Source organism: Streptomyces sp. NPDC054765 (assembly GCF_053612065.1).
In genome coordinates this window covers 1-56,459 of the sequence record NZ_JBSHBP010000041.1, presented here as the reverse complement: position 1 = coordinate 56,459, position 56,459 = coordinate 1, and the positions used below count along the sequence as shown (strand labels likewise).

Annotated in this window: 48 protein-coding genes and 5 pseudogenes (1 of these 53 running past the window's edge); 29 read left to right on the top strand and 24 right to left on the bottom strand. The window is 70.0% G+C overall.

All coding sequences use genetic code 11. From position 1 onward, the window contains the following. A pseudogene (locus ACWGJY_RS24405) lies at window positions 1-90 on the bottom strand (hypothetical protein) (its annotated part extends 102 nt beyond the left edge of the window); the annotation flags it as partial. Window positions 91-547: 457 nt separating this feature from the next. On the opposite strand from ACWGJY_RS24405, the gene ACWGJY_RS24400 reads away from it, so the two are divergent. Beyond that, entirely contained in the window at window positions 548-706 is a 159-nt protein-coding gene (locus ACWGJY_RS24400; protein ID WP_453262963.1) for a hypothetical protein, read from the top strand. A 143-nt stretch (window positions 707-849) separates the two neighbouring features. On the opposite strand, the gene ACWGJY_RS24395 is transcribed toward ACWGJY_RS24400, so the two are convergent. From ACWGJY_RS24395 to ACWGJY_RS24380, 4 genes are all read right to left on the bottom strand, one after another. Then, entirely contained in the window at window positions 850-1,194 is a 345-nt protein-coding gene (locus ACWGJY_RS24395; RefSeq protein ID WP_453262962.1) for an MmcQ/YjbR family DNA-binding protein, read from the bottom strand. Between the two features lie 206 nt (window positions 1,195-1,400). Continuing rightward, on the bottom strand, window positions 1,401-1,898 hold the full coding sequence (locus ACWGJY_RS24390) for a potassium channel family protein (RefSeq protein ID WP_453262961.1): 498 nt from the start codon (window positions 1,896-1,898) through the stop codon (window positions 1,401-1,403). 273 nt (window positions 1,899-2,171) lie between these two features. Further along, the gene (locus tag ACWGJY_RS24385) at window positions 2,172-3,143 is read right to left on the bottom strand and encodes a trypsin-like serine peptidase (protein WP_453262960.1); all 972 of its coding nucleotides are present in this window, start codon (window positions 3,141-3,143) and stop codon (window positions 2,172-2,174) included. Window positions 3,144-3,347: 204 nt separating this feature from the next. Further along, window positions 3,348-3,605 (bottom strand): HAD family hydrolase, encoded by a 258-nt coding sequence (locus tag ACWGJY_RS24380; RefSeq protein WP_453262959.1) that lies wholly within the window; start codon window positions 3,603-3,605, stop codon window positions 3,348-3,350. 762 nt (window positions 3,606-4,367) lie between these two features. Between ACWGJY_RS24380 and ACWGJY_RS24375 the strand changes: the two genes are divergently transcribed. The 6 genes from ACWGJY_RS24375 to ACWGJY_RS24350 all read left to right on the top strand — a co-directional run bounded on the left by ACWGJY_RS24375 (window position 4,368) and on the right by ACWGJY_RS24350 (window position 12,814). Further along, the gene (locus ACWGJY_RS24375) at window positions 4,368-4,583 is read left to right on the top strand and encodes a hypothetical protein (RefSeq protein ID WP_453262958.1); all 216 of its coding nucleotides are present in this window, start codon (window positions 4,368-4,370) and stop codon (window positions 4,581-4,583) included. A 144-nt stretch (window positions 4,584-4,727) separates the two neighbouring features. Beyond that, entirely contained in the window at window positions 4,728-6,563 is a 1,836-nt protein-coding gene (locus ACWGJY_RS24370) for a glycoside hydrolase family 15 protein (RefSeq protein WP_453262957.1), read from the top strand. A 290-nt stretch (window positions 6,564-6,853) separates the two neighbouring features. After that, window positions 6,854-8,737 carry a coagulation factor 5/8 type domain-containing protein gene (locus tag ACWGJY_RS24365; protein ID WP_453262956.1) on the top strand — a complete coding sequence of 628 codons (1,884 nt, stop codon included), beginning with the start codon at window positions 6,854-6,856 and terminating at the stop codon, window positions 8,735-8,737. A 164-nt stretch (window positions 8,738-8,901) separates the two neighbouring features. Then, window positions 8,902-10,335 carry a purine-cytosine permease family protein gene (locus tag ACWGJY_RS24360; RefSeq protein ID WP_453262955.1) on the top strand — a complete coding sequence of 478 codons (1,434 nt, stop codon included), beginning with the start codon at window positions 8,902-8,904 and terminating at the stop codon, window positions 10,333-10,335. Between the two features lie 370 nt (window positions 10,336-10,705). Beyond that, window positions 10,706-11,812: a CPBP family glutamic-type intramembrane protease gene (locus tag ACWGJY_RS24355; RefSeq protein WP_453262954.1), complete on the top strand. Its 1,107-nt coding sequence runs from the start codon at window positions 10,706-10,708 to the stop codon at window positions 11,810-11,812. A 564-nt stretch (window positions 11,813-12,376) separates the two neighbouring features. Then, window positions 12,377-12,814: an ATP-binding protein gene (locus ACWGJY_RS24350; protein ID WP_453262953.1), complete on the top strand. Its 438-nt coding sequence runs from the start codon at window positions 12,377-12,379 to the stop codon at window positions 12,812-12,814. Between the two features lie 404 nt (window positions 12,815-13,218). Here the strand turns inward: ACWGJY_RS24350 and fabV are convergent, their stop codons facing one another. Next, window positions 13,219-14,427, bottom strand: coding sequence for an enoyl-[acyl-carrier-protein] reductase FabV (gene fabV, locus ACWGJY_RS24345; RefSeq protein ID WP_453262952.1), 1,209 nt, complete (start codon window positions 14,425-14,427; stop codon window positions 13,219-13,221). A 395-nt stretch (window positions 14,428-14,822) separates the two neighbouring features. Next, complete coding sequence (locus ACWGJY_RS24340; RefSeq protein WP_453262984.1) at window positions 14,823-15,389, bottom strand: GNAT family N-acetyltransferase; 567 nt, start codon at window positions 15,387-15,389, stop codon at window positions 14,823-14,825. A 210-nt stretch (window positions 15,390-15,599) separates the two neighbouring features. Here ACWGJY_RS24340 and ACWGJY_RS24335 point away from each other — a divergent pair, with 210 nt between their 5' ends. Further along, window positions 15,600-15,998, top strand: coding sequence for a DUF3662 domain-containing protein (locus tag ACWGJY_RS24335; RefSeq protein WP_453262951.1), 399 nt, complete (start codon window positions 15,600-15,602; stop codon window positions 15,996-15,998). A gap of 211 nt (window positions 15,999-16,209) precedes the next feature. Here ACWGJY_RS24335 and ACWGJY_RS24330 read toward each other — a convergent pair whose 3' ends face one another. Next, entirely contained in the window at window positions 16,210-16,503 is a 294-nt protein-coding gene (locus tag ACWGJY_RS24330) for a hypothetical protein (RefSeq protein ID WP_453262950.1), read from the bottom strand. Window positions 16,504-17,060: 557 nt separating this feature from the next. On the opposite strand from ACWGJY_RS24330, the gene ACWGJY_RS24325 reads away from it, so the two are divergent. The 8 genes from ACWGJY_RS24325 (at window position 17,061) to ACWGJY_RS24290 (ending at window position 25,146) form a co-directional block, all read left to right on the top strand. Beyond that, on the top strand, window positions 17,061-17,672 hold the full coding sequence (locus ACWGJY_RS24325; RefSeq protein WP_453262949.1) for a flavodoxin family protein: 612 nt from the start codon (window positions 17,061-17,063) through the stop codon (window positions 17,670-17,672). A gap of 762 nt (window positions 17,673-18,434) precedes the next feature. Beyond that, the gene (locus tag ACWGJY_RS24320; protein WP_453262948.1) at window positions 18,435-19,439 is read left to right on the top strand and encodes a methyltransferase; all 1,005 of its coding nucleotides are present in this window, start codon (window positions 18,435-18,437) and stop codon (window positions 19,437-19,439) included. Window positions 19,440-19,468: 29 nt separating this feature from the next. Continuing rightward, on the top strand, window positions 19,469-20,119 hold the full coding sequence (locus ACWGJY_RS24315) for a thermostable hemolysin (protein WP_453262947.1): 651 nt from the start codon (window positions 19,469-19,471) through the stop codon (window positions 20,117-20,119). Further along, window positions 20,106-21,677, top strand: coding sequence for an AMP-binding protein (locus tag ACWGJY_RS24310; RefSeq protein ID WP_453262946.1), 1,572 nt, complete (start codon window positions 20,106-20,108; stop codon window positions 21,675-21,677). The genes ACWGJY_RS24315 and ACWGJY_RS24310 overlap by 14 nt, the downstream gene beginning before the upstream one ends. Beyond that, complete coding sequence (locus ACWGJY_RS24305; RefSeq protein WP_453262945.1) at window positions 21,674-22,615, top strand: TauD/TfdA family dioxygenase; 942 nt, start codon at window positions 21,674-21,676, stop codon at window positions 22,613-22,615. The genes ACWGJY_RS24310 and ACWGJY_RS24305 overlap by 4 nt, the downstream gene beginning before the upstream one ends. Continuing rightward, complete coding sequence (locus ACWGJY_RS24300; RefSeq protein WP_453262944.1) at window positions 22,612-23,289, top strand: O-methyltransferase; 678 nt, start codon at window positions 22,612-22,614, stop codon at window positions 23,287-23,289. Before ACWGJY_RS24305 ends, ACWGJY_RS24300 begins: the two co-directional genes overlap by 4 nt. Window positions 23,290-23,359: 70 nt before the next feature. After that, window positions 23,360-23,887, top strand: a complete 528-nt coding sequence (locus ACWGJY_RS24295; RefSeq protein ID WP_453262943.1) for a nuclear transport factor 2 family protein — start codon at window positions 23,360-23,362, stop codon at window positions 23,885-23,887. Further along, on the top strand, window positions 23,884-25,146 hold the full coding sequence (locus tag ACWGJY_RS24290; RefSeq protein ID WP_453262942.1) for an amidohydrolase family protein: 1,263 nt from the start codon (window positions 23,884-23,886) through the stop codon (window positions 25,144-25,146). Before ACWGJY_RS24295 ends, ACWGJY_RS24290 begins: the two co-directional genes overlap by 4 nt. A 13-nt stretch (window positions 25,147-25,159) precedes the next feature. Here ACWGJY_RS24290 and ACWGJY_RS24285 read toward each other — a convergent pair whose 3' ends face one another. After that, the gene (locus tag ACWGJY_RS24285) at window positions 25,160-25,669 is read right to left on the bottom strand and encodes a MarR family winged helix-turn-helix transcriptional regulator (RefSeq protein WP_453262941.1); all 510 of its coding nucleotides are present in this window, start codon (window positions 25,667-25,669) and stop codon (window positions 25,160-25,162) included. A 278-nt stretch (window positions 25,670-25,947) separates the two neighbouring features. Continuing rightward, on the bottom strand, window positions 25,948-26,868 hold the full coding sequence (locus ACWGJY_RS24280; RefSeq protein WP_453262940.1) for a CAP domain-containing protein: 921 nt from the start codon (window positions 26,866-26,868) through the stop codon (window positions 25,948-25,950). Between the two features lie 299 nt (window positions 26,869-27,167). Here ACWGJY_RS24280 and ACWGJY_RS24275 point away from each other — a divergent pair, with 299 nt between their 5' ends. Continuing rightward, window positions 27,168-28,679, top strand: coding sequence for a sigma-70 family RNA polymerase sigma factor (locus ACWGJY_RS24275; protein ID WP_453262939.1), 1,512 nt, complete (start codon window positions 27,168-27,170; stop codon window positions 28,677-28,679). Window positions 28,680-28,782: 103 nt separating this feature from the next. On the opposite strand, the gene ACWGJY_RS24270 is transcribed toward ACWGJY_RS24275, so the two are convergent. Both ACWGJY_RS24270 and ACWGJY_RS24265 read right to left on the bottom strand, forming a co-directional pair. After that, entirely contained in the window at window positions 28,783-30,135 is a 1,353-nt protein-coding gene (locus ACWGJY_RS24270) for a M64 family metallopeptidase (protein ID WP_453262938.1), read from the bottom strand. A gap of 218 nt (window positions 30,136-30,353) precedes the next feature. Next, window positions 30,354-31,328, bottom strand: a complete 975-nt coding sequence (locus ACWGJY_RS24265; RefSeq protein ID WP_453262937.1) for an AraC family transcriptional regulator — start codon at window positions 31,326-31,328, stop codon at window positions 30,354-30,356. A gap of 193 nt (window positions 31,329-31,521) precedes the next feature. Between ACWGJY_RS24265 and ACWGJY_RS24260 the strand changes: the two are divergent. The 4 genes and pseudogenes from ACWGJY_RS24260 to ACWGJY_RS24245 form a co-directional block, all read left to right on the top strand. Then, a pseudogene (locus ACWGJY_RS24260) lies at window positions 31,522-31,717 on the top strand (phenolic acid decarboxylase subunit B); the annotation flags it as partial. Between the two features lie 137 nt (window positions 31,718-31,854). Beyond that, window positions 31,855-32,190 (top strand): hypothetical protein, encoded by a 336-nt coding sequence (locus tag ACWGJY_RS24255; RefSeq protein WP_453262936.1) that lies wholly within the window; start codon window positions 31,855-31,857, stop codon window positions 32,188-32,190. 350 nt (window positions 32,191-32,540) lie between these two features. After that, a complete protein-coding gene (locus ACWGJY_RS24250) occupies window positions 32,541-34,100 on the top strand; it encodes a cytochrome ubiquinol oxidase subunit I (RefSeq protein ID WP_453262983.1) in 1,560 nt (519 codons plus the stop codon). Next, on the top strand, window positions 34,097-35,263 hold the full coding sequence (locus tag ACWGJY_RS24245) for a cytochrome d ubiquinol oxidase subunit II (RefSeq protein ID WP_453262935.1): 1,167 nt from the start codon (window positions 34,097-34,099) through the stop codon (window positions 35,261-35,263). The genes ACWGJY_RS24250 and ACWGJY_RS24245 overlap by 4 nt, the downstream gene beginning before the upstream one ends. Window positions 35,264-35,353: 90 nt before the next feature. On the opposite strand, the gene ACWGJY_RS24240 is transcribed toward ACWGJY_RS24245, so the two are convergent. Together ACWGJY_RS24240 and ACWGJY_RS24235 are read right to left on the bottom strand one after the other, a co-directional pair. Next, entirely contained in the window at window positions 35,354-36,211 is an 858-nt protein-coding gene (locus tag ACWGJY_RS24240) for an endo alpha-1,4 polygalactosaminidase (RefSeq protein ID WP_453262934.1), read from the bottom strand. Between the two features lie 340 nt (window positions 36,212-36,551). Next, window positions 36,552-37,226 (bottom strand): hypothetical protein, encoded by a 675-nt coding sequence (locus tag ACWGJY_RS24235; RefSeq protein ID WP_453262933.1) that lies wholly within the window; start codon window positions 37,224-37,226, stop codon window positions 36,552-36,554. A gap of 761 nt (window positions 37,227-37,987) precedes the next feature. On the opposite strand from ACWGJY_RS24235, the gene ACWGJY_RS24230 reads away from it, so the two are divergent. Next, window positions 37,988-38,902, top strand: a complete 915-nt coding sequence (locus tag ACWGJY_RS24230; RefSeq protein WP_453262932.1) for an MBL fold metallo-hydrolase — start codon at window positions 37,988-37,990, stop codon at window positions 38,900-38,902. Window positions 38,903-38,917: 15 nt separating this feature from the next. Here the strand turns inward: ACWGJY_RS24230 and ACWGJY_RS24225 are convergent, their stop codons facing one another. Continuing rightward, complete coding sequence (locus tag ACWGJY_RS24225; RefSeq protein WP_453262931.1) at window positions 38,918-39,649, bottom strand: class I SAM-dependent methyltransferase; 732 nt, start codon at window positions 39,647-39,649, stop codon at window positions 38,918-38,920. 351 nt (window positions 39,650-40,000) lie between these two features. On the opposite strand from ACWGJY_RS24225, the gene rho reads away from it, so the two are divergent. Continuing rightward, entirely contained in the window at window positions 40,001-41,227 is a 1,227-nt protein-coding gene (gene rho / locus ACWGJY_RS24220) for a transcription termination factor Rho (RefSeq protein WP_453262930.1), read from the top strand. 223 nt (window positions 41,228-41,450) lie between these two features. Here the strand turns inward: rho and ACWGJY_RS24215 are convergent, their stop codons facing one another. Beyond that, on the bottom strand, window positions 41,451-41,681 hold the full coding sequence (locus ACWGJY_RS24215; RefSeq protein WP_453262929.1) for a chaplin: 231 nt from the start codon (window positions 41,679-41,681) through the stop codon (window positions 41,451-41,453). 212 nt (window positions 41,682-41,893) lie between these two features. Further along, a pseudogene (locus ACWGJY_RS24210) lies at window positions 41,894-42,181 on the bottom strand (allantoin permease); the annotation flags it as partial. Between the two features lie 159 nt (window positions 42,182-42,340). On the opposite strand from ACWGJY_RS24210, the gene ACWGJY_RS24205 reads away from it, so the two are divergent. Then, on the top strand, window positions 42,341-43,735 hold the full coding sequence (locus tag ACWGJY_RS24205; RefSeq protein ID WP_453262928.1) for a tetratricopeptide repeat protein: 1,395 nt from the start codon (window positions 42,341-42,343) through the stop codon (window positions 43,733-43,735). Here the strand turns inward: ACWGJY_RS24205 and ACWGJY_RS24200 are convergent. Further along, complete coding sequence (locus ACWGJY_RS24200; protein ID WP_453262927.1) at window positions 43,727-45,091, bottom strand: MFS transporter; 1,365 nt, start codon at window positions 45,089-45,091, stop codon at window positions 43,727-43,729. The genes ACWGJY_RS24205 and ACWGJY_RS24200 overlap by 9 nt on opposite strands. Window positions 45,092-45,317: 226 nt before the next feature. On the opposite strand from ACWGJY_RS24200, the gene ACWGJY_RS24195 reads away from it, so the two are divergent. The 4 genes from ACWGJY_RS24195 (at window position 45,318) to ACWGJY_RS24180 (ending at window position 50,489) form a co-directional block, all read left to right on the top strand. Beyond that, window positions 45,318-46,358 (top strand): NAD(P)-dependent alcohol dehydrogenase, encoded by a 1,041-nt coding sequence (locus ACWGJY_RS24195; RefSeq protein ID WP_453262926.1) that lies wholly within the window; start codon window positions 45,318-45,320, stop codon window positions 46,356-46,358. Window positions 46,359-46,396: 38 nt separating this feature from the next. Continuing rightward, a complete protein-coding gene (locus tag ACWGJY_RS24190) occupies window positions 46,397-47,185 on the top strand; it encodes a DeoR/GlpR family DNA-binding transcription regulator (RefSeq protein WP_453262925.1) in 789 nt (262 codons plus the stop codon). Between the two features lie 263 nt (window positions 47,186-47,448). Beyond that, the gene (locus ACWGJY_RS24185; protein ID WP_453262924.1) at window positions 47,449-48,018 is read left to right on the top strand and encodes an AMIN-like domain-containing (lipo)protein; all 570 of its coding nucleotides are present in this window, start codon (window positions 47,449-47,451) and stop codon (window positions 48,016-48,018) included. A gap of 215 nt (window positions 48,019-48,233) precedes the next feature. Beyond that, window positions 48,234-50,489, top strand: coding sequence for a HelD family protein (locus tag ACWGJY_RS24180; RefSeq protein WP_453262923.1), 2,256 nt, complete (start codon window positions 48,234-48,236; stop codon window positions 50,487-50,489). Window positions 50,490-50,628: 139 nt separating this feature from the next. On the opposite strand, the gene ACWGJY_RS24175 is transcribed toward ACWGJY_RS24180, so the two are convergent. Continuing rightward, a complete protein-coding gene (locus tag ACWGJY_RS24175) occupies window positions 50,629-51,183 on the bottom strand; it encodes a GNAT family N-acetyltransferase (RefSeq protein WP_453262922.1) in 555 nt (184 codons plus the stop codon). 108 nt (window positions 51,184-51,291) lie between these two features. On the opposite strand from ACWGJY_RS24175, the gene ACWGJY_RS24170 reads away from it, so the two are divergent. Then, entirely contained in the window at window positions 51,292-52,542 is a 1,251-nt protein-coding gene (locus ACWGJY_RS24170; protein WP_453262921.1) for a GNAT family N-acetyltransferase, read from the top strand. A gap of 325 nt (window positions 52,543-52,867) precedes the next feature. On the opposite strand, the pseudogene ACWGJY_RS24165 reads toward ACWGJY_RS24170, so the two are convergent. The 5 genes and pseudogenes from ACWGJY_RS24165 to ACWGJY_RS24145 form a co-directional block, all read right to left on the bottom strand. Next, window positions 52,868-53,110, bottom strand: a pseudogene (locus ACWGJY_RS24165) (transposase); the annotation flags it as partial. After that, window positions 53,031-53,817, bottom strand: a pseudogene (locus ACWGJY_RS24160) (recombinase family protein). The pseudogenes ACWGJY_RS24160 and ACWGJY_RS24165, both read right to left, overlap by 80 nt. 246 nt (window positions 53,818-54,063) lie before the next feature. Then, complete coding sequence (locus ACWGJY_RS24155; RefSeq protein WP_453262920.1) at window positions 54,064-54,510, bottom strand: DUF6262 family protein; 447 nt, start codon at window positions 54,508-54,510, stop codon at window positions 54,064-54,066. Next, a complete protein-coding gene (locus ACWGJY_RS24150; RefSeq protein WP_453262919.1) occupies window positions 54,500-56,014 on the bottom strand; it encodes a tyrosine-type recombinase/integrase in 1,515 nt (504 codons plus the stop codon). The genes ACWGJY_RS24155 and ACWGJY_RS24150 overlap by 11 nt, the downstream gene beginning before the upstream one ends. After that, window positions 56,011-56,358: a tyrosine-type recombinase/integrase gene (locus ACWGJY_RS24145; protein WP_453262982.1), complete on the bottom strand. Its 348-nt coding sequence runs from the start codon at window positions 56,356-56,358 to the stop codon at window positions 56,011-56,013. Before ACWGJY_RS24145 ends, ACWGJY_RS24150 begins: the two co-directional genes overlap by 4 nt. Window positions 56,359-56,459 lie beyond the last annotated feature (101 nt).

The following is a 56,459-nucleotide window of genomic DNA, read 5'->3' as shown; positions in this document are numbered from 1 at the left end:
GGGAGTTCGGGGAACCCAGCCTCCCGTCAGGCCCTCCCGAAGGCCGCGGAACCATGGGAGGAGGGCTGTGGGGGAGCGAAGGGAGCGAAGGGGACCAGGCTGAGCAGGACCCAGGCTTGAAGTTCACCGGGTGTGGGATCACCTGAGAACTCCTCGCGCGGTGCGGTCCGGCGTGCCCTCCCGCCGGGTGACGGTTCAGTGCTGGCGTTATGGTCGCAAGCGATCGGATGTGAGGCTTCCGGCAGAAGTGTGCGGAGGCAGGAGCGGCATAGTTCAGCTGCCCGTCTCCGGAGACGACGGCGCGCGAGACCGGGGCGGGAAGTGCGAATGGGACGTTCCCTCATCAACGGTCTCGGACTCTGGGGGATCTTTGCGTGTTCGCCGCGCGCATGACACGATGTCCAGCGCCGCACGGGGGAGCGGCGGACGAGTGGGGAAAACCTCCCTTTGTGCACCGAGTATTCAGCTGTGGTGCTTCCTACTTCCCAGGGCGGCGAGAACCTACCAAGCCGCAGCCAGAGAATCGCAAGGGAATCGGGACGCACACATGAGTACTTCCACACACACCTCCAGCCCTACCCCCATTTACGAAGAGCTTGTCGAGGAGCACGGAGATATCCTCGCCGAAGCCCGTGAGGCCGCCGAGCGTTCCCAGCAGACGGCGTCCCAGGCGCTGGACTGGAGTGACCTGCGCCGCCGCCATTGATCTCGCTGGATTTCCTGACAGTGCTTCAAGGCATGAGCCGCGCCATTATGGGTTCGCGGCTGCTCGGTCCGGCACGGTGGTCCTTGCTGGGGCCGTGGTGAGCGAATTCAGCAGGGGAGTGGCGTCGAGCGGTACTCGCCCGTTCATTCCGCCCCGGGAAGAGTATCCAGCAGGCGTGTCGGAGCTGCCTGCTTCCAGGAATCCACGAGGATGTCGCGCAACTCGTCCAAGTCCTCCAGTTCGGCGAGCCGTACCCTCACCCAGGCGGAGCCGGCCTCGTGCGGGGGTACCCAGAACTTTTCCGGTTCGGCGGCCATCAACTCCTGCCGCTCATGAATCGGGCATCTCACCGCGAACGATGTCTCATCGTCGGGGACCGTGATGAACATCTTTCCGGCGACCCGGAACGTGGGCATATCCCAGGCTTCCTTCTCCACCGTCTCGGGAAGGGAGAGGGCGATACGGCGGACATCAGTGGAATCGATCACGGTGACCAGCTTAAGCATGCCGGGAAAGTGGCACAGGCTTCCCTTGGCACTCCCGTCGCAGTGAGCTTCCCGGGCGCCGTGGGCCGCCGCGGAGCCCCCGTGGCGGACCGCCCACGGAGTCTGCTTCTCTCCCCCCTCAAGTGCGTTCCTCCCCGGTCAAGGGCCGCAAAGGGCCTTGGTCAGGGACTCCCTCCGGCACTCCTCGGTCAAGAGGTGGAGTGCGTACCTTTGTCCCGGATGAGATTCTCGACCTGGTCGAAACGCGTGTGCAGCGAGCGCAGCTCCGAACGCAGTGCCTCCGAGTCCTCGCGTGCATGATTTCCCACGGCTTTGCCCAAGCGGGCCACGTCCCGCTCCGCCTGGCCGACGAACCAGGTGGCGAGCGCTGCCGTGATGACCCCGAACGCCGTGATGGCGCTGAGCATCAAGAAGGACGCAATGACGCGGCCCCACAGTGTGACGGGATAGAAATCCCCGTAGCCCACTGTGGTCGCTGTCTCGATCGACCACCACAACGCCCTCGGATAGGACGTGATATTGGCGTGCGGCGCACCGGATTCGGCGACGACGACCAGCGCTGCGCCACCGAGGAGTACCGCGGTCATGACGAGGGTGACCCAGAGCGCCGCTCGAGCATGAAGCCGGCGCCACGATTCATTGCCGAAGAGGCGGTTCAGCACGGACAAGAGAAACGACGGCACCAACGGGCGTCACCTTCCACTGCGGGCCTGGTGGGCAACCGGCCTTGAGCCATCGCTGACATTAACAGGACCCGGGGAAATGCCCGGATGTCCCGGATATGCCGAGGGTGGCGAGGTGTTCGGCCGGTTGTCGGTCGTTGGGTTTCTGCTGTCTGCTGTCTGCTGTCTGCTGTCTGCTGTCTGCTGTCTGCTGTCTGCTGTCCGCGGTTGGCCGGCGGCCGTCGGCCGGCGGCGGGCGAGGGGAGGGCCTGTCGTCCACCCGTCGCCCGCCCACGGTCATTTCGAGGGCGGAACCTGGCGCGGTGTGGCAGGCGTATCACCGTGGACGGCCTGGAAATAGAGCGCCAGCGTGTCGAATGTGAAGTATGAGCTGTAGGAAACGTCCGGGAAGTCGCCTCCGGTGTGGTAACCGCCGATGACGCCGATCAGGGCGTAACCGGTGAAGTTCTTCAGGAGGAAAGGCCCGCCGGAGGTGCCACCGATATAGCCCGCGCAGGCAATCTCCAGGAAGTCGCCGGGGGCGGCCGGGTCGGTACTGGTGTATCGGTGGGTGGAGGAGGCGCAGTCGAGGGGCTTGGGGTGGGTGGTGTCGCTGTTGCCGGGGTAGCCGATGAGTCGTACGTTGCCGTGGTCATACCCGGAGTACGGCAGGAGGTCGAAGCCGCCGGTGACCTCTTCCACCTCGGCGCCGTCCTCCCGCGTCCCGAGCCGTACCACTGCATAGTCCCAGCGGGCGCCCGCTTTCGTTCCGAGGTCGTAGTAGCGCTGGTCGAGGTAGATGCGGTCGACGGGGTAGATCCCGTGTGGCTTCAGCCCGTCGTGATACTGCGGCACGAACGACAGATGCCGCTTCGGGTCGGGGGAGAGGAGACAGTGGGCGGCGCTGACCACGAGATTGTGGTGGGGGCTGCGCACGACCGTGCCGCCGCAGAACCGGCCGGTGTTGGTGCCGTCCGTCCAGAAGAAGGTTCCCACCTGGGGGAGACCGTCGAACGGGTGGCTCGGTGGAGTGGGGCCCGCGGCCGGGTGCGGCGTCTGCGAAGTCCTGGTGACGACGGCCGGTTCCGCTGCCCTCATCCGCTGCGGGGTCCAGTACGAATCGGCCGACGGAGCCGGAAGGCCGGGGCCGTCCGGTGTGTCCGCCGCATACGCGAGCGGTCCGGGCGGGAGGGCGAGCGAGAGTCCGAGAAGCAGGGTGGTGAGCAGCAGGGTGAAGCGGCCGGGTGCGGCAATCGGTCTGGTGCTCATGATCCGGGTCCTCCCCAGGGCACGGCGTACGGAGCGGAAGTCAGGTGCGAAGCGAGCGTGCCATGGTCCTACGGCGGGAGGGCGGATGGCGAGAGACCGGGCCGGAATTCCTACTGGTGGTGGAACGAGTCGGCAGCGGGATGCCCGTAGCGAGCCGGGCGGCGCGGGCGCGGGGCACCCACGCTCCGGGCGTCCGCACCGAGTTCAGGCCGAGAGCGGAGCGGCCAGTCGCAGTACCGCGTCCAGCCCCCGCAGCGACCCGGGAGCGGATCCCGCAGGAAGCACATATGCACGCAGGCCCGCTCCGACCGCGCCGCCGTCCTTGGCAGGGTTGTCACCCACCATGAGCGTCTCGGTGGGATCCGGACCCAGCTCGTGGCAGGCGGGCCGGAACAGCAACGGGTCGGGCTTCTCCGTGTGGTGCTCGTAGGAGTGCACCCAGGCCGAGAAGTACCGGTCCAAGCATGGTGGGCGAAGGCGGCCCGCAGATCCCAGCCGACATCACTCACCACCCCGAGGGCGAGGCCGCTTTGTGCGAGGCGGGCGAGCGTGGCTGCGGTGTCCACGTAGGGCTGCCACTGCTCGGGAGCCTGCATTTGTCCGTAGAGCGCCTCGGCACAGGGCGCGAGCTCGGGCAACGAGGCGTACCACGTGGTGAAGGCATGCGGATGAGCCTTCGAGGAGACGTCCCGGGCTCGTTGGGCTTCGATGACTTCAGCGTGGGACAGGCCGGCTTCCAGCCCGGCTGCTTGCAACTGGGGGCTATGGCGCCGTAGTCGGTGAACACGCCGTGCGCGGCACGGTCGAGCTGACGCCGGCGGGTGCGGCCCTGCGACTGGGCGGGCATCGCCGACCAGGACCGCTCCAGTTCCTTTGGTAAGGGAAGCCCTCCGTTTGGCAAGGGAAGCCCTCCGTGCCCGGCAGGAGCAGTGGCCGGTCCACCCCGTATCGGGCGACCGGGTACAGCTTCACTCGTCCCCGGCATCCGGGTGCACGAGAGCGGCTGGGAATGCGAAGCACCCTATGAGCAGGACATCGGGCTGCGCGGTCGCGGCGTGCTGGTGCTGCCCACCTTCCACTGGACCGGTCATCCCCTCCTCTCCCAGCTGCCCGGCCGTCCGCTGACCGTGACCAACCCGGGGCCGGTCCGGGGGTGCCGCCGCCGGCGACCGGGGCGGGCAGCACGGACGACGCGCTTGCCGCGGTGCTCGGGCACGTAGGGAGATGCTGCCTCTGCTCGCGGAGGAGCACACCACCAGCGCACTCGCCCGGTGGCTGACTGTCCGCAATGCCACCGCGTCCGCCCGCACCGCGGCGCCGCGGGGTCCGGGCCTGATCACCACGGTCCGCGCGAGGCGCGCGGTCCCGCACCGGCGCACGGTGCTGGGGAGCTTGCTGGTGCGGGACCGTGGGCCGGCATCGCGCAGTGCCCACGGCTGACCGGATGGCGCCAGGCCGGCGCGCCCGATCACCCACAGTGACCGAGGGGTGTCGTCTCCGGCCGCGCACCGCTCGCTCGCCGCCCGCAGCCGTGTGGAGGTAACCTGAATCCACTGCTCCCGCAGCCCCGTCCGGGGAGGTCGTATGACCGCCGCTGTGAGCCTCCGCCCCAGCAAGGCGGACGCACTCCGCTACACCCCCATCGCCGAGCACGGCCTGATCGGGGACATGCGCACGGCCGCGCTCGTCGGGACCAACGGCACCATCGACTGGTACTGCTGCACACGATTCGACGCACCCAGTGTCTTCGCGGCGATCCTGGATGCAGACCGTGGCGGGGCCTTCGAGCTGTCCCCGGATGTGCCCGCACGGACGAAGCAGTTCTACTTCCCCGACACCAACATCCTGATCACGCGGTTCTTCGCGGACCATGGTGTCGGTGAGGTCCAGGACTTCATGCCGATCGTCGACGATTCCCGTGAGGCGGACCGCCACCGGCTGATCCGGCGGGTGCTCTGCGTACGCGGATCACTGCCGCTCACCGCCCGTGTCGCGCCCCGCTTCGACTACGGGCGCAGCACGCACACCGTGAGCACCCGGCAGGGCCATACGGTGTTCGATTCCCCGGACCTCTCCCTGGCGCTGACGTCCAGCGTGCCGGTCGAGATCGACGGCCCGGACGCCACGTCTTCCTTCACCCTGGACGAGGGGGAGACCGCGGTCTTCGCGCTCGACCGGATCGGCGGTGGTGTGGAGCCGCGCGCCTGCCCGGTGATGGAGGCGGAAGAACTGTTCGGCGCCACGGTCCGGTACTGGCGCACCTGGCTGTCGCACTCCCGCTACCGAGGGCGCTGGCGGGAGATGGTGCACCGCTCCGCGCTCACCCTCAAGCTCCTCACGTACGCCCCGACCGGCGCCATCGTGGCCGCCCCCACGACCAGCCTGCCCGAACAGATCGGCGGCGAGCGCAACTGGGACTACCGCTATGCGTGGGTGAGGGACGCCGCATTCTGTATTTATGCACTGCTCAGGCTGGGCTTCACCGACGAGGCCAAGGCCTTTGTGCACTTCCTGTCCGGGAACCTCAGCGTCAAGAACGGTGCGGACGGACCGTTGCAGATCATGTACGGCATCGACGGCCGCAGCGAGCTCCCCGAGGAGGAACTCCTCCATCTGGAGGGCCACTTGGGCTCCGCGCCCGTCCGGGTCGGCAACGCCGCCGTCAGCCAGCTCCAACTGGACATCTATGGGGCCCTCATCGACTCCCTCTACCTCTACGACAAATGGGGGGAGCCGCTGTCCAGCGAGCACTGGGCCACCGTCGGCACCCTCGTCAACTGGGTCTGCGACAACTGGGACCAGCCGGACGAAGGCATTTGGGAGACCCGCGGCAAGACCCAGCGCTTTCTGTACTCGCAGCTGATGTGCTGGGTGGCGATCGAGCGCGCGATGCGGATCGCCACCCACCGCGGTCTGCCGGCGGACATGCCGCGTTGGGCGCATGCCCGCGACGCGATCTACCAGCGGATCATGGAGCGAAACTGGTCCGCCGAGCGGAAGGCATTCGTCCAGCACGAGGGCGACAACGTCCTCGACGCGGCCGTCCTGATGATGCCGCTGGCCAAGTTCATCTCTCCCACCGACCCGAAATGGCTCTCCACTCTGGACGCGTTGGGCGAGGAGCTGGTGTCCGACTCCCTGGTCTACCGCTATGACCCCCGCCGCAGCCCGGACGGGCTACGGGGTGAGGAGGGCACCTTCTCGATCTGCTCGTTCTGGTACGTCGAGGCGCTGTCCCGGGCCGGCCGGGTGGACGAGGCCCGGCTCGCCTTCGAGAAGATGCTCACCTACGCCAACCACCTCGGGCTCTACGCCGAGGAGATCGGCCATACCGGCGAGCAGATCGGCAACTTCCCCCAGGCCTTCACCCACCTGGGACTCATCAGTGCCGCATTCAACCTTGACCGGACGCTGGGCTGATACACGGTGCCGCCCCGCACCACCGCTTCGCCGCGCTGCGCGGATCCCCGCTCGTCTGCCGTTCCTCCACATCTACTGAACGCGGAGAGGACCGCCACAGTGGCTTGTGGAGTGCGCGGAACTCGTGGCAACTGGGTTAAAAAACACGGAGTTTGAGGGATGGCCGGGACCAAGTCCCCGGATCCCCGGCAGAAGTCTTGACGCGTCGTTCACAGGTGGTGAACATGCATCGGGCAGGAGAGCGCTCCCATGAACTTCCCTCGTTCACTTTCCGAATCAGGAGAGCTGCTATGCCCACACCCCCCACAGGCGCGACATCCCCCACCGGAGCGACACCCCTCAACGGCGCGACACCCCGTGCTGACGCCGCGGCTCCCCGCACGCCGCCGCCCTCCCGCCGGAACGTCCTGGCCGCGATGGCAGCCGCGCTCCCCGTTGCAAGCCTCCCGGCCCCGGCCTCCCGGGCGTCCGCTGCGCCCGCCTCCGCCGCTGCGCCCGCCTCCGCCGCTGCGCCCGCCTCCGCTGCGCTGCCGGGCGGAGGCGACCTCGGCCCGAACGTGCTGGTCTTCGACCCCGCCACGCCCGGCATCCAGGGCAAACTCGATGAGATCTTCAAGCGGCAGGAGTCGGCCCAGTTCGGCAACGGGAGGTACGCACTCCTCTTCAAGCCGGGCACCTACAACGGTCTGAACGCCCAGATCGGCTTCTACACCTCGATCGCGGGCCTCGGACTGTCGCCCGACGACACGACCTTCAACGGTGATGTGACCGTCGATGCCGGCTGGTTCAACGGCAATGCGACCCAGAACTTCTGGCGTTCGGCGGAGAACCTCGCACTCCGTCCCGTCAACGGCACCAACCGGTGGGCCGTGGCCCAGGCGGCGCCGTTCCGGCGGATGCACGTCAAGGGCGGGCTGAATCTGGCGCCCGACGGCTACGGCTGGGCCAGCGGCGGCTACATCGCCGACAGCCGTATCGACGGCACGGTGAGTCCCTACTCGCAGCAGCAGTGGTACACCCGGGACAGCTCGGTGGGCGGCTGGAACAACGCCGTGTGGAACATGGTGTTCTCAGGGGTCGAGGGAGCCCCCGCGCAGAGTTTCCCCGACCCGCCGTACACCACTCTCGACACCACTCCGGTGTCCCGGGAAAAGCCCTTCCTCCATGTCGACGGGGCCGGCTACCGGGTCTTCCTGCCCGAGAAGCGCACCGACGCCCGCGGCACCACCTGGGGCAACGGCACACCACGCGGCGAGTCCCTTCCGCTCGGCCAGTTCTATGTGGCCAAGCCCGGCGTTGACGCGGCGACGCTCAACGCCGCACTGGCCCAGGGCCTCAACCTTCTTCTCACGCCCGGGATTTACCACGTCGACCGGCCGATCGAGGTACAGCGCCCGAACACCGTCGTCCTGGGACTGGGGTACGCGACGCTCGTTCCGGACCAGGGGGTGACGGCCATGAAGGTCGCCGACGTCGACGGTGTGCGGCTCGCCGGATTTCTGATCGACGCCGGCCCGGTCAACTCCGCCACGCTGCTGGAGGTCGGCCCCGAGGGCGCATCCGCAGATCACGCCGCCAATCCAACCACGGTCCAGGACGTCTTCATCCGGATCGGCGGGGCGGGCCCCGGCAAGGCGACCACCAGCATGGTGATCAACAGCAACCACACCCTCGTCGATCACACCTGGGTCTGGCGCGCCGACCACGGAGACGGCGTGGGCTGGGAGACCAACCGGGCCGACTACGGGGTCCGTGTCACCGGTGATGACGTCCTGGCGACCGGGCTCTTCGTCGAGCACTTCAACAAGTACGACGTGGAGTGGCGCGGCGAGCGGGGGCGCACGGTCTTCTTCCAGAACGAGAAGGCGTACGACGCGCCCGATCAGGCCGCGGTACAGAACGGCAATACCAAGGGGTTCGCCGCCTACAAGGTCGCTGACGGGGTGACCACCCACGAAGGGTGGGGCCTGGGCAGCTACTGCTTCTACAACGTGGATCCCACCATCCGCCAGGACCACGGCTTCGAGGCCCCGGACAGCCCGGGTGTGAAGTTCCACGATCTGCTCGTGGTCTCCCTGGGAGGAAAGGGCCAGTACGAGCACGTGATCAATGACGTCGGGGCCCCCACCTCGGGTACCTCGACGGTGCCGTCGACGGTGGTGTCCGCTCCGTGAGCGGTGGGCGCACCTCCTTCCCGCGCCCTTGACTCCTGACCGTCCTGGCACGGCCGCCGCCTCCGTTCGGCACCGGCCGGCGGCGCCGTGCCAGGAGGGGGCCGTGACAGGCGGGCCGGCTGCCGGGCCTACGGTAGGGGCGCATCTGTTGAGCCTGGAGAGTCATGACCATCGAAGAATCCGCCTTCCGAGGGCGGATGCCTGCCCGGCCCGGCGACCTGGCGGTCGAGCGGCACGGTATCGAGCCGGTGCCCGAAAGTAACCGCTACGGGAAATCTGCCCGCCTTTTCACTATTTGGTTCGCCCCCAACCTCACCATGACCGGAGTGTTCTCCGGCACCGTGGGCGTCTCCCTGGGGCTGGACTTCTGGACGGCCTTCACGGCCATGGTGCTCGGCACGATTGTCGGCGCGGTACCTGCCGCCTACCTGGGCACCTGGGGCAGCCAGACCGGGACCGGTCAGCTGCCGCTGTCGCGCCTGGCCTTCGGCCGGGGTGTGGCGCTGCCCGGCATCATGCAGTGGCTCTCCTCCGTCGCCTGGGACGCGCTCATCGGCCTCTTCGGCGGCGAGGCACTGGCCCAGTTGCTCGGCTGTCCGTTCTGGCTCGGCGCGCTGGTGGTGCTGCTCCTTCAAGGAGCCGTCGGAGTCTTCGGCTACGAGGCGCTCCACCAGCTCCAAACGGTGATGACCTTCGTGCTGGGTGCGGCTTTCCTGGTCCTGAGCGTCAAGCTGCTCTCCGGTGTGCCGCTTCCCACAACGAGCTCCGCGCACGGCGCCGACCGTCTCGGTGCCTTCGTCCTGACCAGCACCGTCGCGCTCAGCCTCGCCATCTCCTGGGCCCCCTACGCCTCGGACTTCAGCCGCTATCTGCCCCGTACGACGTCCCGGCCCCGGATGTTCTGGTACTCCGTGCTCGGCATGGTGCTCTCCTTCGCCTGGGTCCAGGCGCTGGGGCTGTGGGGAGCCAAGCTCTTCACCGACCAGACCGCCGCCGGGGTGCACGGGCTGCTGGGCGGCGGGGTGCTCGGCGCCTTCGGTCTGCTGGCCATTGCGGCCGCGGCGGTGTGCAGCAACGCCATGAACGACTACAGCGGCTCGCTGGCCCTGCAGGCCGCCGGTGTCCGGGTTCCCAGGCCGCTCGCCGCGGCGGCCGCGGCCGTGCTCGGCTTCCTGCTCGTTCTGTGGATGCATGCCGCGGACACCACCCTCCGGTTTCAGAATCTGCTGCTGTTCGTGGGCTACTGGATCCCCGGCTTCGTGGGCATCGTGCTGGTCGACGCGAGGCTGCGCGCCAAGGTCCGCCGTGGCGCGCCGATCGACGTCGAGGCCGAGTTCGGCCGCCCTCAGCCGTGGTGGCCCGCCTGTGTCGCGTTCGTGGCCGCATTCGCCGTGGCCGTGCCCTTCATGGATACGACCCTGTTCGTCGGCCCGGTTGCCGCCGCACTGCATGGCGCCGATGTGGCGTACTACATCGCTTTCCTCGCTTCTGTCGTCATCTATGCGCCTTTGCGGCTTTTTGCTGCTGCCCGTGCGACCCGGACGGCGGGGCCGGCGGGGCCGGCCGTGGCCGCGGGCGTGGCGGGTGCGGGCGACTGAGCCGAGCCCACCGGCGGTGCCGCCCGGGGCGCGGCGGGCAGGGCGTCGTCCGCCTCCCCGCCGTCACCGGTCCGTCCGCAGCCCTTCGGGTACGACCGCTGGGCCGAGGGATGTAGTCCCTGGCCGCAGCAGGTCATGCCGCAGGAGGATTTTCCCGGCCGTTCGTGTCGGGTGGACCGGGGTGCGGCTTCAGCGTCGACGCCGCGGGCACACGTAGCTCTCGGAAAGCTTGCGGAGCGGGGCGGTCCGGCGCCCGGCCGGTGCGTCCGGTGACGGGTGACGAGCCCCCACCGGGCCCGGTTCGACGCGCACGGACGATCCCGGCGGACGCACCCGGACGCCCCTCCCGCTGATCGTGAAGGGAGACCTGATGGCTACGACCTGCGGCACGAGGACGCCGGCCCGGGGCGCCGCGTGGCGGGCCTGGGGCAGGGCGCTGCTCGGCGGTGCGGTGATGGCGTGTGCGCTGGGCGCGGGGAACGCGCTGGGGGAGGCGCTCGCCCGTCCGCTCGGTGCCGACGGGTATCTGCGGCAGCTGCTGCCTGCCGCCCTGGTGAGCGCGCTGGCCGTGCCCGCCGTACTGGGCTTACGCGCCATGCGGTCAACAAGGCGCTTCCCCATGGGGCTTGGGCCCGTCTCCTCGGCTCCTCTCGGGTTCTTCCGCGGCATGGCCGTCACCACCTCGTGCGCCGCCGTCGCGCTCGGGGCCGGTACGGCGCTCGGGTGGGTCCGCTGGTCCGGTCTGGACCCGGCGGCCCTTGCCTCGTTCCTGGTGGGCAACGCCCTGGTGGCCGTGCTGCTGGAGGCGCTGCCGGAGGAGGCGACGCTGCGTGGGTATGCCTGGGCCTCGTTGCGGGACCGGCTCGGCGGGGTGCTCTCGGCCCTGGGGACGACAGTGGTCTTCCTGCTGGTGCCGGCGGCGTCCACCGTGGTGCAGGCCGGGGTGTCCCGGCTGGTGGACGTGGCGCCCCCGCCGATCGGGCTCACCCCCGAAGGCCAGGATCCGGTCGCCTATCTGGTGCTGCTCTCGGTCTTCGGCCTCACGCTGGTGGCCGCACGGACGGCGCCGGGGTCCGCGCCGCTGTGGACGGCGATCGGCACACATGTCGCCTTCCTCAGCGTCAACCGCGTCGTGTTCGAAGGCGTACAGCGTGGCGCGGGCTGGTCGGCGAAGGTCGCCCCAGCCCATGCCGCGGTGCTCGAACTGGGGTACCTGGCGGCCACCGCGATGATCTTCGTCGGCGCGCGGGTGGTGTCGTCCCGTGTGACGGCGCGAGCGCGGCGACGCCGGCCGGGGCGCCCGTCCGCGGCGACCACACACAGCGTGGGCGTCTGGGCCGGGGCCGGTCCGCGACTTGTCCCGGCCGGGCGGGAGTGGTCGACGTCCGGCGCCGGGCGAGGGCGGCCGTCAGGTGTGCGGCGGGAGGGGCCGACACCTGGCCGAGGAGCACGCGTGATCCGGCGTAGTGAGGTTTGACCGCGATAGGCAGTTTGCCCGTAATGCCCGCAGTGCCGGTAATGGCCGTATAGGGAGGGGCGGTCGGACGGTTCCGAGCCCGGCGCGGTAAGGCGGCGCCGGGCTTCGTTGCTGCATGCCGACGGGCGTGCGCCCCTGCCCTGCAACAAAAAGAAGAGGGCGCCACTTACCCATCGGCCCATGAAGCAAACCGGGGTAATACCGGATTGCTCGCGGCAGATGCGGGCACGCGAGGACCGGAGGAGGAAATCGGTGGTTCCGCTTCTGCCGGTGCTGCCTCTCGTGCTGATCATTTCGGCGCCGGGTACGCACGGCAGGCCTTGCGGCAGGCCTTATGGCCGTGGCGGAGACCGTGCTTCCCGGCCCAGTTGCCGGGTGGCGTGAGGTGTTCCACAGCACTCCGCGCAGCCCTGTCCGCCCGGCGCGGGCGCGGAGCCGGAGTTTCCTCCGTTGTGGCGAACAAACCATTTCGTCCGACCTCGGAAAATTGGGGTTGATAGCCCGGGAAGAGGGAACTCTTTCCGGCCTGAAGGCAAGACGACGCGATATGAGGTGAGCTTTATCATGAGCACCGCCGAAGCTCCGCACACCGTTACGGCGTCGCCGGTGCTGGAGCTTCAACTGGACTGCCGTTCCGAAGCCGTCGGGCCCGCACGGCACCTTGCCGCCACCTTCCTGGAGCAACTGGACCCCTCCGTGGAAAGGGACGCCAGGGAAGCGGTGATCCTGGTCGTCTCCGAACTGGTCACCAATGCGGTACGGCATGCGGGCGGAAAGACCTGTGCCTTGCGGCTGCGGGCCGGCCCGGAGTCGGTGGTCGTCACGGTCGGCGATTCCAGCCCTGTCCTTCCGCGCCCCCGTACCCCCGACGTCAGCGGAGAGGGCGGAGGCTTTGGATGGTCGATGGTCTGCCGTATCGCGACCGTCGTGGAGATCAAAAGAGAGCCGGCCGGGAAGAGCGTGACCGCGGTCATCCCCTGCCGTGGGCGCGGCGCACCGTGACCGGTCAGGCCGCGGCCGATGGCCCACGGTCTGAGAACACCGCTGTCCGTCACGGCGGACAGACGGGCTGACCGACCGTTTCGACGATGATCTGGTGGAGAGTGCACGGCCCGGCCGTCCGATAGCCTCCGCCATGGAGTGCGGCCATGCGGCGACGAGGAAGCCCGCCGTCCACTCAATTCCCCTGCGGGGGAACCGAATTCACCGCGCAAGCCCGCGAACGGCCCTCCGCCCCCCGGTCTTCCGGGCCGCGCGCCCCGTCACCTGGAATACCTCCCTTGCCTTGGCAGGAATTCCGCAAGGAGAGCGCGCGCTTTCGGTAACTCGACGAAGTCCCGTTCCCCCCGGACGAAAACGGGGCGGTCACCGAATCCACGATGTCTCCGGTCGCCGGATTCCCGGGATCAGGAAGTGGCCTCCGGCCAGGGAACCCAGGTTGTGGTCGGAGCCGTGTAGTCGATTCCCGGTACCGCGAAACCGTAGAGGCGCTGGATCTCGGCATGGAACCAGTCGAGATCGGCGAGGCGGGTGAGGGTCTCGGTGGTGGCCCGTTCCCAGCGTTCGGTGACGGCGGCCTGGACCGCGCTGTTGAGTTCCCAGCCGTCGAGGCGGACCCGGCCGTCGTCGTCGGTCTCCAAGGGTCGGACGCCGGTCAACTGGTCCCACAGGTCGGGCAACTGGGCAACGGGCGGAACCAGCGCCTCGCCGAGCACGCCGCGCAGCAGGCCGACGTAGAGGGCGATGCCGGGGATGGCGGTGGAGGACTGTGTGACCGCGGCCCCGTTGACGGAGGTCACCGCGCGGCCGCCTACCAGCTTGTCCAGGCGCTCGTCGAGCGCGCGAGCGGTCGCTTCGAGGTGGGACTTGGCCGCGCCGATGGTGCCCTGCCGGTAGATCCCGTCCGTCAGAGGGGAACCGATGTACGACAAGGCGGCGGTGGAGAATCCGTCGGCGAGCAGACTGCGGTCCGCAAGATGGTCGACCCACCGTTCCCAGTCCGTGCCGCCCATCACCGCAACGGTCTGCTCGACGTCGTCGCCCTCGGCCGGCCGGGTCTCCACTTCCTTGACCTCCGGCGTTCCCGCACTGCCGAAAACGAGGGTCTTGGTGCGGTACGCCTGGCCGATGGGCTTGAGGACCGAAGCGTAGGCGGCACCGGTGTCCGGGTCGGTGCGCCGCGGTGCGGCAACCGAGTAGATCAGGTGGTCCAGGCGGCCGAAGCGCTGTCGCAGGAGGTCCGCGACCTGGTCCTTCATCCCGTCGGTGAACGCGTCTCCGTTGAGGAACACCATGTCGTGGCCGTGCCGCCGGGCGAGTTCAGCGGTGGCGGCGGTGCGGTACCAGCCGGCCGTAGCGGTGCGCCGTTCGGTGGGGGCCTTCTCGAAACAGACGCCGATGCCCCGGATGCCCGCCCGCGCGAGTCCGGCGATCGTCGTGGCCAGGCCGTAGCCGGCCGACGAGCCGACGATGAGCGCCACCGGGGCGCTGTCCTGGACGCGGCCGGGCGAAGGGGCGTCGTCCCACATCTGCTGCACCAGGCGCGCGCAGCCGGCCGGGTGGGAGTCGAGGAAGAGGAATCCACGGCTGCGCGGGGTGATGACACGTTCGCTCATGACGCACGTCCTTGAGGTCGTCGCGGAGGGAAGGGCGGCCGCTGCCGGAGCACGCGCCGCGCCTGTAATTCTGCGACCCCATACCTCCCCGTGATCGTCTTGGCGGGAACAGTGATGACCGGGCGGTTTTGGAGGTTTCCCCACCAGTTTGCCCAGTTGTGTCGATGGCGGGCCTTCCGATTGCCTGCGGGCTCCGGTCTTCAACGGTCCGGGGCGGGCGCATGTCATTCCGGGCGCTGCTCCGCGGCCCGCCCCGGCGACTTGGTTTCGTTCCGGTCAGGCGAACGCCGCGCGCCCCGTTCGAGCGGGCTGTCGTCACCACAGTCCGTCGTCACCACAGTCCGTCGTCACCGCAGTCCGTCGTCACCGCTGTCCGTCGTCACCGCAGTGCGTCGTCACCACAGTCTGTCGATCTCGCCCGGGTACAGCTCGATGCGGGAGTGCGGAAACGACGGACGGTGACGGCGGCCCCGGGGTGAGAAGAAGTCGGCCATGGTGACCTTGTCGAAGCCGGGACGGTCGCTGGGGAAGGGGGCCAGGGGTGTGCCCCCGATGAGCACCGCGCCGGGGAGATGGTGCCAGCCCGCGCTCTCGTAGAAGGGCCGGAGCGGCCGGTCGCAGGTGAACAGGCCGATATCCAGGCCCATGACTGCCATTGCTTCATGGGCGGCAGTCACCAGGCGGCGGCCGTGTCCCTGGCCGCGGGCGGTGCCGCGGGTCACCACCGTGCTCAGCCCCGCGGCCCGGAAGGGTGCTCCGTCATGGATGAGCTGCTTGGTGAGGATGTCCAGGGCGGCGAGCACCGTGGCGCCGTCGACGAGCAGCATCGACACCGGCTGCAACGCCGGATCGTGGGCGAAGGTGCCGGGTGCCGACGCGGAATCCGGAGGCCATGCCTCGTCCTGTAGCTCCGAGACCTGTGTATGCAGCGCGGGTGGGACATCGGCTTCCGGGAACGTCATGATCGGCACCCGCCCATTGTGACGTGTCCCGCGTCATGGGGGCCAAGCTCTTCCCGTGGCCTGCCTGCCTGCCTGCGCGCGCGCCTGCCTGCCTACCTGCCTGGCCGGCCGCCCGGCCACCCGGTCCGGCAGGGCACCTCGCCTCGGCCTCCGGCGCCCCCACCTGTAACACCCCTGCATGCGCATGACACTCCAGGGCAGGCGATCTCCATGGGATTGCTGATGCGTTGGGAACGTGTGATGGAGGACTGCGGGAGCGCGCTGTTGGCCAAGATATTCCGGACCGATCCGGTCCAGTTGTTCGACGCGCTACGGCAGGAATGTGACGGCCATGCGGTCGTCTGCAGCCAGAGCCGAGTCCTCGTGCCGAATGACTACACCGTCGAACTCGCGACTGCGGTGCACGACGAACTGGCCGCGGGCGGCGGGGAGGTGGGCCGGCAACTGACCGATGTGCTGGCCCGGCACGCCGCCGAGCGCGGATACGAATGGGCAGGTCCTCTGACCGTCCATGTCACCGCCGCCGAGGTGCCGAACGGCAGGTACCGCATATCGAGCGCGGCCCTCGCGCACGTTCCCGTCGGTGCCGCCGGCCCCCAAGGAAGGTGACCGGGGGCCGGCGGCGCCTCGACGATCCGGTCTCCGACCGCAGTCGCAGCCGCAGTTGAACCTGCGGACGCGATCGCCATCGCAGACGCGGTGGCCGGCCGGGTTGCCGGACGGTCGTCCCCCCCGTACCGCAGACTTGCGCGGGGACGACCATCCGGCTCGGGATTGCTGCCTGCGGCCTATCGCTGGGGCGCCGCAAGCCGCGCAGGGTTTACAGCGGCCGGGCCCACAGGTCCCACATGAGGCCCGAGCCGTCGCAGAAGGGGTCGGCCCACTTGCCGCTGCTGACCAGGTCGGTCCCCGCGGCCTGGCAGCCGCTGAGGGTCCAGAACTTCTTGCCGGTCCACACGGTTCCGGGCGGGCCGTCCATCGGCTTGGCCTGCGCGTGGAAGGCGGCCGGTGTGGCCTCGGCCTGGGTGGCGTGGGCCTGGGCGGCGCCGCCCAGGCCGATGACCGTGAGTGTGGCGGCAGCGAGCGCAGCGGTGAGGATTCGCCTGTTACGCACGTGATGTCCTTTCCCCGTAGTGCCGGGCCCCTTGCGGGCCCGTCACCCTGCACACGAACGTGGCCCCTTCGGCGTATGACACCTTGAGGTGTGACGTGGGTCACATAGGTCGCCGGAGGGGTGGCGGTGTGTGAATTCCCCGCTCGGTGGCGGGCGGTCCTCGCCCCCGTTGCGTCATGCCCCTCCCCCCCGGCCCAACTGGACTGAACCGGTGTGGCTGGAAAGGCATATGACGAAGAGTCACCTTGAGTGACCGGCTCTCGCGGGGGTCGGTCCCGAAGTGTGCCGCAGTGTCCGATTTCATCCGGCGGGCGGCGAAGTCGCCGACGGGACGGTCATGGTGACGGGGCGTCCGGTGCCGAGCGCCGATGTCCGCGGAGAAGTGGAGGTGGCCGGGTGAACTATTCCGACCTGCCGGTTTACCTGTTCTTTTCAGGGTGTTGTCCGGAGGCGCTTGCCTTGGAAGCGCGGGCATGGATAGCGTAACCAGCACCTAAAGCTTTCTGGACAGCTTTAGTGAAAGCTAAACATCGTATCGGTCCCGGTGGGGGAGAAGCATGCAGATCAAGGTTGCGGTGGCGTACCACAGTGGATACGGCCACACCGCAAAGCAGGCGGCGGCCGTCGCGGCCGGCGCGGAGAAGGTTCCCGACACCCAGGTACGTCTGGTCTCCCTCGCCGAGCTGAACGACGAACTGTGGGAGGTGCTGCAGGAGTCGGACGCCCTGACCTTCGGCACGCCGACCTACATGGGTGGCAGCAGTGCCGTCTTCCGCGCCTTCGTCGAGGCCACCAGCCAGGTCTGGGGCGACAACATGCGCTGGAAGAACAAGATCGCCGGCGGCTTCACCAACAGCGGCAACATGGCGGGGGACAAGCTCAACGCGCTGATCGACATTGCGCTGTTCGCCGCCCAGCACGGCATGATCTGGGTCGGCCTCGCCGAGTACGGCGGCTGGAACACCTCCGCCGGCAGCCCCGAGGACCTCAACCGGCTCGGCAGCTGGCTGGGCGCCATGTCCCAGTCGAACAACGACGAGGGCCCCGACGTCACCCCCTGTGCCGGCGATCTGCGTACCGCCGAGGCACTCGGCCGCCGGATCGCCGAGACCGCCCACATCCACCGGGCCGGCCGCGCCGCCGTCGGGTTCGACGAGGTCTCCGCCTGACCTTCGACGGCCCGTACTGAGGCAGCTCCGTACTTCCGCCTCCTGTTGTGGAGTTGTCCGGTGCGGGCCCGCCCGGTCCCGTACCCGGCTCGCCCGCCCCGGCAGCCGCCATCCGGGGAACTGCCGGGCGAGTGGTACCGATGGTGCCGGAGGCCGCTCGAATCCGGATGGAGCGGCGGTCGTCGGCATCGTCCCGGGAACGTCCCTGCGCGGTCCCGGCGCTGTGCCCCGCGCGTCCGGCGTCTTCCGGGACGCCATGACTTCGCCGCCCCACCGGCACCGGCACGCCTGGCCACTCGGTCCCGCACCGAACCGCTCCCTCCCGACCGCACAGCGGCCGAGGACACTGCTGCCCGGCTCCGTACCGGCTTCGCACCCGAGGCCACGGGAGCAGCACCGGGCCCGATGATGCCACCGTGCTGCGACGTCCGGCCCGCCGGCTCCTCCGGTGCCGTCACGGACAAAGCGGCCGGCGGCCGTCGCGGCCGGAATCCAAAACCGAACACCACCCGGTGGGCCCGTCCCAGGGTGTGAAATACCACGGCCGCCACGGCGCGGAGCGCCTTCGTACCCGCCCTCGTGGCACGGCCGGAGCCGGTTCGCCCCCGGGCGTTTCCGCTCCCCGGCCCGGCCGGCTGAAGCTCGTCCCCGTTCGGCAGTTCTTCACCTTCACCGTGAACGCGTGTCGTCGCGCGCACGGCGTGTCCTGGCCGCGTGCCGTCAGCGCGGCTGTTGTCACCTGCCATCCCGAGGAGATCAGCCATGTTCAAGACCACCACCGACGCCGAGCTGGCGGGCAACCCGATCGATGAGGTGATCGGTTCCACCATCCGCTACGCGGCACTCACCTCCGCCGCCAAGCTCGGCATCTTCCGCATCCTGGAGGAGGACGGCCCCAAGACGCTCGACGAGCTGGCCTCGGCGATCGGCGCGAGCACGGACGGCACCCGGGCGGTGGCCGACGTCGCCGCCGTCCTGGGCTGGCTCACCCTGGAGGACGGGCGCTACCGCAACGGCCCGCTCGCCGAACGCTGGCTGGGCAAGGACGCCGAGTACGACTTCACCCCGGCGCTGCTGTGGGCGTACGAACTCACCCACGTCATGTGGGAACTGCCACAGGCCGTACGGGACGGCAAGCCCGCCCAGTCGCTGTGGGAGCGCTGGGCCGGCAACCCCGAGGCCGGGCGGGACTTCTCCGCGTACATGCGGGTCAAGTCGCGGCTGACCGTGCAGTCCATCGTCGACGCCGTGCCGCTGCCCGAAGGAGCGCGGCGCCTCCTGGACCTGGGGGGTTCGCACGGACTGCACTCCATGGCCATGTGCCGCCGGCACCCGGAGCTGTCCGCGACCATCCTCGACCTGCCCGAGGCGCTCGCCGACACCGGCGCCGCGATCGCGGAGGCGGGGCTCACCGACCGGATCGGGCTGCAGCGCGGCAGCTTCCTCAGCGGCGACCTCGGCACCGGATATGACGTGGTCTTCCTCTTCGAGATCGTGCACAACCACACCGACGAGGAGAACCGGGACCTGATCGCACGGGCCGCCAAGGCGCTGCGGCCCGGCGGCCGGATCGTGGTGCTGGAAGACGTACGCGGCGAGCAGCTCGACGAGCACAACGCGGCGTTCTCCCTGGCGATGTACGCCTGCTCCGGCGACCGCACCTACAGCCTGCCGGAGATCTCGGGATGGCTCACGGGCGCGGGTCTGCAGACCGTCGAGCGGATCACGCTGCCCTCATCCGTCTCTCTGGTCGTCGGCACCAAGTAGAGCCGGCAGCCGGGGAAGGGGGGAGCACCGTGCAGATCGATCTGGCACACCGGTCGACCAGCCCTTGGCTGGACGCCGCGGACCTCGCTCGTGAGGTGTACGCCCAGGCATACGGCGCCGATGTGGCGCCCCGGCCCGACTCGTTCATCGTCGCCCGCCCGGCCTGTGGCGGGGCGGCGGAGCCCTGCGCGCCACTGGCCTGCGCGGGGCTCACCTTCGGCAGGGACCAGGAGCTGTTCTCCGAGCGGTATCTGGACACCGGGGTCGAGGCCGCCGCGCTGGAGCGGCTCGGGGTCACTGTGGACCGCAGGCGGGTGGTGGAGGTGGGGGCGCTGGCCACCCGCCGCGTCTCGGTCGGCCGCGAACTGATCAGAGCCACCCCGATCATCGCCTGGTGCCTGGGCATGGAGTACATCCTGTGCACCGTCACCCGGAGCCTGATCACCACACTGGGCCGTACCGGCATCTGCTTCGTGCCGTTCGGCCCCGCCGACCCGGGCCGGCTGTCGCCGGACGAGGCGGCGCGCTGGGGCTCGTACTACGACCACGAGCCGCAGGTCGGCGTCATCGCGCTGAACGCCCTGGACCGGCTGTTCTCCGACACCACCGGGCGCTACTCCGTCACCGATCTCCAACTGAGCATCAGCGCCATGGAGGTGGCCGGCCATGCGGGCCATTAGGGAGTGCCTGGTCAGATTCGGCGAGTCGGCGCGTCCCCTGATCGAGGTGCTGGGGGAGGACGGCGGGCCGGCACGGACCCTCAGCTACCAGGAGGTGACGCGCCGGGCCGCGGCCCTCGCAGAACGGATCGGGCAAGGGCACGGCCGGCCGCTCCGCATCGGCGTGGTCTGCGGCAACACCCCCGAATTCGTGGTCGCCGACCTCGCGCTGATCGCCGCACGCGCCATCGAGGTACCGGTCCCGCTCGCCTTCTCCGCCGAACAGGCCGCAGGGCTGCTGGAGGAGACCGACCTGTGCCTGGCGGACGCTGCCGGGCAGGAGCGTCTGACGCGGTGGGGGAGGGACCGGGTCCTGCGGCCGGACTGCCCCGTGCTGCCGCTGTCCACCGACGAGCCCGTTCCGTCCGCGCCCTTGGCGCTGTCGCCGGCCGGCGCCGGCCAGGCGGACTGGGAGTGCAAGGTCATCCACACCTCGGGGACCACCTCGCGCCCCAAAGGCGTGCGGATCCGCGCGGCGGCGCTCAACGAACTGCTGTGCTCGCTGCGATCGGTGATGCCCCGCGGGGCATTCACCCGCTATCTCTCCGTCGTTCCGTTCAGCCTGCTCATCGAGCAGGTCACCGGCCTCTACATGGTCCTGCTCGACGGCGGGACGATCGTCCTGATGCCGCCGGGCAAGGCCCTCGTCGGCACCGCGGCGGCGGCCGCCGCCGACGCCCTGCCCTGTGTGGCCGCGTCCCGCCCGACCGCGATGGTGGCCACGCCCGCGCTGGTCGACGCCTTCGTCACCGCCGCCGACGAGGCCGCGGGCAGCGGACGGGCGGTGGCACCCGCCCTGTTCGGGACTCCCGAGGCGCCGCTCATCTGCTGCGGCGGCGCGCCCGTGCACCCCGAGCTGCTGGGCCGCCTGGAGGAGCACGGCCTTCCCGTCCACGAGGGCTACGGACTGTCCGAGAACAGTTCCGTGGTCAGCTGGAACACCCCGGCCGCGCGCCGCCCGGGGACCGTGGGCCGGCCGCTGCCCCACGTCCGCGTCAAGATCGCCGACGACGGGGAACTGCTGGTCAACAGCACCTCGTTGTTCGCCGGCTACACCCGCGACGACCCCTCCAGCCTCGTCCTCGACGCCGACGGCTGGCTCCGCACCGGCGACCTGGCCCGGATCGACGGGGACGGGTTCCTCAGCATCACCGGACGCAAGAAGAACGTCATCATCACCGCGGCGGGCCGCAACGTGGCCCCCGAGTGGGTCGAGGCACAGTATGCCCAACTCCCCTTCGTCCGGGCCGTCGCGGTGGTCGGTGACGGACTCACCGTCCTCCACGGGCTCTTCCTCGTCGAGGAGTCCACCGATCTCGCGGCGGCCGAAACAGCCGTCCGGGAGTTCGGCGCAGCACACCTCTCCGAGGTGGAACGGGTCGCCGTACCCCACCTCACCGTGGCCGACGAGCGTCTCTACCGCAGGTTCTTCACCGTCACCGGCAGGCCCATGCGGGCAGCCATCCGCACCGCACTGTCCAACGGAACGCTGTACGACCACCAAGGAGCTGACGCATGACCACGATCGCCGACGTCCGGCCCTACGGCGCAGCCACCGGCCGGCTCGTCCTGCCCGCCGGGGACGTGTCGCTCCGTGCACTGGACCCGGCATGGGTCACCGGGCTGCTCGCCGACGCCGGCTTTCTGCTCTTCCGGGGCTTCCACACCGACCTGGAGGAGTTCACCTCCTTCGTGAAGGCGCACTCCAGCCGGATCACCCTCGACCCGGCGCGCTCCTTCCACGGGGGCGAGGTCGCCCAGAAGGTGGACGCGGGCACCGGCGCGGTCGGCCTCCATCTGGAGAACGGCAACAGCCCCTTCGGCCCCGACCTGACGTGGTTCCTGTGCGAGAAGGCCGCCGCCACCGGCTCCCGGACCACCGTCTGCGACGGCTACCGCGTCTGGGACGCAGCCAGTGACACCGCCCGCGCGGTCTTCGGTACCAAGGACATCATGTACAGCCGCCGGGTGGAGGAGCCCAAGTGGAAGGCGTTCGTCTGCCACCAGACCCAAGGCCGTAAGAACGTCGACGAGATCACCTTCGCCGATATGAAGGACCTGGTGGGCGGCAATGTCTCCACCACCCTCCAGCTCAACGACGACGGCTCCGTCCACTACGCGTACCGCACCGGCGCCGCCCGTCCCACGCTCTTCGGCAGCCGGCTCTCCTGGGCCAACAGCATCTTCGGCCCCTCGTACCACTACGAAACCCCGCTCATCACCTTCGCCGACGGCACCACCATCCCCGAGGAACTCCTCGCCGAACTCCGCCGGCTCACCGCGGAACTGACCGAAGAACTGGACTGGCAGGACGGTGACCTGGCGCTGATCGACAACACCCGGGTGATGCACGGCCGCCGCGAGATCCTCGACACCGACCGGACCCTCTACAACGCACAGAGCTACCTGGACCCGGCGCTGCCGACCGCCATACGGAACGGGGCGGCGCAGCGATGACCTTCACCGCCACCGGGCTCGACGACGCGCGCGTGGTCGCCGTCCTGGAAGAGATCGCCCGCAGCGCCGCGCACAATGACCAGGACGTGATGAAGCGCGCCTACGCCACCGCGGCCGACTGGCCGCAGCCGCCCACCGCCGAGGAGGCCGCCGAGCTGTGCGCCCAGGCCGCACTGCCCGTGCACCCGCAGGTCGGCACCTTCCTGTACCAGCTCGTACGGAGCCTGCGCCCGGCCCTCGTCGTGGAGTTCGGCACCTCCTTCGGTGCCTCGACGGTCTATGCGGCGGCGGCGCTGCGCGACAACGGCGGCGGCCGGATCATCGGCTCGGAGCTGCATCCCGGCAAGGCCGACCGGGCACGCGGCCACCTGGAGCGCGCGGGGCTCGCCCCCTGTGCCGAGATCAGGAGGGGCGACGCCCGCGAACAGCTCGCCGCTCTCCCCGGTCCGGTCGATCTGGTGCTGCTGGACGGATGGAAGGAGCTCTACCTGCCGGTCCTCAAGGTGCTCGAACCCGCCCTGCGGGCCGGTTCCCTGATCGTCTCCGACAACCTGCCGATGCTGCCGCCCGAGTTCACCGAGTACGTCCGCACGGCCGGCAACGGCTACCTCTCCCAGCAACTCCCGCTGGGCGACGGCATCGAATTCTCCGTCCGCCTCCAGGACGAGGCGTGACGCCGCCGCCCGGTGAATCCCCGCCGGATACCGCACCACCCCGTACGCACGGAAAGGGCACTCAACACCTGTGAACCCCCGCACCCACCGCCGTACTCTCCTCCGGGCCGGCTTCGCCGCGCTGCCCCTGGCGGCAGCGGCGCCGGCCGCCCACGCCGCCGGGCCCGCCGGCCGGCTCACCGCCGCCGACGTCTCCTGCTGGACCGAGGCCTATCTGGAGGCCTGGCGGACCAAGAACGACACCGCCGCGGTCCGCCTGTTCACCCCCGACGCCGTGTACGAGGCGGTGCCCGGCGTCGCGGCACAGACCTTCCGCGGGCGCGATGCCATCGGGCGCTACTGGCGCGACATCACGGCCGGCCAGACCGAGATGACCGGCCGGCACGGCACCCCGGTCGTCACCGGCAACCGCGCGGCCGTCGAACTCTGGGTCACCCTGCGGGCCCCGGCCATCAACCCCGACGGCGACCACTGGGTCACCTTCCTGGAGAGCAACATCCTGCTCTTCGCCCCCGACGGCCGCTGCCGGCGCAACACCGAGTACTGGAACCTTCAGATGGGCCGCCTGGACCCGCCCCAGGGATGGGGCACCGCATGACCCCCGCACGGATGCTCCTCACCGGTGGCCGCGTCCTCAGCATGGACCCGGCCATCGGTGAACTGTCGTCCGCAGACGTCCTGGTGGAAGACGGCCGGATCTCCGCCGTACGCCCGGACATCGACGCCGCGGGCGTGGGCGAGCGGATCGACGCCCGCGGGTGCCTCGTGCTGCCCGGTTTCGTCGATACCCACCGGCACATGTGGCAGGCGGTACTGCGCGGCAGTGGTGCCGACCAGACCCTCGACCAGTATTTCGCGACCGTACTGCACACCCTGGCGCCCCGGCTCACCGCCGACGATCTCCATACCGGGAACCTGCTGAGTGCGCTGGGCGCTCTGGACGCGGGGGTGACCACCGTCCAGGACATCTCCAACGCCGCCAAGCCGACCGAGGAGCACACCGACGCCCTGCTCGATGCGCTCACCGACTCCGGACTGCGCAGCGTCTTCGCCTACGGACACGGCACGGCACAGGACGCCCGCCGGGTCCGTAATCGCCGGCTGCACGCCAAGGACAGCCTGGTGACCATGGCGCTCAACGCCGAGGCCGGCAGCGAGGAGGCCACCCGGCGGGGCTGGGCCCTGGCACAGGAACTGGATCTGCCGACCGCCCTGCACGTCTGCGGCGGCAGACCGGTCTCCCGGCTGCGCCGCCTGGGCGTACTGCGCCCCGGCACGGTGTTCATCCACGGCACCGGGATGGAGCCCGGTGAGCTGCAGCTGATCCATGACAGCGGTGGGGCGCTGTCGGTCGCGCCCGCCATCGAAATGACCATGGGCCACGGGCTGCCGCCGTTCGCCGAGGCGGCGGCCGCGGGATTGCGGCCCAGTCTCAGCGTGGACGTGGAAGTCGCCGCCCCGAGCGATATGTTCACGCAGCTGCGGGCCGCCTTCCAGATCGGGCGCTTCGCCGCGCTGCAAGGGCATGCGGGCCCGGCAGCGCCCTTGCTCACGGCGCGGGAGGTCCTGGAGTTCGCGACGCTCGGCGGCGCCGAGGCGCTCGGGATGGCGGACCTCATCGGCTCCCTCACCCCGGGCAAGCAGGCCGATCTGATCGTGCTGCGGACCGACCGCCCCGGTGTGGCACCGGTGTACGACGCCACTGCGGCCGTGGTGTCCTCGATGGACCGCGCCGATGTCGACACCGTCATCGTCGCCGGGCGGATCGTCAAGCGGCAGGGGCGGTTGCGGTACGCCGGGCTGCCGCGGCTGCTGGCACGGGCCCAGGAGGTGGCCGACCGGCTGGCCGGTCACTGACACCACCACTGCGTCAGCGGCGGATCAGCACGCCTTCCTCGATGGCGGCGAGCGCGATCCGCAGCTGTTCGCTGAGGGCCTTCGCGGTGCGTTCCGGAATACGGCCGACGAGCCGGGTGTGTACCGCGGTGGTGGCCCGCACCGCGGCCTCGGCGGTCTCCACCCCGCTCGGTGTGAGCTGCACCCAGCTGCTGCGCGCATCGTCCTCGGCCGCTGCGCGGGTGACATAGCCGGCGGCCACCAGACGCTTGATGACATTGCTGGTGCCGCCGGAGGACAGCAGGAGCGCGTGCGTGAGGTCGGTCGGCTTGAGGCGGTAGGGGGCGCCGATCCGCCGCAGGGTGGCGAGCACGCCGTACTCGGCCTGGGTGAGCCCCAGCTTCTCCAGTTCGGCGCCGGCGGCGATGTCGAAGGCCGATACCAACAGCGCGGTCCGCTTGGCCAGTTCCAGCGGGAGACCGGCGATTTCGGGCAGTTCGTGGCCCCATGCCGAGATGATCTCGTCTACGTGGTCAGGCTCCACTGTGAACCGCCTTCCCTCTACCCGATAGCTCATGACAAAGATATCCCACCGTTCCGGCAGGCACGTTCTGACCTGGGGAGACTGTGTGACTACCAGATGTAGACACCGTGAAAAGCTTTCCATTTATCTTTCAATATAGCTTTTTTCAATGCTTTCTCTCTATGCTTTCCCCCTGTCCAAGCGTGCATCGAGACGCCCTCTGGCCCGGCCGGTCGGCTGACCGCCGGGGCCGCGGCACCGCCGGCCGGGAAGCCGGGGTGCCGCTCGGCGGGGCGCGGTCAGGAGTGGGTGGCGAAATCCTGGGTCCACCAGGGGCCGTTGGCGCTGAGGTTCACGCCCACCCCGGTGGACTTGTAGGAGCAGTTGAGGATGTTGTCACGGTGGCCGGGGCTGTCCATCCAGCCCTGCATCGCCGTGGCCGGGTCCTTGGGGCTCTTGAAGATGTTCTCGGCCCAACTGCCCCAAGGGAAACCGGCCTTGGTCATCCGGGTTCCGGGGTCGACGCCTTCCGGGGTGTTGTGCTCGTAGTAGTTGCGGGCCGCCATGTCGTCCGAGTGGCCCTGTGCCGCGGCCTGCAGGCGGGGGTCGACGGTGAGCGGGCCGCACCCGTGCTGCGCCCGCTGGGCATTGACCAGCTCGACGATCTTCTGAGCGAACGTCGCGGCGGTATCCGTCGCCACCCGGGTTCCGGCCGGTGTGGTGCTGTCTGAACCGGAGTCGGTGTGGGGGGTGCGGGGCGTCGTGCTCCTGGTCGTGCCTGCGCTGCCGCCGGGGTGCGAGGCGTGCGGCCGGGGCACGGAGTGCGGCTTGCCGTGCCGTTCGGCCTTGGACGGCGAGGCCGAGGGCTTACGGCTGGTGGGCGGGTGCGAGGCGTGCGGCGCCGGGGGAGTGGAGGCGGCGGCGGTGCCGGTTGCCGCCGGCGCCGACCGGTCTGCCGCGAGCGCCTGGTCGGCTCCGGAGTCGGGCCGTATCAGCACCACACAGGACCCGCCCACGACGATCACGGAAGCCACCGCCAGCAGCGTGGCCTTCCGCCGGGGATGACTGCCGCCACGGTGCAGACCGCTGTTCCGTCCGTGCCGTCCTCCCGAGCGGCCGCCCGCGCCGGACCGCCGGTGGGCGGCCGGCCCGGCGGCCCGGCGGCCGCTCCCCGCCGGTGCCTCGTCGTGGAACTCCGTCTGAAGGTGGTCGTTGTTCATGGTTCCTTTTCCTGTGGGGGCTGGAGATCTGCCGGGCCGGTGGTGCCGCGTGGTGCGTGGTCCGTGGGGTCCGGCACATGGGAGATCCGGGGGGCGGGCCCCGATAACGGAAATCCGGCAAGAAAAAAATCTGGCGGCCTGTGGCCGGGACCGCCGGTACCCGTGCTGAGCCGGCGGCGGGGGCCGGGGCGCGGGAGCTTTCCGGATCCGCGTAGGTTTTTCTGTTATCGCGACGGGCTCACGGGGTCACCTGAGTGCGGGGGCTACGAGTACGCACGACTGAACAGGGATGAATGGGCGTGAAGCAGGAAAACGGGACGGCCGCCGTCGAGGCTGCCAAGGCCGGGGACGAACATGCCCGGGAGGAGCTCATCGCCTCCCACCTGCCGCTGATCTACAACGTTGTCGGACGCGCACTGGACGGCCATGCGGATGTCGACGACGTGGTGCAGGAGACCATGCTGCGCGTCCTGGAGTCGCTGGCGGACCTCCGGGAGCCGGCGTCCTTCCGCTCCTGGCTGGTGGCGATCGCCATGAACCAGGTACGCCGCCGGTGGACCACCCACCGCAAGACGCCGGTCGTCGGCCTGGAGCAGGCGCCGGAACGGCCCGACCGCTCCGCCGATTTCGTGGACCTGACCATCTTGAAACTGGGGCTGTCCGGCCAGCGCCGTGAAGTGGCCGCGGCCACCCGGTGGCTGGACGAGGGGGACCGGTCGCTGCTGTCCCTGTGGTGGCTGGAGGCCGCGGGCGAGATCACCAGGCCGGAGCTGGTCGCCGCCGTCGGGATCGACTCCCGTCACACGGCGGTCCGGGTGCAGCGCATGAAAGAGCAACTCGAAGCCGGTCGCGTGGTGGTCCGTGCGCTGGCGGCGAATCCGCCCTGCCCTGATCTGGCCCACGTGACGGCTGCCTGGGACGAAGAGCCCTGTGCCCTCTGGCGCAAACGCATATCCCGCCATGCGCGTCAGTGCACGGCCTGCTCCGGACACTGGAGGGACCTGCTGCCCGCGGAGGGGCTCCTGGCCGGCCTCGCCCTGCTGCCGCTGCCTCCACACCTCGCTCCGCCGACCGCCCTGGCCCCCACCGCCGCGACGGCTTCCACGACCGCGGCGCCCGCGCACCCCGCATCGGGTGCAGCCGGCGCCCACCCACTGCCGAAGCGGCTGCCCCGGCCGCGCCGGGTGACGACGGGCACCGCCGTCACGGGGACGGCGACGCTCGCGGTAGCCGTCTCCGCCGCCCTGTGGTGGTCGCCCGGTACGCCCCCGGGTGAACAGAAGGACCAGCCGAAGGCGGCACATAGCGTGGCCGCGCCCCCACCGGCGCCGCGCCCCACGCCCACCCCGACCCCGGCCCTGTCGCGCACCGCGACCCCGTCCCCCACTGCGTCCGCCCGGCCGACCCCCACCCCGTCACCCACGCCGCCCAGCCTCGAAGAGCAGGCCACCGCGCTCATCAACCTCCGGCGGGCGCGGGCCGGCTGCGCGCCGCTGCGCATCGACCCGAGGCTGCACACCGCGGCACGGGGCCACTCCGCGGACATGGCGGCACATCAGTACTACGAGCACGATGCGCCGGACGGTACCGGCCCGGACGACCGGATCACCGCCGCCGGATACCGCTGGAGCAGCTGGGGCGAGAACATCGACCGCGGTCCGCGCACCGCCGCCGCGGCGGTGAACGACTGGATGGGCGACGCCATGCACCGCGACAACCTGCTCGACTGCAAGTTCACCGCGGTCGGCATCGGCGTTGTCGAGGGCGCGGGCGGGCCCTGGTGGACCCAGGACCTCGCCGCGCCGCGCTGACCTTCGAGGTGCCGTCCCCCGGTGCCGGACGGACGCGTCGGCCCGGCCCGCCCGGTACCGGTGGCGGAGTACGGGAACGGTCTGCGGTCTGCTTCTGAGATCCCTAGCGGGAGACCCGCCAGCTCAGCGAGCCGGACAGCAGCTTGCGCAGTGCCGGGTCACGGACCGCGGCCGTACGGTCGGTGGCCGCGGCCGTGACCGTGTGGCTGCCGCCGCCCGCCGGAATCCCGAGAGCCCGCACCACGACCGTGGATCTGCCCCGCGCGGACTTGCGCTCCCGGCCGTCGACATACCACCTCACCTGCGCGGAGCGGGGCACGGTGACACGGAGACGAGCCGTGCGGGACACTGCGCGGTCGGTGGCCACCGGGCTGCTCAGCACGGTCGCCCGGCGGTAGAAGCCCGCGATCATCGCCTCGCGGCCGGGGAGGTTGAACTCCCGCCCGAGCGTCCGCATGATCGAGTTCTCGGTGGGGCGGTTGAGCCCGAACTGGTAGTAGCCGCCGCCCTCGTACGCGCCGACCGTGCCGCCGTCCGGCGATTCCTGGCCGATCCAGCGGTACCACTTCTGCTGCTGAGCGGTCATCTGGCCGGCCGAGAGCGTGGTGAGGTTCGCCTCGGCCGGTTCGGGGCCCGGGTAGGTGCCGGACTGGCCGTATTCGTACTCGTCGGCGAGCTTGCCGAGTGAGTGACCGGTCTCGTGCACCGCGATCTGGTCGGACCGGTCGTTGTCGGAGGAGGCGGTGGCGATCCCGTCGTAACCGACCTGCGAGGAGATGTCGTTGTAGCCCGCGCCGCCGTACTTGGTGGAGTTGGCGAGCACCACGACGAGATCGGCGGCCGGGGCCTTGGCGGCGTACGACTCGACCTTGCCGGTGTCGACACACAGCAGCCGCTCGGTGCCGTCACAGAAGAAGGCGGAGCCGAGGGCGGTGTCGCGGACCACGTCCTGCGTCGGGTCCCCGGAGACGCCGGACTCGTGGGAGACGGCGTCGACGGCCCAGACGTTGAACAGCCCGGCGTAGGAGGCATAGGGCTCGACGGCGGAGATCTTGGCCCACTTGGCGCGGACGTCGGCGTGGAAGTCCTCCTGCTGGGCGGCGGTGTAGCCGTCGCCGATGAAGACCACATCGAGCTTGGTGCCGACCGGCCCGTTCTGCACGATCGCGGTGACATCGCCGTCGGCGGCGATCGCGGCCCGGCTGGAGCGGGAGAGCGGTTTCGAGGCCGGGACGGTGGTGTGCCGGGGGTGTCCGGCCACCCCGGTGAAGTACTCGACCTGCTGGGTGCGTTGACCCTGCGGGGACGGCGCCGAGGGGGAGCGTGGTGCGACGGCCGCGGTGGCTGCGGCGGCCGTTGCCGCCAGTGACACCACGACGAGGCCGGCCGCCACGGCGGTGCGTATGGAAAGGCGTTTGGAGGTGTGGGAAGCGTCTGTGGAGGTGCGTCTGTGCATGTGGGGGTCCTCCCGAAGCCCGCCGCACGAGCGGCGGGTTGAGCCGAATCAGGCGCGCTCAACGTAGAGGCTCCGGGGAGTTCAGGCAACGGATGGTGCCCGAGTGGTCTACCGGACAGCGGAGTTGGGGCGAGCGCCGACGGCGCTCTTCCCCGCCGTGGCGCAGGACAGACCCCGGCCTCCCGGCTATCCGGCCTCCCGGCTACCCGGCCTCCCGGCTACCCGGCCTCCCGGCTACCCGGCCTCCCGGCCGTACGGCGTTGTCGACGATCAGGCGGCGAGGCTGATGATTCTCCCTCCGGGTCACCGCCTGTTCCCCGGGCGTGATTGCGGAAGGTGGCCGGCGTCTCGCCGGCCCGCTGCCGGAAGAACTTGGTGAAGACCGTGGCGTCCGGGAAGCCGAGCCGGTCGCCGACGGCGGTGGCGGTGAGGTCGGTGTGCACCAGCAGGCGCTTGGCCTCCAGGAGGACCCGGTCGTCGATATAGCGCTTGGCGCCGCACCCGGCAGCGGCGAGCGTCGCGCGGGTGAGGGTACGCACGCTGTAGCCCAGCTCTCTGGCGTACTCCTCCACCCGGTGGGTGCGGGCGAAGTCGCGCTCCACCGCCTGCTGGAAGCTCCGGAATGCCGCACTGCCCGCCTCGTCGGCCCCCTGCGCGCCGCGCACCCGGGACAGCCGCAGCACGAGGACGGCGAGCAAATGGCGCAGCACCTCGATATGCACCTCCAAAGGCAACGCGGCCAGCTGCCGGTACTCGTTCTCCAGCAGCTCCAGGACATGCCGAAGGGCGTCCGCCTGCGCACCCCGGGGGGTCAGCGGCAGCTGCCCATCGGGCCGGTCGACGCGCGCCGCATCCACGGTCGCGGGGCTCAGGAAGCCCGGCAGGAAGAGGATGACGGTGCCCTCGGCCAGGGTGAGGTCGGAGCGGTACCGGCTGATCTGCCCGGGACGCACCCACAGCCAGCTGCCCGGGGTCAGCTCGTGTTCGGTGAAGTCCACCGAGCAGCGCAGCGTGCCGGTGCGCACCATGATCAGCTCGTGGAAGGCCAGGCGTTTGATGGCGTACGGGTCGATGCCATGCCCGCGGGCGCGCGCGAGCAGATCGGCGAAGCCGAGTACCTCCGCGCCGGGCGGGGCTCCCGCGGTGGCCCTGAAGGGGACCTCCGTGACGTCAGTGAGTCCGTTTCTGTCCATAGCGTGTCCTCAGCGTACCGCTTCGAAGGGGTGGCTCGCGCCTAGCGTGAGAGGTGACGGTGCCGGTCACGCCACTTGCGGGCGGACGCCACACAAATCCGTCGTAACGATGCGGTGACCGAAACATCCATTGCACCCCGTACGGCCTTCCAGCGGCCCCGTGCCGTCCGGCGAACCGAAGGAGCTGACCACTGTGCGACTGACCGTGGGCATGACGGGAGCGACGGGAGCGACGGGAGCCGTGTTCGGCGTCCGGCTGCTGGAAGGCCCTGGCCGAACTCCCGGACGTCGAGACCCATCTCGACCTCTCCCGCTGGGCCCGGAGCACGATCGAGCTGGAGACCGGCCGTTCCGTCGCCGAGGTGAGCGCACTCGCCGATGTCACACACCGGCTACGGGGTGGGGATCACGGCAATCCGCGGAAACTCTTTGGTTGTGGCCGGATATGAACGGTTGCGGGCGCCGCTCCGTATCTCTCCATATCCGTGCCCCGTGGGGCGCTGGTCCACGATGTGAGGAGGGCACCATGACTGACCCTGGTTTCCGGCAGCTCCAGGCCTTGCCGGAGGGAGACGCCGAAGTTTCTCTGGTGGTTCGTCTGCAGTGGGAGGACGTCGCCGCGCTCGGTCAGGACGCCGCCCGGCTGGCTGCCCGTTGGAAGCGCCCGGTGACCCTGGATGAGGCGGCCGGCCAGCGGCTGCGCATCAGGCCGCCGGCGGCGCGCGCCAACACGGTGGCGCAGGAGCGGGCACAGCCCGCCGTGGCCGCCACGACGGTGTCGCCTCTGCCGTCCCGTTCCCCCCAGGAGCAGGCCCGGCAAGCGATAGAGAAGATCAATGGCCCCAGTCATGAGACCGCATAGCGCGGCTGCGGTCTGAGGCGGGCGACGAAGGGTCTTGGTCTCCTGGGGGAGGGGGGCCGGCAGCTCGGGACTGCCGGACACCCTGCCCCTCTCCCTCCTTTCATGAGGTCTTCTGCTTCATGAGGCCTTTCCTGACGTTGTGCCGGACTCCCTCGGCGTGATCGTCACCGAGGGCGCTGGGCCGACCGGGCGTAGATCATCGGCCCAACGGCCCAATGCCGGCCCCCGGTACGTGCTCCCCGGACCCGCCGGTGATTCTGTGACGAGCCGGGCACGACCGGCGCTGTGTCCCGCAGGTCCCACAGGACCGGGACCGAGCACCGAGGAGGCAGGCCATCGTGAACGTGGGCATGCACAGCACGGTCCCACTGCTGGCGAATGCCCCGGCCCAACTGCTTCCGGCCAGGGAGCTGATGGCATTCACCCTGGCCACCCACATCATTCTGGTGCCGTTCGGTGTGGCGCTGCCGCTGATCACCCTGGTGATGCACCATCGGGGCCTGCGCCGGAACGACCCCGTTGCCCTCCTCCTCGCCAGACGGTGGTCGGCGGTCATGGCGGTGCAGTTCGCGGTCGGCGTCGTCACCGGCACCGTGCTGTCCTTCGAGTTCGGGCTGCTCTGGCCGGGGCTGATGGGCAAATGGGGCGGGGTCTTCGGGATCGGGTTCGGGGTCGAGGCATGGGCCTTCTTCCTCGAGGCGGTGCTCATCGCCATCTATCTCTACGGCTGGCGGAGGCTGAAGCCCCGCACCCACTTCCTGCTCGGCCTGCCCCTTCCGGCCGCCGCTCTGCTCGGCGCGTTCGGAATCCTGGCGGCGAACTCATGGATGAACACGCCCCAGGGATTCACCCTCGACGCCGCCGGCAAGCCCGTGGACGTCCACATCCTGTCGGCGATCTTCACCCCGATGTTCGGCCCCCAGTACTGGCACTTCGTCGTGGCGATGCTGGTCACCGCGGGCTATACGGTCGCCGGTGTCTACGCCGTCGGCCGGCTGCGCGGCCGACGCGACCGCTACCACCGGCTCGGCTTCACCGTCCCCTTCACCCTCGCCGCGGTGTTCACCCCGGTGCAGATGCTGCTCGGTGACTCCATCGCCCGGTCGGTCTTCCACAAGCAACCGGTGAAGTTCGCCGCGACGGAGATCGTCTGGCGGACCGACACTCACGTACCGGAGTACATTTTCGGCCGACTGCACCCCGACGGAAGCGTCTCCGGCGGCATCAGAATCCCCCAACTCGATTCCGTCCTGGCCGGGTTCCGCACCGAGACCAAGGTGACCGGGCTGACCTCCGTCCCGGCGAGCGACCGTCCGACGGCCGCCCAGGCCACCATCGCCCACTGGGCCTTCGACCTGATGGTCGTGATCGGTTCCCTGCTCCTCCTCCTTGCGCTCTGGTACGGCTGGTGCCGGCTGCGGCGCCGACGGCTGCCCGGATCACCATGGTTCTTCCGCGGTGCGGCGTGTGCGGGTGTCGCCTCGGTCGTCGCCGTCGAATGCGGATGGATCACCACCGAAGTGGGACGCCAGCCCTGGATCGTCTACCAGCACATGCGGATCGGCGAGGCGGTGACGGCGACCCGGTCCACCAGTTTGTGGATCATGTTCGGCCTGGTGATCGTGGTGTATGTGTTCATCTTCGGCTCGCTGCTCGCCGTGCTGCTCAAGATGCGAACGGGCTGGCGGCTCGCCGACGGGCGGGCCGCGGCAGCCGACGGGTGGGCCGCGGCAGGGGAGCGGCACGAGGGACCGGAGACCGGCACCCCCTACGGGCCTCGCTCGCGGGTGCCGGCCGGCGACCGGCCATCGTCCGGCGATGAGCCGTCTTCCGGCGACGTGCGGCCTTCCGGAGACGCGCGGTCTTCCGGCGAGCCGGGAGCGGGACCGGACGAGGGCGGCCGGCCGTGAGCGCCGCCGTGATCGCCGTGGTGCTGCTGCTCGCCGTGGCCGCCTACGCCTGCGCCGGCGGCACCGACTACGGAGCCGGGTTCTGGGACCTGACCGCCGGTGGCGCGATGCGCGGCGAGCGTCCCAGATGGCTGATCGACCACGCCATGGCCCCGGTCTGGGAAGTGAACAATGTCTGGCTGGTCTTCATCTTCGTCATCATGTGGACCGGGTTCCCGCCCCTCTTCCAGACCGTGTTCTCCGCGATGTGGCTGCCGCTGGCCCTGGCCGCCGTCGGACTGGTCCTGCGCGGCGCTGGTTTCGCACTGCGCAAGCCCCTCCGCCGTGTTGCGGGGCGACGCCTCTACGGCGCCGTCTTCGCCTTCTCCTCCTTGCTCACCCCGTTCTTCCTCGGTGCCGCCGTCGGCGGTGTCGCCTCGGGACGGGCGGTACCGGGAACCCAGGCGTCGGCGCATGCCTGGGCCAATCCGACCTCCATCCTCTTCGGGCTGATCGCCATCGTCTCGACGGCGTTCCTCGGCGCCGTGTTCCTGGCCGCCGACGCCGCCCGCTTCGAGGCCCCCGACCTGGTCGGCTACTTCCGGCGGCGGGCGCTGGGCAGCGTCGTCGCGCTCGCCGTACTGGCCGCGGTCATGCTGATCGTCACCCACAGCGACGCCCCGCACGTATGGCACGGACTCACCCACGGCGTCGGCCTCGGCCTCGTCATCCTGGCCGGAGTCTGTTCCCTCGCCACCGGCTGGCTTCTGCTGCGCCGCTGCGGGGCCTGGTCCCGGTTCACCGCTGTCGGCGTCGTCGCCGCGGCGGTCATCGCCTGGGGAGCCGCCCAACGTCCCTATCTCATCCCCACATCACTGACCGTGGCCGAAGGCGCCGGTGCTCCCAGCAGTCTGCGGTGGGTCGGCCTGGTCACCCTCGTGGCCGCGGTGATCGTCTGCCCAGCCGTGGCCTTCCTGTACTGGCTGGACACCCATGGCGAGCTGGAACCACTCTCCGACGCCGACCTGCACGGCAACGACGCCCGACGCACCGAGCCCGGCCGTGACGACCCGCCGGGTCGGGGCCGCGGCCACCGGAAGGCTCCGGGCCGCGGCGGCCCGCCCGACCCGGGCCGCGGCGAACCGGCCGAGCGCAACCGGCCACCGGACCCGCCGGCTCCGTAGAGTCCCCTCCGAGTCCGTGATCCCCTCCGCGTAAGCAATTTCCCTCCGCGTCCGAGGACCTGAGACACCGGGTCCGGCGAGCGGCCGCCGTCAGCAGCGCCGAGAGACGTGGCCCTCGGCGCCGGCCGGGCGTACGTCGCGGTCGCGCAGCGAGAGGGAGAGGGTCTTGCCCCAGGCGCGGCAGGCTGCGGTGAAGTCCTTCTGCCGGTATTCGATGATGAAGACCCTGTTGGCGTAGGTGTCCGCGAAGTCGGTGCACTCCTTGTAGCGGGCGCATTCCTCGACGACGGCGAAGTCGAAGCCGATCCGGCGGCCTTGCGGCAGCAGGTCGGCGGTGTTCTTCTGGGCGACGGCCAGGTGCCGCTGGTGGGCGCGGCGGGTCAGGAGCCGGGCGAAGGCCGCGGCATCCTCGGACGTGAGCCTGCCGTCGGACCGCTCGTAGGAATCGAGATTGTCGGGTTCCACCGCGTCATAACCGGACCTGGCGCAGCCGTCGATCCATGGGCCGACGATGTCGATGAGGGCCTGGCGTTTGGCGTCAGTGGAAATGTCGAGCAGGGGCTCGTCCCAGTCCTTGTCGACGACGACCTTTCCCCGCTCGTCCCGCAACAGCAGGTCGGGGTGGCGGTTCTGCCAGAGGTCTGTGGCATCCGGCTGCGCCTGGAACGCGTTGACGTAGCAGACGTTGTAGAGACCGGGGGCGGGCTCGGCCGTACGATCGCGGGAGACGGCCCGGACCCCGGCGGGCGGCGGGTAGGCGCCGCCGAGCTGGTAGTCGAAGTCGGCGTTCGCGGCCGGCGGGCGCACCGCGGTCGGGGCGGCCGCACCGCCGTGCGGCGCCGGCGTGCCGGAGCCGGAGGTCTGCGGGGGGCGAGTGGCGGAGCACGCCGTGCTGAGCGATATGACCAGGACGAAGGCGGCGACGGCGAGCGGGCGTGAAGAGTGCACATACGGAGCTTAAGCGCGGATGGCGCGCGCGGGTGCCCGTGCCCCCGGGGGCGGCTCCGCGCACACCAGCCGGGAGGCGATGTCGTCGGCGGGGGTGCGGAACGCGGGCAGACAGCTGAGCGGTTCGTCCCCGAGTATGAACGCGGGAAAGTCGCAGCGCGGCAACGCGGCGGGGTGGGTGAGCCGCAGGGCTGAGGATTCGCGGGCGGGTGCCGGAAATGCGCCTCCCGGCTCGTGGGAGCCGGGAGGCACGGTGGCCGGCGGCTGCCATGGCCCGCCCCGTGCCCGAGAGCGCGGGGCAGCCCCCCGGGTGCAGTCGCCCGGCTCCGCTGTGGTCAGCTCAGCGCTTGACCACGAACGCCTGGCCCTTCTTCACACCGGACGAGCAGGAACTCTTCTCCGCGGCGGTCATCTTGCGCGTCTTGACGGTCACCGCATTGCTCTGCCCGTCGGTTCCATTGGCCGCGGGCCCGGTGACCTTGTCCGGCACGAACCAGAAGTAGTGCCCCCACTTCGGGCTGTCGTAATGCGTCTGCCAGGTGCCGGAGACGGTCTGCATCACCTGCGCGCGGGAGATCCAGCCCACCTCGCCGGGCTTCACCGTCATGTTCAGGGAGCTGTTCTCGGTGTGCGAGCTCGACCAGGTGTGGCTGTAGGTCGCGGTGACACTGAGATCGATGAGACCGGCGATGTTGCCCCCGGCGGTGACGGAGACGCCGGCGGAGTCCGTGGAACCCACGGTGTCCGACCAGCCCATCGACTGTGTGGCATCCGAAGTGCTGCAGTTGTACAGGGAGTTGGAGACCTGACGGAAGTCTCCGAGGTACGCCTTGCCGAGAATCGGCTCGTTGAAGCTGCACTTCCCTTCGCCGGAAGCGCAGTCGGCTATGAGCCGGCCCCTGGTGGGTCCGTCGTCCGCGGCCGCCGGCATGGCCATCGCCGCGACCAGACCCAGTGACGCCGCGGACAGTGCCATCAGCCGGCTTCCGTGGCGGATCGTTCTGCTTTTCGTCATCGTGCTGTTGCCTCTCGCCCAGCCTTGTGGAAGCGACGAGACCGTGTGTGGCATTCGTCGCTGTTGCGTTTGAGACTGGTGTGAAATCTGTGACAACTACACCAAGAGTTGGTAAAGTTGTAGTTGATAGTGAAACAGACCCTTTACAGGGGTCCGAAACGGAGGCACCATCAGGTCCCGTCGTAGCTCCGGAGGCCGGGCTGCCGGGCCTCACCCGACGGCACGCGCCGTTGAGGGCGGTGCGCACGGCCCGTGCCGCAAAGCCCTTGTCGAGCGGGAGTTGGCGCAGTACGACACCCGCCCAGGCAGTTCCGGCCGATAGGTCCACGAGGAATACCGGGTCGGTGTCCGCCGTGATCTCGCCGTGTGTCCGGTGCTGGTTTTCACCGGAACCCCGGCGGCCCGGCGAGCCGCACACCACCGCGCCGGCAGGCAGCTGACCCTCCGACGGCTGTGCGTCGCGTGCCGGACGGCGGGCTGAATCGTTGCGTGCCCAGGCCCCGACCCCCGGCCCTGGGCCCCGACCCCCGGGCCCCGACCCTCTTTGCCGCTCGCGACGTCATCCGTCCGGCGAGTCCGGCATAACGCCGCAAAATGCCGGTCTGCCCGCATCCACCACCCGCCCGGAAGAGACGCCCCCCTCGAAAAGCACAAGAACCGCCCCCTCTTCCGCTTCCGTTCCACGGTGGGGTACTTCTGTTTCCCGGGCGCGCCGACCACCCGTTTGCCCGGCCGCCCCGATCAGGAGGGACGGACCTGTCATGAGCGAGAACCTGTTATCCGAGGACGGACGGGCAAAGGGGACGGAGGACGGCTGGCATGTCGACGCGCGGTGCACCAACTGTGATGTCGCCCGGCAGCTCGCGCCGGACATGATCCGGGAGGAGAACGGCCGGGCGGAAGTGATCCGGCAGCCGCAAAGCGAGGCGGAGGAGCGGCAGTTGTATGCCGCCGCTTTCGCCTGCCACACCCGGTCGATCCGCCACCCCGCCCAACGGCTCACCCCCGACCTCGACCCCTTCCCCCTCGCCCTGGACGACACCGTCCAGCTCTGCGGGCACAACTCCCGCCACACGGCGGGCGCCAACTCCTACCTGCTGCGCCGTCCTGCCGGACACACGATGATGATCGATACGCCCCGGTGGAGCAGCACACTGGCCGACCGGTACGAGGCACTGGGCCCCCTCACCGATGTCCTGCTCACGCACCGGGACCACGCGGCGCACGGTCGCCGCTACGCCGACCGGTTCGGGGCCCGGCTCTGGATCCACGAGGGCGATCTCGACGCCGCTCCGGACGCGGACCGCGTGATCCGGGGCACCGACCCGATCGAGATCGACGAGGGCGTCACCGCGCATCCGCTGCCCGGTCATACACGCGGCAGCGTGCTCTACCTCGCCGATACCCGGTACTGCTTCAGCGGCGACAGTTTCTACTGGTCACGCACCACAGCCGACCTGGAGGTGGCCGCCGCCGTCACCTGGTACTCGATCGCGGAACTGGCCGCCTCCCTGGCGCGCACCGCCCCTCAGCTGCACTTCGAGTGGGTGCTGCCCGGTCATGGCGACCGCAAGCGGCTCCCCGCCGCGGAGATGGCGCGCCGCCTTGAGCAGTTGACGGCCCGCACCCGCACGCTCCGTCCGCAGCCCGTGGACTTCACCGCTCTCCGGTGGTGACGGCCCACACACCGCTCAGGCGGCCCGGGTGGCCACCACCAGGCGGCACCGCGGGCTGCCGTCGGGGCGTCGGCCCAGCTCCGGCAGTGCGGACAACCGCACGTCGAACCCGGTACGCATCAGCTCCGTACGCACCTCGGCGAGCCGGAACGTCCGGTAGTACATGACGAAGCTCGGCCGCCACAGCGCGTTGCGGACCCGCATCGCCGTATCGAACGCCAGCAACGCCCAGTAGCCGCGCGACCCCGGCCGTGCAGGAGCCCCGACCGGGAAGACGAACCGGCCGCCGGGCCGCAGCACGGAGTGCACCTGCGCGAACAGCCCCGGCCGCTCCCGGGGCAGGAAATGCCCGAACGCACCGAAGCTCGCCACGAGGTCGAAGACCGGCCCGAAGGGAAGCGCCCGTGCGTCCGCGCGCACCCACTCGCCACGTGGCGCGCCCGCGGTCACCCGCTCATGGGCGCGGCCCTCGGCGAGCATTCCCGCGCTGAGGTCGACTCCGGTGACCCGTTCCCGGCACACCTGACGCAGCACGTCCATGCCCGCCCCGGTACCGCAGCACAGATCGAGGCCACTGCCGAACGGCCCGAGCCTCTGCAACGCCCGCGCCACGGGCGTCAGAACCGCCTCCGGGGTCCGGAACGGTGTGCGGTCGAATTTCGGCGCGAGCAGGTCATAGCCGTGCTCGACGGAGGACAGCGCCTGCACGGCGAGTTCACGGAAGGTGGGACCCTGAGGTGCGAACATTGCCCTCAGCATAGGACCGGTCCGCGCCCTCTCGCATCGGCCGCGCCGTGTGGTACCGTGCCGAAGGAAAGCACTTGTGCTAGCCGTAATTCCGGCCCCGGTGCTTTACTTTCCTCGGATTGCCTTTCGTACCGCTGTTGCGCCCGTCCTTCTCGACCGGCGAGCCGGCACCGACTGGTCAACACCCGCAGTGCAGCGATGCGGTATTTCTCCGTCTCGCCACCCCTTCTTTTCCGGCGCGGGCCTTCCTCGCCCGCCCGCGGGGCGTGATCTCACCGCCCTTCGCCCTTTCCTGCCGGATTTCCCTTCCTGAAACGACCCCTGTACGTACGAACCTCGCGAGAGGACACCATGACCACTGGCACTCACCTCGGCACACCTGCCGCGACCGTTTCCCGCCCTGTTTCCGGATCCGCGTCCCGCTCTGCCTCCCGCTCCCGGGAACAGTCCGCCGCCGCGACCTCGACGCACCTCACCGTGCCGGCAGCCGGAGTTCTGGATATCGCGAACCACCGGCAAGAATTCGGCTTTCTGCGCGGAGAGGGCTGCCTCGCCTCCTCCGACGATGTCAAGGTGCCCGCTGCATTGATCCGTAACGCGGGCTTGCGCAAAGGCGATTTCGTTGTAGGAACGTGCAGCCGGCCGCGCTCGCTCGGCCGGCTCGATTCGGTCAATGGACGCAGGCCGGACGCATTGCACGGGCGGCCGCATTTCCATGACCTCACGCCGCTGTATCCGCGGCACCGTATGCGTCTGGAAAGTGCGAACGGCGGGCCGGCGCCGCGTATCGTCGATCTGATCGCACCGGTCGGCAAGGGCCAACGAGGGCTGATTGTGGCACCACCGAAGACGGGGAAGACGGTGCTGCTGCAACAACTCGCCGCCGCCGTCGCCGAGAACCACCCCGCATCCCGGCTGATGGTCGTGCTGGTCGACGAACGGCCGGAGGAAGTCACCGATATGCGTCGTTCGGTGCGCGGCGAGGTGCTCGCCTCGACCTTCGACCGGCCGGCGAAGGAGCACATCGCACTGGCCGAACTGGCCGTGGAGCGCGCAAAGCGACTCGTCGAGGACGGTCAGGACGTGGTCCTCCTCCTCGACTCCCTCACCCGCTTGTGCCGGGCACACAACAACGCCGTCACTTCGGGCGGCCGGACGCTGAGCGGAGGCGTGGACGCCGCCGCGCTGCACGGCCCCAAGAAGCTCTTCGGCGCCGCACGTCTCGCGGAGGAAGGTGGTTCGCTGACCATCCTGGCCACGGCCCTGGTGGAGACCGGATCCCGGGCCGACGACTACTTCTTCGAGGAATTGAAGAGCACCGGCAATATGGAACTCCGTCTGGACCGTGCGCTCGCCGGCAAGCGGCTCTATCCAGCGGTCAACATCACCGCATCGGGCACCCGCCGCGAGGAACTGCTGCTGCCCGCAGCCGAGTTGTCGGCCGTGCGCCGACTGCGCCGCGCCCTCCGGGCCGGGGACGGGCAGACGAATATGGAGACGCTGCTCGACACGATCCGGCGTACGCCCGACAACGCGACGTTTCTGCGGCAGGTGCAGCACACCGCCCCGGGTGAATGAACGGCTTCCCTCGCCATGAGAGTGACGAGGGCCGGGGCGGCGGAGGGTGGGCCCGTGAAGGGCGAGGCAGGCATCTGCCCCTTGGCCCTACCCGCGCATCGGCCAACAGGTTCCGTGTCCCGGATGACGGCGGGAGAGGGGTCCCGGGAGCCGCTTCGGCCGGCGCGGGCCGGAAGGCGGCTGCACCGCCCCGACGCCCCTGCGCCGACCGGCCGTCAGCCGCTCAACAGGGGGTGCCGAAAGCGGGGTTGAGCAGCCCGATGATGCTGATGGTGTTGCCGCAGACGTTGACCGGAATATGGAGGGGGACCTGGATGGTGTTGCCGGACACGATGCCGGGGGAGCCGAGGGAAGCTGACTGGGCGCCACTGTCGGCGGTGGCCATGCCTGCCCCGCCGAGGAGGACGGCGCAGGCGCCCGCAGTCGCGAGGGCACTCTTGATCCGGTGAGCCATCGATCAGTCTCCTTAACTGGTGAAGGAACCGCGGCACATGGCGCTCCGGCACCCCGCAGGGCGCGGTGCGCCACGGCTGTGAGCCGCCCGTACACGGCTGTCGTTCCCCACCGGCCCCCGCTCCAGAGGCAACGGCCACGAAGAGCAGACTTTTAGGTGATATGGCTGTCTGTGTTGACCGCCGTCACCGCCGTAGTCGCCGCACCGCCGTATCAAGCAGGTATCGCTGCCGGCAGGACATGGGCGCCGGTCTTGTCGGTGCTCAGGCACAGGGAGCAGATCACCGCGTCATGGCGGCGGCAGGCGGCGAGGTCCGGGCGCTCGCACTCCTGTCGGCAGACATGGCGCTCGTACGGGGCCGCACTGGGGTTGCCGTCCGGGTCCAGCAGCGGAGCATCGATCCCGTCGGTGGTACGCCGCAGAGAGAACCGGCCCTTGGTCAGGACGGCCGTCAAAGGGGTGAGGACGAAGGCGATCAGTGCTGCCGCGACAGGTGAGTACGAGGGCGTAATGAGTGATTTCGCCGTGACTCCGGCTGCAGAGCGGGTAGGGATGGTGCGGCCGATGGCGGAGCGGCCCCGGACCGCAACCGGGCGATCGCGTCGCCGGCCGCTTTCACCTCGTCCACCCCAACCCCCTACGTACCCGCAGGAGTCACCATGACAGCGGACCGACACGGTCACCTGATGAGCGATACCGGCGTCGAGGCCCGTGCCCACTACGAGCAGGCCCTGGACGACCTGCTGTTCTTCCGGCCCCGGGTCGCGGAGACGGCGCAGGCGGTACTGGACGCCTCGCCGCGCTCGGTGATGGGGCAGGTGCTGGCCGCCTATCTGGGGGTGCTGGGGACCGAGGAGACGGACGCGGCCGTGGCCCGGGACCGCTTCATCCGCTTCCGCTGCGGCCTGGACGCCGAGGCGCTGTCGTCCCGGGAACGTATGCATCTCGCCGCCGCAACGGCATGGCTGGACGGTGACCTGCACGGTGCCGGCCGCCTCCTCGGCGACCTGACCATCGCCTTCCCGCGCGATGTGCTGGCGCTCTTCGCAGGCCACCAGCACGACTTCCTCACCGGGGATGCCCAGCGCCTCCGGGACCGCGTCGGCGGAGCCCTGGACGCCTGGGACGAGGACGACCCCCACCGTGGGCCGCTGCTCGGCATGTATGCGTTCGGCCTGGAGGAGTCGGGCCATTACGAACGTGCAGAGGAGGTCGGCCTGGCGGCCCTCGCGCAGCATCCCGGCGACGTATGGGGCATCCACAGCGTCGTGCACACCTACGAGATGCGGGGGCGCTTCACGGACGGGATCCGCTTTCTCGACGCCCGCACGGACGACTGGGCCCGCGACAGCCTGCTCACTGTCCACAACTGGTGGCACTACGCCCTCTACACACTGGAACTCGGCGACACCGCGCGGGTCCTGGAGATCTACGACGCCTCGCTCCACCACGACGGTACGGCGGGTATGGCGATGGAACTGCTGGACTCCGCCGCCCTGTTGTGGCGGCTGTACCTGGCACAGGAGGAACAGAGCGCACGGTGGGCCCGGCTCGCCGACGCCTGGGAGAGCCGCCACGACGGCCCGCACTACGCCTTCAACGACGCACACGCGGTCATGGCCTATGTAGGGGCGGGCCGCATCGACCGGGCACAGCGCCTGGTCCGGGACCGGGAGGACTGGCTGGCGGCGGAGCCCGGTGTGTCCAACCGTGCCATGACGGCCGGGATCGGACTGCCTGTCTGCCGCGCGCTGATCGCGTACGGCCGCCAGGACTACGGCCGGGCCGTCGAGCTGCTGCTCCCCGTCCGCCACCGTCTGAACACCTTCGGCGGCAGTCACGCCCAACGGGACGCGATCCAGCGGACCCTGGTCGAGGCCGCCATCCGCGCGGGCCGCACCGATCTGGCGCGGGCCCTGCTCAGCGAACGTATCCAGCTGCGTCCGGTCTGTCCGTACAACTGGTCGGCCAAGGCCCGGCTGGAGGAACAGCTCGGCGACCCGGCGCGCGCGGCGGCCGCCCGTGCACGCGCGGCCGCGCAGGCGTCAGTGTGAGTGCTGCGCGGGTCGGTGATGTCCGGCGCGAAGGCCCGCGTCGTCGACGGCCGGTGGAGCGTCGGGCGAGGTGAACTCCGGGTCGGGTGTCAGGAATCGGATGGCGAAGGCGGTGGCGAGGTGCAGGGTGGCGAAGATCCAGACGATGCCCTCGACACCGACCGGGCCCAGGGCGAGCGCGACGATGGCGGGGCCGGCGAAGGTGCTCGCGCCGGCGCCGAGATTGAGCGCGGACATGGCTTGCCCCTTGTGGCGTGGCGCCAGCGCGGGGACCAGTGCCGAGATCGGTACGTAGCCCGCCAGGGCGATGCCGTAGAGGGCGGCGGCCGGCGCGACGGCGGCGAAGTGCGGGCCGGTCACGACCGGTACGTAGTACAGCGCCAGACAGGTCACCGCGCAGGCCACGGCGCCGAACCAGGTCATGGTGCGCTGCCATCCGAGGCGGTCGCCGACGGCTCCGAAGAACAGGTTGGCGAAGATGTTCGCGGCGAACATCACGCTGAGCAGGCGCAGCCAGGCCGAGGTGCTGAAGCCGACCGTCTCGGTGAAGAAGAACGGCAGGCAGACCAGGAAACCGAACTGGGAACCGGTGCTGAAGACGCGCACCGCGGCTCCGATGGCCACCCGCGGACGGCGCCGCATGATCGAGACACTGCCGGCCAGTGTGGCGAGCGGTTGCCCGCCGGCCGGAGCGAGTGCGGACCGGCCGGTGGGCTCGCGCACCAGCAGCAGGGCGAGCAGCCCGCCGAGGGCCACCAGGCCGAGCGCGTACCACAGGGTGTGGTAGGCGCCGACCAGCGGGATCGTGGTGCCGGCGACCAGTGAACCGAGGGTCGGCAGACCGCCGGTGAAGGCGAACCAGTACCAGCCGACCGCTGTTCCCAGTCGCTGCGGCGGGGTCGCCGCGGTGACCCACACCAGGAACCCGTAGGCGAACAAGGGGTATCCGAATCCGCGCAGCCCGTAGATGAGCAGCAGCAGCCAGTAGTTCATGGCCGGCAATGCCACCGTCAGCATGAGCAGCTGGAAGACGAGCCAGATGGCGAAACCGGCCGTCATCACCCGCCGCGGTCCCCACAGGTCCGAGAGGGCTCCCGAGAGCCAGGAGCCGACGGCGACCGTGATGCCGTAGACGGCGATGACCACCGCGGCATCGGCCTTGGCCATGCCCTGGTCGGCCAGGTACTTCGAGAAGAACCCGGTCTCCACGCCGTCGCCGGTCATGAACAGCAGGACTCCCACGAAGCCCCAGGCGAGAGCCGGGGGTATGCCCAGGCGGGCGGAGCGGGAAGGGCCGCGGCCGGCCGCCGGGGGACCGGTGACCGGGGCCGGCCGGGGGTGAGCGGAGCTGCGCATGGACTCTCCAGGGGCTGGTCTTGATCGGGTGAGCGAGGAGGGAGGGGCGCACCGCCGTATGCGGAGGCGGACGGTGGACCGGCGCAAGTCTTCTCGCATTTTGTGCGAAGTCAAGACTCATCTGATAAAAAAGAAGCGGTACCGCCGAAACCAAGGGGCGCGCACCGGTCCGGAGCCGATCGCGCCATGCCCCGTCCCCGCACACCGAGGGAGCCGTGAGCCCGCCATGACCGCTACATCCGGGATTCCCGCCACCATGCGTGCCGCCGTACTGCACGGACCCGGTCAGCTGAGCATCGAGGAACGCCCCGTTCCCGCCCCCGGCCCGGGAGAGGTCCTGGTCCGGGTCGAGGCGGTCGGGACCTGCGGTTCGGATGTGCACTACTACCGTCACGGACGCATCGGCGACTTCGTCGTGCGCGAGCCGCTCGTGCTGGGGCACGAGGCAGCCGGCACCGTGGTCGCCTGTGGTCCCGGGGCCGATCCGCGCCGGATGGGCCGGCGTGTCTCCATTGAGCCCGGTACGCCCTGTGGCCGCTGCGGCGAATGCCGTCCGGGCCGCTACAACCTCTGCCCGGACATGCGATTTCTCGCCACGCCGCCGGTCGACGGCGCCTTCTGCGAATACCTGGCCGTGCACCAGGACTTCGCCCACGAGGTCCCCGAATCCCTCACCGTCGAGGAGGCGGCCCTGCTGGAGCCGCTGTCCGTGGCGGTCTGGGCCTGCCGCAAGGCCCGCGTCGCCCCCGGTGACCGCGTTCTGATCACCGGCGCCGGGCCCATCGGCCTGGTCGCCGCCCAGACGGCACGAGCCTTCGGCGCACGGGAAGTGCTGGTCACCGATGTCCTCCCGCACCGTCTCGAACTCGCCAGGGCCACCGGCGCCACCGCCGTCGATGTCTCCCGCACCCCGCTGCCCGAGGCGGCGTACACGCCCACCGTCCTGCTGGAGTGCTCCGGCGTTCCCGCGGTGAGCGGCGAGGCGATCCGTACCGTGGGCCGGGCCGGCCGGGTGGTGCTCATCGGGATGGGCGGCGCCGAGGTGCCGCTGCCCGTGAGCCGGGTCCAGAACTACGAACTGGAGGTGACGGGCACCTTCCGCTACGCCCACACCTGGCCCGCCGCGATGGCCCTGGTGGAGTCCGGAAGGGTCCGGCTCGACTCCCTGGTCTCGCACGGTTACGGTCTTGCCGAGGCCGAGTGCGCACTGACCGTCGCCACCCACGACGCGACCGCCGTAAAGGCCGTCATCTACCCGCAGCGGTAGGCGCACTGCCGCTGTCCGACCGGAAAGGGGCGGCCCCGATGGCTTCCACACGGTCGTCGCTGGCCGAGGTCGACCGGCGACGGCAGGACGTACTGGCGCACGTCGTCGAGCACGGAGAAGTACGTATCGACGACCTGGCCAGACGCTTCGGGGTCAGCCTCGCGACCATGCACCGCGATCTGGACCAGCTCGCCGAACGCCGGCTGCTGCGCAAGGAACGCGGCCGGGCCGCGCCGTTCCCGACCCTCACCATGGAGACCGCAACCCGCTTCCGCATCGGTGTGAACCGCCCGGTGAAGGAGACGCTGTGTGCCGCCGTCGCCGACGAGATCCGGCCCGGAAGCACCGTCGTGCTGGACGACTCGACGACGGTCTTCCCGCTCGCGGCCCGTATCGCGCGGACCGAAGCGGTCACCGTGGTCACCAACTCCCTCGGTGTGGCCCGGCTGTTCGACGAGACACCGGGGGCCGACGTCACCCTCCTCGGCGGCCGCTACCGGGGCGAGTTCGGCTCCTGCATCGGCCCCGAGGTGCTGCGTGCCCTCGGCCGTCTCCACGCCGACCTCGCGGTGATGTCGGCGGTGTCCGTTCTCGGTGGCCGGCTCTTCCACCCGATACGCGATTACGCCGAGATCAAGGAAGCCATGCTGGACTGCGCACAGCGGTCACTGCTGCTGGTGGACCACACCAAGTTCGGCAAGACCGCCACCCACGCCTACAGCGACATCGCCCGCTACGACCGGGTCGTCACCGACGACGGCGCGCCGGCCGGGGAACTGGCCGAACTGCGCCGCCGGGGCGTGACGGTCGACGTGGTCGACAGCTGACGGCGCGCCGTGGCGCCGCACCGCCCGGCCGTGCCGGGTCGCCGGCCGGCCGGCCGGCAGGAGAAGGGCCAGGGGAGCGATCGTCGAATGAACCAGGGGTGGCGGCGGGACAGCCGGCCCGGAGCATCCCGGATCGTCAACACGTCCGATTTCGCGACAACGTGGCCCTGCCGTCGGCCAAAAGCCCGCGGACGGACAACGCCGCAGCGCGCTCGTCCGTCCTTCCGCACGCATCCGCATTCACTCTTCTCTGGAGGTAATTCATGCGACGGTTGGGGACAGTGGCCACGGCGTTCGTGCTGGCGGCCGTCGGGGTGGCGGGCACGGCCGGGGTGGCCGGCGCCGCCACCGGCCCGGCGGGCAAGGCCCCCTCGGCCTGCTCGACCCTCTGGGGCAGCGGCGACAAGTCGGCGACGGACTCGGACGCCACGCCGTTGAAGAACATCAGGACCAGCCACACCGCGTGCTATGACCGGATGGTCTTCGACCTCGCCGGCAGCACCGGCAAGATCGGCTACCACGCCGGCTATGTCGATGCGTTCCACCAGGACGGCTCGGGCGAGCGCATACCCGTCAACGGCGGCGCCATCCTGCAGATCTTTGTGTCCGCGCCCAGCTACGACCCGGCGACCGGCAAGCGGACCTATGCCGGGACGGCGGGCAAGGCGCTGCCGGGGGTGAACCTCACCGGCTACAGGACGTTCCAGGACACCAAGTTCGGGGCGAGCTTCGAGGGGCAGACCCAGGTCGGCCTGGGCGTGCGCGCCAAGATGCCGTTCCGGGTGCTCCAGTCCGGTCAGCAGCTGATCGTGGACGTCGCCCACACGTGGTGACCCGGCACCTTGCCGGCCGCCCGGCGCGGCGTTGCGGTAAGGCGTGAGCTGACCGTCCCGGCTCTCAGGTAAAAACGCTTGCCGCACACAGAGAAATACCCCGGACCGCATTGGCGGCCGGGGTATTTCTCTGTGTATATTGAGGGCTTCTATGTCTTCCTGAATTCGGGAAGCAAGCCCAACTTCATTTCGAACTGTATCCGAGCGGAGCTGAATTGTCAAACGAGGAATTGCGGCGCGAGCAGGAATTCATTGATCTGCTCCATCAACGCCTCGCCGAACTACGGACCGGCGCCGAGCGGGCGGTCAACGAAGCTCTGCCGCTGGGTGGGACCAACGCCCAGGCGCGGCTGGAGCGCGACGTGCTGGTGGCCGAACACTCGGGTCTGCTGGCCGCTTTCGACGCCGGCGAGAACGGCCTGTGCTTCGGGCGGCTGGTATTCCGGGACGGCCGCGACCACCACATCGGCCGCATCGGAATCCGGCGCGACGACGCGGAGCGCACCCCGCTCGTCGTCGACTGGCGGGCCGACGTGGCCCGCCCGTTCTACCTCGCCACCGGGCACACTCCGATGGGGCTGCGCCGCAGGCGTCACCTCACGTCCGAGGGCCGGCGGGTCACCGCCCTCCATGACGAGATCCTCGACCTCGACGACACCGAACGCACCGGACACGAGGGTGCCGACGCGGACGCCGTGCTGCTGGCCGCACTGGACACGGCGCGCACCGGACGGATGCACGACATCGTGCAGACCATCCAGGCCGAGCAGGACGGGATCATCCGCGCCCCGCACCGCGGAGTCCTCGTCGTGGAAGGCGGCCCCGGCACCGGCAAGACCGTCGTTGCGCTGCACCGCGCCGCGTATCTGCTCTATGCGCACCGTGAACTGCTGGCCCGCCGCGCCGTGCTGATCGTCGGGCCCAACCCCGCATTCCTCAGCTATATCGAGGAGGTGCTGCCCGCGCTCGGTGAGACGGGCGTCCTGCTCGCCACACCCGCTGAGCTCTTCCCGGGCGTGACGGCGACCGCAACCGACAGCGCCGAAGCCGCCGGGGTCAAGGGGAGCGCGGCGATGGCGGACGCCCTGGCACGCTACGTACAGGACCGGCAGACCCTGCCCGGCCCAGTGATCGTCATCGACCACGAGGACGGTGAACTGCGGCTGGACGCCGACACGGCGCACGAGGCGCGGCGCCTCGCCCGCGAGACCAAGCTGCCGCACAACCTCGCCCGTCCCCACTTCGCGTTCCGCATCATCGACGCACTCACCGGGCAACTGGCCGACCGGATCGGCGCGGACCCCTTCGGCGGGCCGAATTTCCTCGGGCCCGACGACCTCGCCCAGCTCGGCAAGGCGATCGCGACCAGTCCCGAAGTGCACCACGCCATCGAGGAGTTGTGGCCCCACCTCACCCCGCAGCGGCTGGTGGCCGACTTCCTCGCCGCTCCCGCCCACCTCCCGGCGGCCGACGCGGACGTGATCCGCCGGACGGACGGCGAATGGACCCCCGCGGACATTCCCCTGCTGGACGAGGCCGCCGAACTCCTGGGCGAGGACGACTCCGCGGCCCGCGCCGCCGCGGAGGCCGGACGCCAGGAGCGGATCGCCTACGCCCAGGGCGTGCTCGACCTTTCCTACGGCTCTCGCACCCAGGAGTTCGAGGACCGTGACGACGACGACTCGGAGGTGCTGGCCGCCCACGACCTGGTGGACGCGGAACGGCTCGCCGACCGGCACGAGGAGGCCGACCACCGCACCGCCGCCGAACGCGCCGCGGCCGACCGTACCTGGGCGTTCGGCCACCTCATCGTGGACGAGGCACAGGAGCTGTCCGTGATGATGTGGCGCTTGCTGATGCGCCGCTGCCCCACCCGCTCCATGACCCTGGTCGGCGACCCGGCACAGACCGCCGAGCCGGGCGGCTGCGGTTCATGGGAGACCGTCCTCGCGCCGTACGTCGGGGACCGATGGGAGCACGTCAGGCTCGGCGTCAACTACCGCACGCCGGCCGAGATCATGGAGTTCGCGGCACAGGTGCCCCGGTCCGCGGACCCCTCGTTCGAACCGCCGCGCTCGATCCGCTCCACCGGCGTACCCCCCTGGGCATACCGCACCGACGACCTCGCTCGCGCAGTCGCCGAGGCCGTCGCACGGGAGACCCATGAGGAAGGCCGGCTGGCGGTGATCGCCCCGCGCTCCCACCACGAGGCCCTCTCCGCCGCCCTCCCGACCGCCTCCGCCGGCCCCTCCCCGGATCTGACCAGCCCGGTGGTGCTGATCGACCCACGGCAGGCCAAGGGCCTGGAATTCGACACGGTGATCGTGGTGGAACCGGCGGAACTCGGAGCCAGCGACCTCTACGTCGCACTCACCCGGGCGACGCAACGACTGGGCGTCATACACACGGCGCCGCTGCCGCCCGGACTGGAAGCGCTGCCGACACCGGTCACCGCCCCCGCAGGGCGGTGACCGCACGCCACCGGGGCGCCGTACGGAAACAAGCGGCGCCCCGGTGCGGAACGAGTATGGCGAGCCGTCAGGTGAGGTGCGAGGAACCGTCAGGTTCGGTGCCGGGCTTCGCCCGTGAACGCCACCGCGCCGTCCGGCCTTATGGATGCTTCATGCTCCGTTGCTCCTCGGCGGAGATCCGGTACACCACGCTCCGACGCAGCGGGCCGTCGGGCACGGCAGGATCATCGAAGTCGTCGACAGGGTTGCGGGTCATACCGATGCGGCGCATCACCGCCTGTGAGCGGAGGTTGGTGGCGGTGGTCACCGCCAGGATCTCCGGCAGGCCGAGGGCGGTGAAGCCGAAGGCCAAGGCGGCCTCGGCAGCTTCCGTGGCGTAACCGTGCCCCCAGGCCTGCCGGGCCAGACGCCAGCCGGCCTCCACTCCGGTGAACGGCATGGCCTCCTCCACCGGATCCAGCCCGGTGAACCCGATGAACTCGCCGCCGGTGCGCACCTCGACCGCCCACCACCCCCAGCCGCGCGCATCGAGATCCGCCTGGAACCGAGCGACGGACGCCTCGCTCTGCTCCCGCGTGAGCACCTCCGGGAAGTGCGCACGGACCTCGGGATCGGCATTCATCGCCGCCCAGGGAGCAAGGTCGGACTCCCGCCATTCACGCAACAGCAGACGCTCGGTTCGCAGTTCAGTCATCGCGCCAACCTAACCGGTGCACGTTCAGGAGACGATCGCATATCGCATATCGCATATCGGCCGGTTAATTCGATCGCGTGGCGCCGCGACGTTCGCTACACAGAAGCGGTGACTGATCCTTACCCGCTCCGCCCCCTGACCGATGGCGAGTTCGCGCCGTGGGCCCGCATGATCGCCAACACCTACGGCGACGACCGGACCGACGAGGAACTGGCCGACGAGCGCACCATGATGGAACTGGATCGCACGATCGCCGCGTTCGACGGAGACCTCCCCGTCGGCGGCGCCGCGGCCTACACCCGCTCGCTGACCGTCCCCGGGGCTGTACTCCCGGTTGCGGGCGTCACCTGGGTCGGTGTTGCCCCCACCCACCGGCGCCGCGGCATCCTTACCGCGATGATGCGCAAACAGCTCACCGAACTGCACGATTCCTGCGGTGAGCCGATTGCAGCGCTCCGCCCCGCCGAAGCCGGCATCTACGGCCGCTTCGGTTACGGACCCGCCACGCGCGGGGCTCAGCTGCGGTGCGAAAAGCGCTCTATGGTCTTCCGGCCCGGGACGGCATTCGGGGACGGGACCATTCACCTCTTGGGCCGTGACGAAGCCCGTCCGTTGATCGAGAAGGTCTACGACCGAGCCCGTATCGGCGCAGTCGGCCGGCCCGACCGGAACGACCGCTCCTGGAACAGCCGCCTGTTCGACGAGCCGCAGGCGCGCGGGGGTGCGACCTCACTGCGCTTCGCCGTGCACCGGGATTCGGGCGGCCAAGCCACCGGGTACGCGCTCTACCGGATGAAGAGCGAACTCGACATCTTCGGCAACAGCAAAAGCGCAGTAGAGGTCGTGGAGTTCACCACGGTCTGCCGCCAGGCGTACGCCGCGCTGTGGCGCTATCTCGCCGGCATCGACCTCGTGCCATGGATCGAGTACGAGGCGGCGGTCGACGAGCCGCTGCCTCACCTGCTGACCGATCCCCGTGCGGTGCGCTCCGCGCAAGTGGACCGGCTGTGGGTGCGCCTGGTCGATGTCGACCGGGCCCTGGCGGGGCGCCGTTATGCGACGCCGCTGGACCTCGTCCTGGATGTGGAGGACCGCTTCTGCCCCTGGAACACCGGGCGCTACCGGCTGCAGGCCGACGGCGGCACGGCCACCTGCGAGCGCACCCGTGACCCTGCCGACCTCCAGCTGACCTCGATCGAGCTGGGCGCGGCCTTCCTCGGCGGTACGACGCTGGCCTCCCTCGCGGCCGCGGGACACGTCAACGAACTGCAGCCGGGCGCCCTGGCCCGCGCGACGAGCGCCTTCCGCGCAGACCGGGAACCGTTCTACCCCGGAGGCTGGGCGTTTCCCGCCTACTGAGGCTGCTTGATGGTGTCCTCCCGTGCCCTCCGGTACACGGGGCGGAAAGCTGGGCCCGTCCACGCCGCAACGCCGGCTCCGGCGGGCCCGGTTGCCGTTCCTGCGCCGGCGGGTTACTTGACCGAACCCGCCATGATTCCCTGCACGAAATGCCGTTGGAAGGCTTAACCTCCCTGTTTCGCTTCGAGTGGCTGCAATGGTTTGGTGCGGTGGGCGATTTTGGTCAGTAGCCAGCGGCTGGGCATGGTGACGGCCCGACGCTCGGCCGGGTTCTGCGGGGTTCTCGGTCGTGGGTGGGCAGGGACGGTGGCGGTGGTCGGGTGGCTGGTCGGGGCAGGGCGTCCAGACGGGCGAATGCGCCGGTCAGTTCATGTCGCCAGGGCCAGGTGGTGGCGATCCGTAGTCGCAGGCGCCGTCCGCCGCGGGTGATGCGGGCGGCGGCGTGCAGGAGTCGGTAGCGGAGCTCCTTTGGTTCAGCGGTGGCCAGTTCACTGTCCAGCAGCAGGGTGCGGGTCCAGGCGAGCAGGTCGATGGCGGTCAGGGACAGCTCCAGCCATACGGTGTTGATGGGGGACGCCGCGAACGCCCGCACCCCGGAGCCCAACTGTCCCTGTTCGACCTGGACGAGGGAGCTCAGGGGCGGCGGCCTCCTCGGTGGCGGTGTGGTCGGGCAGGAGGTCGGCGGCGGCCGTGCGGATCGCGCCGCGGCTGACTCCGTGGTCGCGGGCGAGGGCGGCGATGGAGCGGCCCTCCAGGTACGCGGCGCGGACGTCGCCGGTCTTCGTGGCCGCCACGGCGGGGCGGCGCCCGCCCTTGCTGCCCTTGGCCTCGGCGGCGCGCAGTCCGTCGTAGGTCAGCTCGCGCTGGAGGTCGCGCTGGAGTTCGCCGGCGGCGGCGAGGGTCTGCACCATGAACTTCACGGTGGAGAGCAGTTCTCCGGTGCGCGGGTGGCGGGCGGTGAGGTCCATCGCGGAGAACGCGCCGTCGTGGATGCGCAGTGCTACCTGTTCGCGGTGCAGGACGTCGAGCACGTCGAGGATGTGTCCGGTGCCGCGGACGAGGCGGAACATCTCGGAGATGTGCACGGTGTCGCCCGGCCGCGTGCCTGAGGAGTTCGCGGAACTTCGGGCGCTGGAGGGGATGGAGGCGGCTGGAGGTGCCCGGGTCCTCCTCGAAGACGACCGGGTCCTCGATCCCGGCCTCGTGAAGGACGAGGTTCTGCCGGGCGGTGGACTGCTGGTCGGTCGAGACCCGCTTGTAGACCAGGTTCGCCACTCGGGGCCCCTTCCGTACGGAGGATCGGACCCAATCTGTCGTCAAACCCTGTCAGCAATCACCATCGGATCTGATGGGATTCGCGCCGCCGCGAACCCCCGGATTGCACGGGTTCACTGGACGCGTCGGCCGCCTGTCGGCAAACGATCGTTATCTTGAGCTTCGGAATGCTGTGCCTCGCTGACCTGGGGCTATGTGGTGAGGACAGCGTCCACGAGGCAGCTCACGAGGCTGGCCAGGGTCCTGTCAGCAGGGCCCGATCGTTGCCGAACCTCGACCTTGGCGGCGGGCCTCAGGGATGGGTGGGCTCTGGAGCCTGGCGGCGCGGAGGTCGCCGAGCGCGTGGGCGAGTTGCTCTCGGAGCTGGCGGTTCTCCTCGGTGAGGCGGCGGTTGCGTTCGTTGGCGGCCTCCAGGCGCCGGATGAGCGAACCGTCGGAGGCTCGCTGCCGGGCTGGAATCGGGTCGGCGGAGGCTCGCTGCCGTTCGGTCCGCAGGCGTTCGATCTCGGCTCGCAGGTCTGGCTGGGTGTAGAGCCAAGATCTTGAGACGCCGGCGGCACGGGCCACGCTGTCGAAGGTGACGGCTGTGCCCGCGGCATCGATCTCGCGTAGGGCCTTGATCGCCTTGGCGCGGGTGTACTCGTGGCGGTTGCCGGCCGCGGCGACGATATGGCGGGAGTTGTCAGCACGCATCAGTCACCTCCGCTCCGCCGGGATCTTCGTCGTCCTCCAGGGAAGTGATGATCCGGTCGAGGCTGCCGAGGGCCTGCTGGTTCATCTCGACGACGCGGAGCTGGCCGCGGGCCTCGGCCGCCGAGACAATCTGTAGGAGCTGTTGGCGCTGCTGCCGGTGCTGTGGCAGGAACTCCGGCGTTGTCACGAACATCGGGCACGTCAAGCAGGCATTGGCGTGCGGACAGCTCTTCTGCACCGGCAAGCCGCAGAAGCCGTTGGGCAGGGCCTGAGTGACGCGGCCAAGACGCTGTTTGGCCCAGGACGCCTCGGCCAACGGACCTTCGGGGTCGAGGGCGACGGCCTGGCCAGTGATGTCGACCTTGCGGGCCTGCTCCCAATGCCGACGGATTGTGGTGTCGCTCAGCCGGGCGTAACGCGCCGTCATCATGTGGGAGTCGTGGTCGAGTATCCGGCGCACGACTTCCTGCGGGACATCTCGGTTGATCAGCCGTGTTCCCAGTGTGTGACGGAACTGGTGAGGGGTGACCTTCACGAGGCGACCGTGTTCGTCACGGACGTCGCATGCCTTCAGCCACTGCTGCATCGCCCTCCGGTAGACGTTGTGGTCCGTAGGCTCGTGCCCGTCAGGATTCCTCAGGGATCGCGGGAAGAGCACCGGAGTGCCGTGTGGCCAGCGATCACGAAGGCGGCGCTGGTGATCCCGGATCTCGCGTTCAAGCTCTTCGTCGATGGGGACGAGCGCTTCACGTTTCATCTTGTGGTTCAGATAGCGCAGGTAGGGGGCCCCATCGGCGTCGTGGACGATGCAGTCGTGCGGCAGCCGAACCGTGTCGGTGATCCTCAGTCCGCAGCGCATCAGGATGAGCGTGACCAGCCGGTAGGCCGGGTTCTTCCACTGGTCCAGGTTCGAGGGCTGCTCCAACTGCGTCATCACCAATTCGCTCAGCGCCCGGGGCAGCCGCTCGTCGTAACGGGGAAAGTCCTCGGGGAAGAACACAGCGCTTGCGGGCAGGGTGTCGTTCCAGCGGTGCTGACGGATGGCCAGGAAAAAGAGATTGAGCTGTCCGATGAAGTTCCGGTGCACCGCTCGGCCCGCATAGTCGACGTGCAGTTGGGCGAGATACCTCTCCAGCAACGGCCGGTCGACCTGATCAAGGCGGACGACGCGGACCGCAGGCGATGCGAGGAACTGCGCGAAGTGGGTAATGGCTCGCGTGCCGGAGGCTGCCGACTCGGCGCCAAGCCCTGTGCTGAGCCGCCACCGGGCCCACGGCTTTGCCAAATCCTTCAGCCAGGGCTGTGGGATCCGGTCGAAGAGGATGTGGGCGATCTTGGCCTTGATCCCCAGTTCGCGTAGCCGCCAGACGTCCCGGTCGTACTCGATGTCCCAGACGTTTCGCCGAGTGGGTTCCTCGATGCGTTGCCCTGTGTGCAGCTGGAGCCTGGGGCGTTCGGGCCCCGCCTCTCCCGGGTCGGCGGGCAGGTGCGAGGTCTCGTTCACAGCCGTACCTCCGTACCGTCGAACCAGCCGACGGCCTCCAGCGCCTTCCGGGCGTCCTCGGCGGTGAGGTGCCCGTATGTCTCGGTCGTGGTGGTCAGGCTGACGTGTCCCAGCAATTTGCTGACAACCTCGACCGGGGTACCGCCTCGCAGCAGCCTGGTGGCGTAGGTGTGGCGGTACCAGTGCGGGTCAAAGGAGATGCCGGTCCTTCGACGGAGCCGTCTGACCAGGTCGTAGGCCGCCGCGTAGTTCATCGCGTGCCCGCGCGGGGCGGCCCAGAGGTTGACGAAGACGTAGTCGGAGTCGAGGTCGCCGTACTCGGTGTGCATGTAGTCGGCATACAGCCGGACTGGGCTTGATCCGCTTTGACGGACATCAGAGATCAGGGGTTCTGCCCCGGGAGGATGTCCATCATGGAGAGCATGGGGAAGAAGAAGCCTCGCCC

What these genes read in the sequence shown, in the direction of transcription:
- ACWGJY_RS24290 (WP_453262942.1), top strand. Translation starts at nt 23,884, where the DNA reads ATGACCCCCGCACGGATGCTCCTCACCGGTGGCCGCGTCCTCAGCATG.
- ACWGJY_RS24195 (WP_453262926.1), top strand. Translation starts at nt 45,318, where the DNA reads ATGACCGCTACATCCGGGATTCCCGCCACCATGCGTGCCGCCGTACTG.
- ACWGJY_RS24225 (WP_453262931.1), bottom strand. Translation starts at nt 39,649, where the DNA reads ATGTTCGCACCTCAGGGTCCCACCTTCCGTGAACTCGCCGTGCAGGCG.
- ACWGJY_RS24305 (WP_453262945.1), top strand. Translation starts at nt 21,674, where the DNA reads ATGACCACGATCGCCGACGTCCGGCCCTACGGCGCAGCCACCGGCCGG.
- fabV (WP_453262952.1), bottom strand. Translation starts at nt 14,427, where the DNA reads ATGAGCGAACGTGTCATCACCCCGCGCAGCCGTGGATTCCTCTTCCTC.
- ACWGJY_RS24190 (WP_453262925.1), top strand. Translation starts at nt 46,397, where the DNA reads ATGGCTTCCACACGGTCGTCGCTGGCCGAGGTCGACCGGCGACGGCAG.
- ACWGJY_RS24365 (WP_453262956.1), top strand. Translation starts at nt 6,854, where the DNA reads ATGCCCACACCCCCCACAGGCGCGACATCCCCCACCGGAGCGACACCC.
- ACWGJY_RS24175 (WP_453262922.1), bottom strand. Translation starts at nt 51,183, where the DNA reads ATGACTGAACTGCGAACCGAGCGTCTGCTGTTGCGTGAATGGCGGGAG.
- ACWGJY_RS24325 (WP_453262949.1), top strand. Translation starts at nt 17,061, where the DNA reads ATGCAGATCAAGGTTGCGGTGGCGTACCACAGTGGATACGGCCACACC.
- ACWGJY_RS24200 (WP_453262927.1), bottom strand. Translation starts at nt 45,091, where the DNA reads ATGCGCAGCTCCGCTCACCCCCGGCCGGCCCCGGTCACCGGTCCCCCG.
- ACWGJY_RS24155 (WP_453262920.1), bottom strand. Translation starts at nt 54,510, where the DNA reads ATGCGTGCTGACAACTCCCGCCATATCGTCGCCGCGGCCGGCAACCGC.
- ACWGJY_RS24270 (WP_453262938.1), bottom strand. Translation starts at nt 30,135, where the DNA reads ATGCACAGACGCACCTCCACAGACGCTTCCCACACCTCCAAACGCCTT.
- ACWGJY_RS24235 (WP_453262933.1), bottom strand. Translation starts at nt 37,226, where the DNA reads ATGACGAAAAGCAGAACGATCCGCCACGGAAGCCGGCTGATGGCACTG.
- ACWGJY_RS24350 (WP_453262953.1), top strand. Translation starts at nt 12,377, where the DNA reads ATGAGCACCGCCGAAGCTCCGCACACCGTTACGGCGTCGCCGGTGCTG.
- ACWGJY_RS24280 (WP_453262940.1), bottom strand. Translation starts at nt 26,868, where the DNA reads ATGAACAACGACCACCTTCAGACGGAGTTCCACGACGAGGCACCGGCG.
- ACWGJY_RS24255 (WP_453262936.1), top strand. Translation starts at nt 31,855, where the DNA reads ATGACTGACCCTGGTTTCCGGCAGCTCCAGGCCTTGCCGGAGGGAGAC.
- ACWGJY_RS24205 (WP_453262928.1), top strand. Translation starts at nt 42,341, where the DNA reads ATGACAGCGGACCGACACGGTCACCTGATGAGCGATACCGGCGTCGAG.
- ACWGJY_RS24320 (WP_453262948.1), top strand. Translation starts at nt 18,435, where the DNA reads ATGTTCAAGACCACCACCGACGCCGAGCTGGCGGGCAACCCGATCGAT.
- ACWGJY_RS24300 (WP_453262944.1), top strand. Translation starts at nt 22,612, where the DNA reads ATGACCTTCACCGCCACCGGGCTCGACGACGCGCGCGTGGTCGCCGTC.
- ACWGJY_RS24310 (WP_453262946.1), top strand. Translation starts at nt 20,106, where the DNA reads ATGCGGGCCATTAGGGAGTGCCTGGTCAGATTCGGCGAGTCGGCGCGT.
- ACWGJY_RS24360 (WP_453262955.1), top strand. Translation starts at nt 8,902, where the DNA reads ATGACCATCGAAGAATCCGCCTTCCGAGGGCGGATGCCTGCCCGGCCC.
- ACWGJY_RS24400 (WP_453262963.1), top strand. Translation starts at nt 548, where the DNA reads ATGAGTACTTCCACACACACCTCCAGCCCTACCCCCATTTACGAAGAG.
- ACWGJY_RS24230 (WP_453262932.1), top strand. Translation starts at nt 37,988, where the DNA reads ATGAGCGAGAACCTGTTATCCGAGGACGGACGGGCAAAGGGGACGGAG.
- ACWGJY_RS24385 (WP_453262960.1), bottom strand. Translation starts at nt 3,143, where the DNA reads ATGAGCACCAGACCGATTGCCGCACCCGGCCGCTTCACCCTGCTGCTC.
- ACWGJY_RS24355 (WP_453262954.1), top strand. Translation starts at nt 10,706, where the DNA reads ATGGCTACGACCTGCGGCACGAGGACGCCGGCCCGGGGCGCCGCGTGG.
- ACWGJY_RS24215 (WP_453262929.1), bottom strand. Translation starts at nt 41,681, where the DNA reads ATGGCTCACCGGATCAAGAGTGCCCTCGCGACTGCGGGCGCCTGCGCC.
- ACWGJY_RS24340 (WP_453262984.1), bottom strand. Translation starts at nt 15,389, where the DNA reads ATGACGTTCCCGGAAGCCGATGTCCCACCCGCGCTGCATACACAGGTC.
- rho (WP_453262930.1), top strand. Translation starts at nt 40,001, where the DNA reads ATGACCACTGGCACTCACCTCGGCACACCTGCCGCGACCGTTTCCCGC.
- ACWGJY_RS24250 (WP_453262983.1), top strand. Translation starts at nt 32,541, where the DNA reads ATGCACAGCACGGTCCCACTGCTGGCGAATGCCCCGGCCCAACTGCTT.
- ACWGJY_RS24185 (WP_453262924.1), top strand. Translation starts at nt 47,449, where the DNA reads ATGCGACGGTTGGGGACAGTGGCCACGGCGTTCGTGCTGGCGGCCGTC.
- ACWGJY_RS24265 (WP_453262937.1), bottom strand. Translation starts at nt 31,328, where the DNA reads ATGGACAGAAACGGACTCACTGACGTCACGGAGGTCCCCTTCAGGGCC.
- ACWGJY_RS24335 (WP_453262951.1), top strand. Translation starts at nt 15,600, where the DNA reads ATGGGATTGCTGATGCGTTGGGAACGTGTGATGGAGGACTGCGGGAGC.
- ACWGJY_RS24370 (WP_453262957.1), top strand. Translation starts at nt 4,728, where the DNA reads ATGACCGCCGCTGTGAGCCTCCGCCCCAGCAAGGCGGACGCACTCCGC.
- ACWGJY_RS24375 (WP_453262958.1), top strand. Translation starts at nt 4,368, where the DNA reads ATGCTGCCTCTGCTCGCGGAGGAGCACACCACCAGCGCACTCGCCCGG.